Origin of the sequence: Blastopirellula marina, assembly GCF_002967765.1 — a bacterium.
GTDB classification, from domain to species: domain Bacteria; phylum Planctomycetota; class Planctomycetia; order Pirellulales; family Pirellulaceae; genus Bremerella; species Bremerella marina_A.
This window is the reverse complement of sequence record NZ_PUHY01000006.1, coordinates 633,322-690,992: the sequence shown is the minus strand read 5'-3', so window position 1 is coordinate 690,992 and position 57,671 is coordinate 633,322. Positions and strand designations below refer to the sequence as shown.

The 57,671-nt window shown below is 56.0% G+C and carries 43 protein-coding genes and 13 tRNA genes (2 of these 56 only partly in view); 28 read left to right on the top strand and 28 right to left on the bottom strand.

The window, feature by feature from the left end:
• A protein-coding gene (locus C5Y83_RS10725; protein WP_105329654.1) for a hypothetical protein crosses the window boundary here: on the top strand, positions 1-328 show its 3' portion. Its footprint begins 296 nt before the window's first position; 328 of the gene's 624 nt are visible here — the last part of the coding sequence; its start codon lies beyond the left edge, outside the window; the stop codon is at positions 326-328.
• 76 nt (positions 329-404) lie between these two features.
• Here the strand turns inward: C5Y83_RS10725 and C5Y83_RS10720 are convergent, their stop codons facing one another.
• The 4 genes from C5Y83_RS10720 to C5Y83_RS10705 form a co-directional block, all read right to left on the bottom strand.
• Positions 405-644 (bottom strand): hypothetical protein, encoded by a 240-nt coding sequence (locus C5Y83_RS10720; RefSeq protein WP_105329653.1) that lies wholly within the window; start codon positions 642-644, stop codon positions 405-407.
• A 388-nt stretch (positions 645-1,032) separates the two neighbouring features.
• The gene (locus tag C5Y83_RS10715) at positions 1,033-1,242 is read right to left on the bottom strand and encodes a hypothetical protein (RefSeq protein ID WP_105329652.1); all 210 of its coding nucleotides are present in this window, start codon (positions 1,240-1,242) and stop codon (positions 1,033-1,035) included.
• Positions 1,243-1,479: 237 nt separating this feature from the next.
• A complete protein-coding gene (locus tag C5Y83_RS10710) occupies positions 1,480-2,940 on the bottom strand; it encodes an ATP-binding protein (protein WP_105329651.1) in 1,461 nt (486 codons plus the stop codon).
• Position 2,941: 1 nt separating this feature from the next.
• Positions 2,942-3,622 carry a response regulator transcription factor gene (locus C5Y83_RS10705; RefSeq protein ID WP_105329650.1) on the bottom strand — a complete coding sequence of 227 codons (681 nt, stop codon included), beginning with the start codon at positions 3,620-3,622 and terminating at the stop codon, positions 2,942-2,944.
• A 289-nt stretch (positions 3,623-3,911) separates the two neighbouring features.
• Between C5Y83_RS10705 and C5Y83_RS10700 the strand changes: the two genes are divergently transcribed.
• Complete coding sequence (locus C5Y83_RS10700) at positions 3,912-4,511, top strand: hypothetical protein (RefSeq protein ID WP_105329649.1); 600 nt, start codon at positions 3,912-3,914, stop codon at positions 4,509-4,511.
• Between the two features lie 54 nt (positions 4,512-4,565).
• On the opposite strand, the gene C5Y83_RS10695 is transcribed toward C5Y83_RS10700, so the two are convergent.
• From C5Y83_RS10695 to C5Y83_RS10670, 6 genes are all read right to left on the bottom strand, one after another.
• Positions 4,566-6,008 (bottom strand): DUF1501 domain-containing protein, encoded by a 1,443-nt coding sequence (locus tag C5Y83_RS10695; RefSeq protein WP_105329648.1) that lies wholly within the window; start codon positions 6,006-6,008, stop codon positions 4,566-4,568.
• A 32-nt stretch (positions 6,009-6,040) separates the two neighbouring features.
• Entirely contained in the window at positions 6,041-9,268 is a 3,228-nt protein-coding gene (locus C5Y83_RS10690; RefSeq protein ID WP_105329647.1) for a DUF1553 domain-containing protein, read from the bottom strand.
• Positions 9,269-9,271: 3 nt separating this feature from the next.
• Positions 9,272-10,990 carry a hypothetical protein gene (locus C5Y83_RS10685; RefSeq protein ID WP_105329646.1) on the bottom strand — a complete coding sequence of 573 codons (1,719 nt, stop codon included), beginning with the start codon at positions 10,988-10,990 and terminating at the stop codon, positions 9,272-9,274.
• Positions 10,987-11,541, bottom strand: a complete 555-nt coding sequence (locus C5Y83_RS10680) for a sigma-70 family RNA polymerase sigma factor (RefSeq protein ID WP_105329645.1) — start codon at positions 11,539-11,541, stop codon at positions 10,987-10,989. Before C5Y83_RS10680 ends, C5Y83_RS10685 begins: the two co-directional genes overlap by 4 nt.
• Before the next feature lie 228 nt (positions 11,542-11,769).
• On the bottom strand, positions 11,770-14,961 hold the full coding sequence (locus C5Y83_RS29825) for a sulfatase-like hydrolase/transferase (protein WP_105329644.1): 3,192 nt from the start codon (positions 14,959-14,961) through the stop codon (positions 11,770-11,772).
• A gap of 161 nt (positions 14,962-15,122) precedes the next feature.
• Positions 15,123-15,947: an alpha/beta hydrolase family protein gene (locus tag C5Y83_RS10670; RefSeq protein WP_105329643.1), complete on the bottom strand. Its 825-nt coding sequence runs from the start codon at positions 15,945-15,947 to the stop codon at positions 15,123-15,125.
• Positions 15,948-16,236: 289 nt separating this feature from the next.
• Here C5Y83_RS10670 and C5Y83_RS10665 point away from each other — a divergent pair, with 289 nt between their 5' ends.
• Together C5Y83_RS10665 and C5Y83_RS10660 are read left to right on the top strand one after the other, a co-directional pair.
• Entirely contained in the window at positions 16,237-18,663 is a 2,427-nt protein-coding gene (locus tag C5Y83_RS10665; RefSeq protein WP_105329642.1) for a DUF1592 domain-containing protein, read from the top strand.
• Between the two features lie 35 nt (positions 18,664-18,698).
• Entirely contained in the window at positions 18,699-19,997 is a 1,299-nt protein-coding gene (locus C5Y83_RS10660; protein ID WP_105329641.1) for a DUF1552 domain-containing protein, read from the top strand.
• A 68-nt stretch (positions 19,998-20,065) separates the two neighbouring features.
• Here C5Y83_RS10660 and C5Y83_RS10655 read toward each other — a convergent pair whose 3' ends face one another.
• The 4 genes from C5Y83_RS10655 to C5Y83_RS10640 all read right to left on the bottom strand — a co-directional run bounded on the left by C5Y83_RS10655 (position 20,066) and on the right by C5Y83_RS10640 (position 25,653).
• Positions 20,066-20,578: a hypothetical protein gene (locus tag C5Y83_RS10655; RefSeq protein WP_105329640.1), complete on the bottom strand. Its 513-nt coding sequence runs from the start codon at positions 20,576-20,578 to the stop codon at positions 20,066-20,068.
• A 5-nt stretch (positions 20,579-20,583) separates the two neighbouring features.
• Complete coding sequence (locus tag C5Y83_RS10650) at positions 20,584-21,150, bottom strand: response regulator (protein ID WP_158262320.1); 567 nt, start codon at positions 21,148-21,150, stop codon at positions 20,584-20,586.
• The gene (locus C5Y83_RS10645; protein WP_105329638.1) at positions 21,140-22,384 is read right to left on the bottom strand and encodes a sensor histidine kinase; all 1,245 of its coding nucleotides are present in this window, start codon (positions 22,382-22,384) and stop codon (positions 21,140-21,142) included. The genes C5Y83_RS10650 and C5Y83_RS10645 overlap by 11 nt, the downstream gene beginning before the upstream one ends.
• An 83-nt stretch (positions 22,385-22,467) precedes the next feature.
• Entirely contained in the window at positions 22,468-25,653 is a 3,186-nt protein-coding gene (locus C5Y83_RS10640; protein WP_105329637.1) for a response regulator, read from the bottom strand.
• A 363-nt stretch (positions 25,654-26,016) separates the two neighbouring features.
• On the opposite strand from C5Y83_RS10640, the gene C5Y83_RS10635 reads away from it, so the two are divergent.
• From C5Y83_RS10635 to C5Y83_RS10610, 6 genes are all read left to right on the top strand, one after another.
• Positions 26,017-27,168, top strand: a complete 1,152-nt coding sequence (locus C5Y83_RS10635) for a sialidase family protein (RefSeq protein WP_158262319.1) — start codon at positions 26,017-26,019, stop codon at positions 27,166-27,168.
• Between the two features lie 14 nt (positions 27,169-27,182).
• Positions 27,183-28,124, top strand: a complete 942-nt coding sequence (locus C5Y83_RS10630; protein WP_105329635.1) for an ADP-ribosylglycohydrolase family protein — start codon at positions 27,183-27,185, stop codon at positions 28,122-28,124.
• A gap of 65 nt (positions 28,125-28,189) precedes the next feature.
• The gene (locus C5Y83_RS10625) at positions 28,190-28,834 is read left to right on the top strand and encodes a Fic family protein (RefSeq protein WP_114304677.1); all 645 of its coding nucleotides are present in this window, start codon (positions 28,190-28,192) and stop codon (positions 28,832-28,834) included.
• Positions 28,824-29,594 carry a hypothetical protein gene (locus C5Y83_RS10620; protein ID WP_105329634.1) on the top strand — a complete coding sequence of 257 codons (771 nt, stop codon included), beginning with the start codon at positions 28,824-28,826 and terminating at the stop codon, positions 29,592-29,594. The genes C5Y83_RS10625 and C5Y83_RS10620 overlap by 11 nt, the downstream gene beginning before the upstream one ends.
• A 563-nt stretch (positions 29,595-30,157) precedes the next feature.
• Positions 30,158-30,421, top strand: a complete 264-nt coding sequence (locus C5Y83_RS10615; RefSeq protein ID WP_105329633.1) for a hypothetical protein — start codon at positions 30,158-30,160, stop codon at positions 30,419-30,421.
• A gap of 81 nt (positions 30,422-30,502) precedes the next feature.
• A tRNA-Lys gene (locus C5Y83_RS10610) sits at positions 30,503-30,574 on the top strand.
• A gap of 1 nt (position 30,575) precedes the next feature.
• Here the strand turns inward: C5Y83_RS10610 and C5Y83_RS10605 are convergent.
• The gene (locus tag C5Y83_RS10605) at positions 30,576-31,115 is read right to left on the bottom strand and encodes a hypothetical protein (RefSeq protein WP_105329632.1); all 540 of its coding nucleotides are present in this window, start codon (positions 31,113-31,115) and stop codon (positions 30,576-30,578) included.
• Positions 31,116-31,189: 74 nt separating this feature from the next.
• Between C5Y83_RS10605 and C5Y83_RS10600 the strand changes: the two genes are divergently transcribed.
• From C5Y83_RS10600 to C5Y83_RS29395, 10 genes are all read left to right on the top strand, one after another.
• Positions 31,190-31,261, top strand: a tRNA-Thr gene (locus C5Y83_RS10600).
• A 33-nt stretch (positions 31,262-31,294) separates the two neighbouring features.
• Positions 31,295-31,365, top strand: a tRNA-Gly gene (locus C5Y83_RS10595).
• Positions 31,366-31,538: 173 nt separating this feature from the next.
• Positions 31,539-31,613, top strand: a tRNA-Pro gene (locus C5Y83_RS10590).
• A 12-nt stretch (positions 31,614-31,625) separates the two neighbouring features.
• Positions 31,626-31,700: transfer RNA gene (locus tag C5Y83_RS29400), tRNA-Asn, on the top strand.
• Positions 31,701-31,714: 14 nt separating this feature from the next.
• A tRNA-Gly gene (locus tag C5Y83_RS10585) sits at positions 31,715-31,786 on the top strand.
• A 71-nt stretch (positions 31,787-31,857) separates the two neighbouring features.
• Positions 31,858-31,932, top strand: a tRNA-Gln gene (locus tag C5Y83_RS10580).
• Between the two features lie 18 nt (positions 31,933-31,950).
• Positions 31,951-32,022, top strand: a tRNA-Trp gene (locus C5Y83_RS10575).
• A 19-nt stretch (positions 32,023-32,041) separates the two neighbouring features.
• A tRNA-Val gene (locus C5Y83_RS10570) sits at positions 32,042-32,114 on the top strand.
• Positions 32,115-32,292: 178 nt separating this feature from the next.
• Positions 32,293-32,365 (top strand) — tRNA-Asp (locus C5Y83_RS10565).
• Positions 32,366-32,377: 12 nt separating this feature from the next.
• A tRNA-Leu gene (locus C5Y83_RS29395) sits at positions 32,378-32,455 on the top strand.
• 74 nt (positions 32,456-32,529) lie between these two features.
• Here the strand turns inward: C5Y83_RS29395 and C5Y83_RS10560 are convergent.
• Complete coding sequence (locus C5Y83_RS10560) at positions 32,530-33,408, bottom strand: PEP-CTERM sorting domain-containing protein (RefSeq protein WP_105329631.1); 879 nt, start codon at positions 33,406-33,408, stop codon at positions 32,530-32,532.
• A gap of 396 nt (positions 33,409-33,804) precedes the next feature.
• On the opposite strand from C5Y83_RS10560, the gene C5Y83_RS10555 reads away from it, so the two are divergent.
• Positions 33,805-34,317: a hypothetical protein gene (locus C5Y83_RS10555; RefSeq protein WP_105329630.1), complete on the top strand. Its 513-nt coding sequence runs from the start codon at positions 33,805-33,807 to the stop codon at positions 34,315-34,317.
• Positions 34,318-34,324: 7 nt separating this feature from the next.
• A tRNA-Leu gene (locus C5Y83_RS10550) sits at positions 34,325-34,407 on the top strand.
• Between the two features lie 25 nt (positions 34,408-34,432).
• On the opposite strand, the gene C5Y83_RS10545 is transcribed toward C5Y83_RS10550, so the two are convergent.
• Positions 34,433-34,714, bottom strand: a complete 282-nt coding sequence (locus C5Y83_RS10545; RefSeq protein WP_105329629.1) for a hypothetical protein — start codon at positions 34,712-34,714, stop codon at positions 34,433-34,435.
• A gap of 125 nt (positions 34,715-34,839) precedes the next feature.
• On the opposite strand from C5Y83_RS10545, the gene C5Y83_RS10540 reads away from it, so the two are divergent.
• The 4 genes from C5Y83_RS10540 (at position 34,840) to C5Y83_RS10525 (ending at position 37,341) form a co-directional block, all read left to right on the top strand.
• Positions 34,840-35,487, top strand: coding sequence for an RNA ligase family protein (locus C5Y83_RS10540; RefSeq protein ID WP_105329715.1), 648 nt, complete (start codon positions 34,840-34,842; stop codon positions 35,485-35,487).
• A gap of 311 nt (positions 35,488-35,798) precedes the next feature.
• Complete coding sequence (locus tag C5Y83_RS10535; RefSeq protein ID WP_105329628.1) at positions 35,799-36,428, top strand: hypothetical protein; 630 nt, start codon at positions 35,799-35,801, stop codon at positions 36,426-36,428.
• 110 nt (positions 36,429-36,538) lie between these two features.
• Positions 36,539-37,216, top strand: coding sequence for a hypothetical protein (locus tag C5Y83_RS10530; RefSeq protein ID WP_105329627.1), 678 nt, complete (start codon positions 36,539-36,541; stop codon positions 37,214-37,216).
• 52 nt (positions 37,217-37,268) lie between these two features.
• Positions 37,269-37,341: transfer RNA gene (locus C5Y83_RS10525), tRNA-His, on the top strand.
• A gap of 362 nt (positions 37,342-37,703) precedes the next feature.
• Here C5Y83_RS10525 and C5Y83_RS10515 read toward each other — a convergent pair.
• Together C5Y83_RS10515 and C5Y83_RS10510 are read right to left on the bottom strand one after the other, a co-directional pair.
• Entirely contained in the window at positions 37,704-37,898 is a 195-nt protein-coding gene (locus tag C5Y83_RS10515) for a hypothetical protein (protein WP_105329625.1), read from the bottom strand.
• Positions 37,899-38,001: 103 nt separating this feature from the next.
• The gene (locus C5Y83_RS10510; RefSeq protein WP_158262318.1) at positions 38,002-39,792 is read right to left on the bottom strand and encodes a c-type cytochrome; all 1,791 of its coding nucleotides are present in this window, start codon (positions 39,790-39,792) and stop codon (positions 38,002-38,004) included.
• Between the two features lie 254 nt (positions 39,793-40,046).
• Between C5Y83_RS10510 and C5Y83_RS10505 the strand changes: the two genes are divergently transcribed.
• Positions 40,047-40,613 (top strand): hypothetical protein, encoded by a 567-nt coding sequence (locus C5Y83_RS10505; protein WP_105329623.1) that lies wholly within the window; start codon positions 40,047-40,049, stop codon positions 40,611-40,613.
• A 206-nt stretch (positions 40,614-40,819) separates the two neighbouring features.
• Here the strand turns inward: C5Y83_RS10505 and C5Y83_RS10500 are convergent, their stop codons facing one another.
• The 4 genes from C5Y83_RS10500 to C5Y83_RS10485 form a co-directional block, all read right to left on the bottom strand.
• Complete coding sequence (locus tag C5Y83_RS10500; RefSeq protein ID WP_105329622.1) at positions 40,820-42,256, bottom strand: DUF1501 domain-containing protein; 1,437 nt, start codon at positions 42,254-42,256, stop codon at positions 40,820-40,822.
• 32 nt (positions 42,257-42,288) lie between these two features.
• On the bottom strand, positions 42,289-44,700 hold the full coding sequence (locus tag C5Y83_RS10495; protein WP_105329621.1) for a DUF1549 domain-containing protein: 2,412 nt from the start codon (positions 44,698-44,700) through the stop codon (positions 42,289-42,291).
• A gap of 141 nt (positions 44,701-44,841) precedes the next feature.
• Positions 44,842-46,299: a DUF1501 domain-containing protein gene (locus C5Y83_RS10490; protein WP_199195024.1), complete on the bottom strand. Its 1,458-nt coding sequence runs from the start codon at positions 46,297-46,299 to the stop codon at positions 44,842-44,844.
• 21 nt (positions 46,300-46,320) lie between these two features.
• A complete protein-coding gene (locus tag C5Y83_RS10485; RefSeq protein WP_105329619.1) occupies positions 46,321-49,323 on the bottom strand; it encodes a PSD1 and planctomycete cytochrome C domain-containing protein in 3,003 nt (1,000 codons plus the stop codon).
• Between the two features lie 465 nt (positions 49,324-49,788).
• On the opposite strand from C5Y83_RS10485, the gene C5Y83_RS10480 reads away from it, so the two are divergent.
• Complete coding sequence (locus C5Y83_RS10480) at positions 49,789-50,715, top strand: PLP-dependent cysteine synthase family protein (RefSeq protein WP_105329618.1); 927 nt, start codon at positions 49,789-49,791, stop codon at positions 50,713-50,715.
• A gap of 64 nt (positions 50,716-50,779) precedes the next feature.
• Here the strand turns inward: C5Y83_RS10480 and C5Y83_RS10475 are convergent, their stop codons facing one another.
• The 5 genes from C5Y83_RS10475 to C5Y83_RS10455 form a co-directional block, all read right to left on the bottom strand.
• A complete protein-coding gene (locus tag C5Y83_RS10475; protein ID WP_105329617.1) occupies positions 50,780-51,397 on the bottom strand; it encodes a PepSY-associated TM helix domain-containing protein in 618 nt (205 codons plus the stop codon).
• Complete coding sequence (locus C5Y83_RS10470) at positions 51,394-52,929, bottom strand: DUF2271 domain-containing protein (RefSeq protein ID WP_105329616.1); 1,536 nt, start codon at positions 52,927-52,929, stop codon at positions 51,394-51,396. Before C5Y83_RS10470 ends, C5Y83_RS10475 begins: the two co-directional genes overlap by 4 nt.
• Before the next feature lie 143 nt (positions 52,930-53,072).
• Complete coding sequence (locus C5Y83_RS10465) at positions 53,073-55,955, bottom strand: DUF3386 family protein (protein ID WP_105329615.1); 2,883 nt, start codon at positions 55,953-55,955, stop codon at positions 53,073-53,075.
• Between the two features lie 55 nt (positions 55,956-56,010).
• Positions 56,011-56,721, bottom strand: coding sequence for a hypothetical protein (locus C5Y83_RS10460; RefSeq protein WP_105329614.1), 711 nt, complete (start codon positions 56,719-56,721; stop codon positions 56,011-56,013).
• A 54-nt stretch (positions 56,722-56,775) separates the two neighbouring features.
• Positions 56,776-57,671: the 3' portion of a PQQ-binding-like beta-propeller repeat protein gene (locus C5Y83_RS10455; protein ID WP_158262317.1), read on the bottom strand. 439 nt of this gene lie beyond the right edge of the window; only the last 896 of its 1,335 coding nucleotides appear in the window; its start codon lies off the right edge, out of view; its stop codon occupies positions 56,776-56,778.

Genomic DNA, 57,671 nt, shown 5'->3' with positions numbered 1-57,671 from the left:
CTCGATGCTGCCTGATTCGTTGTTCGGCATCTCGCTTTTTGGTCACAAGAAGCTAGGCTGTGGCGAAGTCGGCTGTGCCGATTGTGCCCAAGGTTGCTGCGACAAAGCACCCATCGCCGGTCATTGTCGGACTCGCAAGGTGCTAGTGCAAAAGACAACGACCATCGAAGTCCCGGTCTACAAGTGCGTGGTCGAATACTGTTGCCAAGGCTGTGGCTCGGCGATTGATGCCGCGCCTGAGGCACCTGCTCAGCAAGCTGCCTTGCCCGATGCCAACGTGCATCGCATGGCAGGTTTGCCTCGCGATCGTAGCGGCTATGGAGAATAGCTCGCTCTTGTTTCAGATAACTCTCTCCGCGGATCAAGCCTGCCTTTGTGCAGGCTTGATCGATTAAGGGGCGACGTTAGCTTTCGCCGTAGCCCATTTCGTCGCGGAACATCGATGGATCGTTCACGTGACGAATAATCTGAACGTTTTGCGATTCGTAGTACGACGGGGTTGCCTGGTAATAGCGATACTCGACACGCGGGGCGTGATAGTGCGGACGGTAAGCACGTCGTCCGAAGAGACCAGCTTCCGCGGAAGATACAAATACAGTTCCAAGTACCGCGGCAAACGCCAACGAAGCAATCATACGGGTCATGATACAGAAGCCTCCAGATGGAAAGGCATTCACCTAAGTGAATAGTGGGAGTAGGAGCAAAAATCGTGTCTCTGTAAGCCATCCTAGTTGGACGCGATCACGATTCAATTGCCCGCATTTCCGACGTCGGTATCCCACTTGCCAATTGGGCGCAAAGTGGACGTGGACGCGCAAAAAAGAGAAGCCCGCTGGCTAGGGAATTGCTGAAACACACACATGTCCTAAGGTGGGATTGTAGCGTGTGTGCCGAATAAGATCCCTCAGATGGTTTCCGCAGGCAGGTCGAGAGAGACCACGAAATCCAGGGATGGCGAAAAAGAAAATCTTGGGAATTCCGTCCCGCATGGCCCTCGGCTGAGGGCCATTTTGCGAGAGAGAGGCATGCCGATTAGATAAGACTGGCGTGTTCGCCAAGACGTTCGGCATCACGTAGCTGCATGCCGTGCAGTACTTCACAGGCGTGGTCGTAAGACCGATAGATAAAGGGATCGACAAGTGCTCCTCGTTCCTGGCGTGCCGTGTCTTCCGGCAGTTGACCAGGCGTTACTTGAGCAATCGTCAACGAGTCATTCACTTCGATGATCGCAAAACGAGCCATGATAAAGATCCTCGCTGGTTAGAACTGAAAATTCATTCTTCCAATGCCCAGCGTTCATTTCACCGCCTCGAACGTTGTGACACAGGTCGCTTGCCAAGTGCGACGCATGTTCTTCATTTCCGCAATGTCGCGAAAGGGAGCCCATTTGTAAATGGGAAAAATTTCACAAAGTCGTGGTTTCTTCTAATCTAAATGAACGTGGTCAAAACGTGATCGAATCTCGCGCGAAACGATACGTTAGGCTAGGTTGTGCTCACTGCGCTGGCAAACAACTTTGTCCATCGATTGACTAGAGTTTTGCAAAATTAACACAAATCGAGTTGTGTTAATTCGGGGTGAATCGCAGCTAAGTTGGCCTCCCAAACGCTGCGCAACACGGGCCACCATGGCCAGTCCTAAACCGGTTCCAGCGACTCCCCGACGACGTGCTTCCTGGCTGCGATAGAAAGGCTCGAAGATCCGGTGTCGATCCTCGATGGCAATGGTCGAGCCTGCGTTGGCGACCGAAATCTCCGTTCGATTTTCGTGCGATTTAAAAGCAACTTCGATTGGACTGCCTGGCGGGCTGAACTTGGCAGCATTGTCGATGAAATTATCGAGCACCACCTGCAGCAAACTGGGGGAAGTTGCCAGCATCGCCTCCGGGGAAACGGACCAGTGAATGTCACCGGCTCGCTCGTGTTCCGACCACCGTAGGGCGTATTCCTCCAGCCAATCGGCAAGAGGCAATTGCTGCCAATCGCTAGGATGCTCGTGGTCGTCGCGGGCCAACATTAACAGTGAGTCGATGATTCGTTGTAGCTGGAACGTCTGCTCGCTTAACGTGTGCAAGATCTCTTGGTATTGCTCAGGATTGCGCGGCCGCAGCATGGCCACGTCGATTTGGCCTCGCAAAACCGTCAGCGGTGTCTTCAGCTGGTGAGCGGCGTCTCCGGCGAATGCTTGCTGGCGGCGGAACGACGTCTCTAGCCGATCAAGCAGTCCGTTGAAGGCTGCGGCCATGTCGGCTAGTTCGTCCCTCTCTGAACTGATCGGTAGTCGCGAGGAGAAGTCATTGAACTTGGTGCTGCGTGCTTGCTGTGCCATCGTGACGACCGGTAGTAATGCCCGGCGACAAAACGCTCGCCCCAGCAATGCCGCCACACACCAAAACACAATCGGCAAGACGACCGCCAAGATTCCTAGGCGGTAAAGGTCCGCACTCAGCTGATCGGCGGGTTGCGCCACCGTCACCAAGATCCGTTCAAACTCATCCGATTCCCGCTCGTCCTGCGGTATGGGATCGGTGGCGATAAGTTGCTTTTGCAGATAGCGCCATTGACCTTGTTGCGAAATATCGAACGATCCGGCGTGCGGTTTCGCGGCCAGCTCGAGGAGCAGTTCATCGCTCGCGTCGGTCGCAATCAAGTTATCCGAGCGATCGATCACTTGGCGACTTCCATCCACTAGAATCCAGCGGATTTCGTTTTGCTCGTGCTCGTCCCCCAGTTCGATCGTGTGCTCGTTCGGTTGCCACTTGATGCTATCCTCTTCCGCTTCGAGACCAGCCGAAAGAATGTTCAGCGAGGACCGAAGGTGCGCATCGAATTCGGCCAGCATGTGATGCCGAATGAAGAGCGACATCGTTAGCGAAAAACCAATCAGGCAAACCGCTAATGCCACCAGGAAGAAGGTCGAGACTCGATTGACAAGGGTCATATTACGCTTCGGTATCTTCCAAAAGGTAACCTCGATTACGGCGGGTATGGATCACGCGATGCCCGAACTGCTCTAGCTTTCGCCGGAGTTCCTTAATGTGGACCTCGATCGTATTGGACAATCCGTCAAACGTGTCACCCCATACGGTGTCGAAGATCCGCGTGCGAGTGAGAATCTTGCCGGGGTTTTGCAGGAACAAACATAGCAGCGAGAACTCTTTGGCGGTCAAATCCAAGCTAGAGCCATCGCGCGATGCCTTCTGGCTTCCGAGGTCAGCACGAATATCACGATAGCTAAGGACGAGGCTCGATTGCTGTTCGGGGCGTCGCAGCAACGCACGAACGCGCGCTGTTAGTTCGGCGAATGCGAACGGCTTGGCCAAGTAGTCATCCGCTCCGGCATCAAGCCCTTCCACGCGATGGGCGACCGCATCCCGTGCGGTCAGAAACAAAACGGGCGTCGAGCGATCAATCCCCCTGAATTTGCGTAAGACCTCGATACCGTCTTCTCCTGGCAGCCACCAATCGAGCAGGATCAGATCCCACTGGCCATTTTGCAGCATGTCCCATGCCTCTGGGCCGTCTATGGCTCGCTCGACGGCATAGCCTTCCTCTTGCAAACCTCGAAAAAGAAAGTCAGCAATTTGGGGCTCGTCTTCAACAATTAATATTCGGTTACTCACGGTTGGATTACCGATCTACGGGGATTAAATGGCCACTAATAGGTGTGAGGAATTCGCAGGGGCGTATGCTGAATTCTAGAAGGGGATCCGTAAACAAAAGTCCTGAATCTAAATTCGTCTTTATATTCGCAGAGCTTTCAATTCAAATAGATATCGAAACAGGGCGAAACGCCCAACATGAAGAAGATCTCATCTTTGCCTCATCTGTATCTTATCCCCGCTGCATAGAAATAGAGCGAAAAGACTCCGATGGTCAGTCTGTCTGACGATACGCTACGAGGATGCGCCCATGATTGCTCCCAATCCCTTTTCTCCATTGTTCGACCTCACGCAACTTGGAAACTACCTGTCTGGCGAACCACACCAGTTCGATCTAATTGCTCGTGGGGCGATGCCAAATCGCTCACGAGGGCTCACCTGGAGTTGGAATCATTCGCTAAGGAAATCAGAACCCGCATTTGTGCCAGTGAATATTCAGTTCGGCGCCGTAAGTTGGACGGTTGTGCTTTACCAAACCGAACAAGAGCTGGTTCGGCGATGGAACGAATTCGATCGTCGCGAAGCTTTGCCCGGGCAGGGGGTTGTCTTCGGGCTTTCGACTGAGTTCCAAGGACACCTGCCAGCATTGGTCCGCCGCGAGACGTTGGGCGAGCTATTAGTGCTGTGTTACTTGCCAGGGTGTCCGGCGACCGTACGAAGATTCCTCGCGGCCGATCTGCCTGCCGAGGAGTTGGGCTGGTCGCAGATTGAAGTAGTGCCTTGTTCTGCCAACTTACCGCAGCACGCCGAGCAAACGGAGGTCCGGGAGCAGTCTTGGCTCATTTTCTGGCCGCATTGCCTCGCAGCGGATCAGATTCAGCAATATGCCGAGCTCCCGCGAATGATGTAGCCTGCGGGAAGATAGCTTCCGGCGGCCATGGCTTGTTGCTTGAGACTTCTTCGCTTAGGCGAGGCCCAACAACTTCATTTCGGCCTTGCCTTCGTTCATGTCGATTCGTTCGGGGCGACCCTTATGGCGGTAGATCAGCTTCGTATGATCGATACCCAAGATCCGTAGAATCGACGCATGCAGGTCGTGGACGTGCATCTCGTTCTCAACGGCTCGCAAGCCAAGTTCGTCTGTGGAACCAATCGTACGGCCTCCTGGGACACCTCCACCGGCCATCCACATGGTGAACCCCGTTGGGTTGTGATCTCGACCGTTTCCTTGCTCCGACATCGGGGTACGACCAAACTCGCCACCCCAAATCACCAAGGTGTCATCCCAAAGCCCACGCCGTTTAAGATCTTTCAGCAGGCCTGCGATCGGTTTGTCGACCGCTTTGCACAGCTTGCCGTGGTTGCCTTCGATATTGCTGTGGGCATCCCAGCCGCTGCCGGCTCCGCTGTAGAGTTGAACGAAGCGGACACCGTTCTCGACCAGGCGGCGAGCCATCAAGCAATTGCTGCCGAAGACGTTGGTCTCTTTCTGGTCGATGCCGTAGAGCTGCTTAGTCTCCTCGGTTTCGGTGCTGAGGTCGACGATCTCCGGTGCTGCCGATTGCATGCGGAACGCCAGTTCGTACGACTTGATGCGAGCTTCCAGGTCGGAGTCGTCGTTCCGCATTTCGCTGTGGCGATGATCGATCTGGCTTAGCAAGTCGAGCTTTGCCTTCTGGCGATCGGGAGTGATATGACTTGGTGGGTTCAAATTCAAAATCGGATCCGCCCCGGGTTTAAACTGAACTCCCTGGTAAGCAGCCGGCATGAAACCGCTACCCCAGTTTCGTGGACCGTTGACCACCTGACGGTTGCTATCAGTTAGCACGACAAACGCGGGCATATCTTGGTTTTCTGTCCCTAATCCGTACGTCGCCCACGCACCGAGCGAAGGACGTCCGCCAATCACGTGGCCGGTGTTCATCTGGCAGACACCTGACGAATGATTGATACCATCGGAAACGCACGAGCGAATCACACATAGGTCGTCGGCACACGTCGCGATCTCGTTGAACCATTCCGAGACCCACAAGCCACTCTCGCCATGCTGCTTCCAAACCCGCGGACACTCCATCAGCGGCGCGTCGTTCTCGCCCATGGCGAGAATAACTTTGCCGAAGCTTTCCGGCAATTTCTTACCGGCCAGCTTGTTCAACAGAGGCTTGGGATCGAACAGGTCGATGTGGCTGGGACCACCTTCCATGAACAGAAAGATGACATTCTTCGCTTTCGCCGGGAAGTGTGTGACCTTGGGCGCGCGAGGATCGACATCGTCGGTCGCAGCCGTGTCGGCTTGGGCCTTTTCGCCCATTAATGCAGCCAACGCGAGTGCTCCGAATCCGCCGCCTGACTTGGCCAGGAATTCACGCCGCGACGTGGGAACTTCGATGTGAGGTCGGTTATTCATATCGATCTCTCTGCAGGGAAGGGGATGTGCGGTTAGTCGACGAATTGGAATTCGCTGGAGTTCAACAAGACATGGCAGAAGTCGCCGATCGCCACCAATACCGGACTCAGGCCGCCACTCTTCGAGCGTAACGAAAGGGCCAGTGGATGTTCGTCCTCGACATCAGAAAGGGGGCCTTCGGGATCGGAACGCACAAATCGCCACATGCCGATCGTGTCGTCGGTGACCAGATTATTGGGATCATTGATCATGATCTTGGCGGGATCGAGAATCGCACTGCGAGTGAGGCGGACGTCGTCGATCAGTCCATCCCAATTGTGCGGCGAACTGGAGTCTCGGCCACCCACGGTGAATCGAAGCGAATCGTCACCACAATCCCCCAGGATCGAGTGCTTCACCACGGCGGTTTCAAGTTCTGATTCGTCGTACGACATGTCCCGAGCATAGAACGTCGCCGTCCCAGCATCGAAGTCGACAGCGGCCGCCACGTAGTACGGTTTGTCGGACGGAATCCGAAGGTTGGACGCCACTACTTCGTACTTCACCTCGCCACTCTTGTCCTTGCCGATCAATTGCAGGATGAGGTTTCGTGGGCGATAGGCCGACTTCTCGCTGGTGATGCCGAAGTTCCAGCCAGCGGTCGAGTTCGATCCGTTCCAGCGAGCCGCGATTGTGCGGACCGAAGCATCCGGAAACAACTTTCGAGGAAAGACAATCGCCTCGATCGTAAAGTTATGCGAAGGAAGGGGCTCGGTCTCAGGCAGTGTCAGCAGTTCGTTCCGCGTCGCATCACTGATGTTGAATGCCGTGCTCCATCGCTGCATCTGAGGTTCATCCACGAGTGCGGTCGAAGGCAGGTCATGCTGCTTCGCCTTGGCCAGGTCTTGGTTGTACGCGATTTGCTCTTCGAGGAAGGAAACCGAAGCATCCAACTCGGACTGGCTAGGATCACGGCCAAAACTTTCCTGGAAGCTCGCTCGCACCATCTCGGTGTAATCGCTGCCATACTCGCGATTCAAGCGTTTGGCCATCGCTTCGGCTCGCTTCAACGTCCAATCGCCATTGAACATTAACAGCGACTGCGTGGCGGTGGTGGTCGCATTGCGACGAGCCACGCTGGCAAAGCCGTTTGGAGCATCGAAACTATCGAGCAACGCATCGGGGGAGTTTCGCATCTTCTTGGTGAACACGCTTCGGGAAGCGCTGTTGCTGGAAGAAGCAGGACCGCTGCTCTTGTCGTCCAGTTCTCCGCTGACGGCCAGCATCGCATCGCGAATCTGTTCCGCTTCCAAGCGGTGCGCCGGGTATCGCCACAGCAGGCGATTCTTCGGATCGACCAACTTAGCCTGTTGTGGGACTTCGATCCGCGACGATTGACGGTAGGTGGCGGACAGCAGAATCGCTTTGTGCAGCGGCTTAAAGTGCCAACCACTATCAATGAACTCGCTCGTCAGCCAGTCGAGCAGTTGCGGATGGCTCGGGGGATCTCCCAGACGGCCGAAGTCGCTTGCGTTCGACGAAAGTCCTGTGCCAAAGTGATACTGCCACACACGGTTAACAATCACTCGTGGGGTCAGGGGGTTGTCGTCTTGCGAAAGCCACTTGGCCAAGGCTGCACGGCGACCACTGGTCTCTTCTGCCGCAACGGAGGAAGAGTCAATCGATGCTTCCTCCGGGTCGAGAATCGTGAGAAAGCCTGGCTTGATCTCCCGATTGCTGCGATCGTCCGGAATCGTCGTCGGAGGAATCTTGCCCGCGGCATCGCCGGCAACGCTTGCCATCGGATAAGGCGTTGGTTTGGTTTTCAAGAAGGCTTGCAGTTCTTTCTTCAAGTCTTCCCACTTCTGGCGATCTTCTTTGGGGATGCCGTTTTGAAGGCGGCTGTATTCAAACTTCACCTGATCGTAGACGAGGTAGCGAATCTGATTATCGTACGTGGTTCGCTCCTCCTCCGGCTTCCAGTACATTTCCTGGACCTCGGTGGGGAACATGGTGACAGCTTTCAGTTCGCGGCTTTTGCGGGCCGGGGCTTCAATCGCTTCAATCTTGGCGAGCAGCTCTTGATGCTTCGCTTCCCACTTCGCCAGTTCGGCTTCGTACTTCTTGACTTCGGAATCATCGACGAGCGGCACGTCATCTTTCCAGACCATTGGTTTGAAGAAGGCCTGTAGACGATAGTAGTCGTCCCGAAGGATGGGATCGTACTTGTGGTTGTGGCAATGAGCACACGCGATCCCCATGCCCAGGAAGACATCACCGACAGTGTCGGTCAGTTCGTCTGAGATGAGTACTTGTTGTCCTTCGGCGTCGCGGCTGTTGTATTCGTACACGCCACCACGAAGAAAGTGTGTGGCAACCAGAGCGTCGGGATCACTCGGAGCGATTTCGTCCCCGGCCAACTGTTCTTGCATGAATCGCTTGTACGATTTGTCTTCGTTCAGGCTTTGAATCACGTAGTCGCGATAACGCCAGGCATTCGGGCGATAGGCATCCTGGCGGTAGCCGTCGGAATCGGCGTAACGCACTAAGTCGAGCCAATGCGTGGCCCATCGCTCGCCGTAACGCGGATCGGCTAAGACCTGATCGACCAGCTGCTCGTAGGCGTTTTCATCTTGGCTCGCCTCAAAAGCGGCAATCTCTTCAGGGGTTGGGGGCACGCCCAGCATGTCGAAGTAGAGTCGCCGAATCAAATCGCGAGCTTCCGCCGGCGGGGCCGCAGTTAGCTGCTGCGAATTCAGCTTGGCCAGGATGAAATGATCGATTGGGTTATGGGCAACTGCCGTTTCGTCGACGGGTGGGACTTCGGGACGCGTGACAGGTTGAAACGCCCACCAGGCACGGTCCTCAGCAGTGAATAGATCATCCTCGCGAACGTCGCCGGCATGCTCTGGCCAATACGCACCACTGGCAACCCACGTTTCCAAAATCGCAATCTGGTCTTCCGGGAGCTGCCCTTTCGGCGGCATCTCGTAACTCTCATACTTTACCGCAGCGATCAGTTCGCTTTCGTCCGGTTTGCCCGGCTCGACGATCGGTCCGCTGGTTCCCCCTTTGAAGAAGTGCTGGCGACGATCGAGACGCAGGTCGGCCTTTTGCTCTTTCGGTCCGTGACACTCAAAGCAATGCTGCGCGAGTAGAGGACGAACCTTAGTTTCAAAGTAGTTCGCCGCTTCTTTCTCATCACCCAGCAAGATCGCCGGGATCATCCCGACAATGGTCAAGGCAGCGGCAAATGTGATCGTTCGAAGGTAGGTCGTCATGATTTACTTTTCGAGCGAGGAGGAGGTAGTAGAGGTAGGAGGAAGGCCGCCAATGAAGACCGGATCGATCACGTTGTTATCGTCCAACATATCTTGGAAGAACAACGCCTCGACCTCGGCTCCTTCGGTATAACCCAAATCGGAAAGGTCGATCCCAACAGCAATGATCTTGGCGGGTGCGGCGTGCGTGACCCCGCCGTTATGTTTGCCTATGAGCAGTTCTTCGACGCTGCGAATTGGTTGTTCGAAGCCATACAAACGGAAACCACTCAAGGTATGTGCCTGACGATCCGCGAGGGAAATATCGAATTGACGAATCGAGTGGCTATGAAGGCCAGTCTCGAACGTCATGGGGGAGACGTGGAAAGGGTCGCCCTGTTCCGGGTGGACGACCACTTGCAAGTCGAAATAAACAACATCGGGCCCAGGGCCATTGATCACGGGTTGGTGAAAACGGACCGCGAAGCCAGGTGTGCGTTGTTCGAGATCGGCGTTGGTGATATCCGGATCGGCGGTCAACGGTTCCACGCTTCCGCCTGGGTTTAACAGGCCTGTCGCCAGCGAACGGTCGTGATCGAGGAGTTCGGCCCGCGTACGACTGCCGTCTCCTTCCACCGGATCACGTAGAGAGTTTGGTGTGGTCATATTCTGCGAGTTCCGGCCCGAACGGAAATGGATTAGCTCGAAGCCGATCAGCTGGTCAACATCGTACTCATACGTTTGACCGCCACGCTGCACGGTGAGGTTCACCAATTGATCTGGCTCGGCGGCTTCGGGGCCGGTGGCTTTGAAATCGACCACGCGATCTGGAAGCGACGCCTGGTAGTTGTGGCCAAAACGGTCCTTATTGCCTGGGGCGATTTCGCCCAACGAGTTCACCACCCGTCCCTCGCCAGCAGCCAACATCAGGCCATCTTTCTGCGGCTGGGCTTTCTCGTCCACGGCAAACAGTTCGGCTGCTCCTTCAATCACTTCGACATCGGCTTCTCCCGTTTCGTTCACATGAATCGAGAAGCGAGTCCCTTTATCGACCACGACTGCCTTGGGAGTTAAGACTTGAAACCCTTCGGCCCCGTCAGGGGCATAGACCGAGCAGGTGCCCATCTTTAACAGAACGCGTTCGGCCGATTGAACGTTGAACACAGCCGGAGCTTGAACGATCATCTCGGCCCCGGTTTGGCTGCGAAGCTGAACGCTTCCTTCTGCCAGAGCGTAATCATGATTCAATTGCAATGCGTCCCCAGCCGCTGGAGATTGTGCTTCGCCGAAGAAGCGGCCGCGTGCGAGCTGGGCCAGCTGCATGACCGGCTGAGCTACGATCGCTGGTTGAGGGTCTTCTTGAACCGCGACCTCAGGTGACTCAACTTCTACGGAAGGGTCGTTTACCACGGAAGGTGCTTGGCGATTCCAGATAGCCCACGGAACAATTAGCAGAAGTGCCAGACTCAAAGCGATCAGCGGACCATAGATGGCCAGCGAAGGCTTCTCGGCGCTTGCCGTGACAGGCCTGGTCTTCGCGAAGGATGGAGGAGGCTCGCTTTGATGTTCCTCAGCTAACTTGGCCAGGCCGTATTCCAGATCGAGCAGCAGAAAGTACTCGCTGCGAGCATCGGAATTTGTCTTAAGGATCGCTTCCAGTTCCGCATGTTCGTCCGGGCTGAGCGCATCGTGAACGATCAGGTGGGCCAGTTCCGCCAGGCGACGTTTGGCGTTGTCGTTCATTGCTCTCCTCCTTCCACGGCAAGCCGGGATTGCACGCACTGGGCCAGTTTCCGGCGAATGGTTGCCAGTTGGTTGTAAAGGGTCTGCGCTGATCGCCCGGAGGCAGTGGCCAAGTCAGAAAGTGTTGAAGCACTTCCGTAAGCATTCCACACCAACTGTTGCTGCTTCTCGGTCAGCTTCTTCACACACAACCGGAGTGCCGCCAGGTGATCAGTTTGGGCAGAAATTTCTTCGCTTCGCTGTTGGGCGAGTAGTTCCAACAGGGACTCACTGAACTGGAGTCGGTCACGCTGCGCGGTTCGCAGGAAATTCTTCACTTCGTAAAACGCAACGCCGCATGCCCATGACAAAAAATCACGATCGTGGTCGAAGGTCTCGAACTTCTTCCACAACAGCAAGCTGCACCGCTGGAACACATCATCCGCGTCAGCATGGTGCGGAAGCAGCGAATAGATGTACGCATGCAACCGCTCGCAGTCGGCCGAGAAGTACGCCAGAAAATCGGCGTAGCGGCGATCGGATGCCGCATCTACTGGAAGGTCATGAGTCATGCGGAAGGAAGGATTGGGTAGGGAGCGAGGACAAGCCAGAGAATCTCCAAGAGGAGGCCTCTACGTAAGGATCGTACACCCCCGGTTCGATTTACTACGACAAAACCAAGAAATTCGTAGATTTATCTTCCGTGAATCCAGGGAAGGATGGGGCGATGATTCGCAATGCAAGAAAATCTGCCCCAATCTTCCGAATGGGCCATTTTGTGTCAGGCCATCGCGGCAGCATCAATTCTTCTGGACTCGCTCGATGTACGACTTAAATTCCCAGCGATCCTTCCATGCCGGCAAGTAAGGGGCGTAACGGGGGTCGGCGAACCAGAATTCTGGTTCCGGATCAGGCTCGGCGAGTTTCCCTTCTGGGTAGTCCTGTCCGGCGAAGCTGGCATCTGCCGCATCGTTCCACGCGAGGAAGGCTTTTTTCATTTGAGCAAATCGCTTCGGCTCTTCCTTCGCCAAATCGTGCTCTTCGTGTGGGTCGGTCTTCAAGTTGTACATCTCAAATGTCTTCGCATTGGGATGAACTAGTTTGTAATCGTTGTCGACCCAGGCCGCTTGTTTCTGAAAGCGAAACGGGATCGGCCGCTCGCGGGAAGTGAGTTCCTCGGCCAGCAATGGCTTCAAACTGGTTCCGTCGATTGGCTGCACGAAGATATCGGTCGGTAAACTCAAGAGGTCCGCCACCGTCGGGAAGAGGTCCATCGTGCACGCGGGATAGTTGGTGACCCGTGGTTCGATTCTCCCAGGCCACTCGAAAATAGCTGGAACGCGAAGCCCCCCTTCGTAGACGTTTCCTTTGTTGCCCCGCAGCCCACCCACCGTTTCGGGCTGGATGCCCCGTAAGCCGCCGTTGTCGCTACAGAAAACCAACAGCGTATCGTCGGCGATGTCCATTTCGCGAAGGGCTGCTCGCAAGGTGCCGACACTGCGGTCCATGGCAACCAGTTCGCCGTAATGTTCCGCTGACTTCTCGTTCAGCTTCCCGAAGGAGGCTTTGTCTTTTTCGAGTGCCTTGAATGGGCTATGCGGCGTGCCATACCAGATGACGGTAAACATCGGTTTGTCGCCATCTTTGTGCTTATTCAGAAACTTAATCGCCTCCGCCACGACCACATCGGACGAGTCACCTTCCTTTTGCTCGAACTTACCTTCGCGGCTCATCAAGGGGCTTTGGTCGTAGAAGTTGGTTACGGAAAGCCATTCGTCGAAGCCGAATCTGCCTGGGCTGTAAGGATCGTCTTTGAGAACTGGGGCACCGGGACCCTTCAATCCGTTGAGATGCCACTTACCGAAATGCCCCGTCACGTAGCCAGCGGCCTTTAACGCTTGGGCAATCGTTTTCTCTTGATGACGGAGTGCGTAACCGTGTGAAAGCACACCACAGCGATCCGGCGAGCGGCCCGTCAGGACGCTGGCCCGCGTTGGCGAACAAACGGGGCAGCCCGCATAGAAGCGTTCAAATCGCAAGCCATGTTCGGCCATGTTGTCCAAGTTAGGTGTTTTTAATACTGGATGGTTGCGATAGCCAGTTTGTCCCCAGCCCATGTCGTCAGCCATGACGAAGATGATGTTCGGCTGCGAGTCTGACTTGCTAGTTTGCTTCTCTTCGACGTAACGAACAACGGCGTAGTAAGCGCCCACTTCCTGCTTGGTGTCGGTCAGGAAGACCGGCGCCAATTCATGCGAACCCTTTTGTAGCTGCGTGGTAAAAACAATCTCGGTGTCGTCGGGATGAACCGGTTTCGTTGCGATGTCCGTTCCGTCAATTCGAAGCGTGGCCGACTTGATAGGAATCGCTTGGCCAGGCGTTGTGCGGTAGGCCCGCGACGCGCCGGGCACGTTTTGCCCTGGGGAAAGCTCGGCGATGATGGGATGGTTTGCCTCGGCTGGCCAGCGCCGGACGCTCACTGCGTACGTCCCATCCCGGATTACGTTCACGGCCCAGTGCCCGGTGTGCTTGGCGACGTTCTTCTTCGGATTAAGCCCATGGGCCGCTCGGATGTGAGCCTGATTCCAAGGTGGCATCTCCTTCTGAATCCAATCGTGCCCAGTCAGCGAAACTTCACCTGATTTAGGGTGTCCCAGGTAAATCTCCGTTGTCTTGGCAAACGTCGGTTCGAGTTCAGCCCACCACTGATCGTAGAAAGCCTGCATCTTCGCTACTTGCTCGGGATGTTGGTCGGCGACGTTGGTTTTCTGACCAGGATCTTGGTGGATCTCGTACAGTTCCTTGCCGTTTACTAGTCGCCACTTTTGCGACATGACGGCAGTTTGTTTCCACTTGATGGGATCACGGACTCGCTGCGAATCGGTCACGAGAAAGCGATCGTTCCACTCGCCATGGTTGTCGGCTTCCAGCAGCGGTCGAATTGACTTGCCATCGAACTGGTAATCAGCCGGAGCCTTGCCGCCAACCAGATCGAGTAGCGTCGGTGCGATGTCGACGGCGTGCGAAAGCCAATCGTTGACGTGCTTCTTGTTCATACCACCGTCTGGCCAATAAAACATCAGTGGCACGCGGTGCCCGCCGTCGTACTCGCTTCCCTTCTTGCCACGCATCCCGGCGTTGAAAACTGTATTTCCGGTCGCGGTACCGTTATCGGTCGTGTAGATGAAGATGGTGTTGTCGGCGATCCCCAGTTCTTTCAGCAGGGCCCGCGTTTGCCCGACATTGTCATCGATGTTGGTGATCATGCCAAAGAACGCAGCGATCGCCTGCTTTTGGTCTGCGTACATGTCCATATATTTCTCGGGACAATGCAGCGGACCATGCGGTGCATTGGTCGCGATGTAGGCGAAGAACGGCTGATCCGACTCGGCGTTATCGCGAATGAACTGATTCGCCTGGCGGAAGAAAACATCGGTGCAGAAACCTTCCGCCGATTCGATCTGACCATTATGGAAATACGCGCCATCAAAGTAAGCGTTGTCCCACACATCTGGCGTTTGTCCGACTCCGCCCCCTCCGTGCCGATAGACTTCGTCGTAACCGCGATCTTCTGGCCGATACGGATAGTTATCCCCCAGGTGCCATTTGCCGAACATGGCGGTCTTGTAACCGTTGGCTTTCAACATCTGGCCGAGCGTCGCCTCATCGGCACGCAGCATCGAACGACCCATGATCGTATGCCAGGCCCCGGCACGATCGGTCCAGTGGCCCGACTGTAGCGCCGCCCGAGTCGGCGAGCAGGTCGGGGCAACATGATAATTGCTAAGCTGCGAAGACTCAGAGGCCAGCTTGTCGATGTTGGGGGTCTTAATGACTGGGTTGCCGTAGCAGGCCAAATCGCCATAACCCTGATCGTCGGTGATCACCAGCACGATGTTCGGCTTGGTGGCTGCCGTAAGCCAAGAGGTGGTCAGCACCACGAACAGAAGTGCCAGAAGTCCGCGCGATATCGGTAAGCAAGGTAGTGCCATGGTCATTCCAGCTAGGGTAGGAGAAGGGGGCGACCGTTGGGCAATCGGCCAGGGAAAAGCGAGTGGTGGGAAGAACTGCATTCTCTCTGCTGAAAAACGGCCCGTCAACTTTCGGCCAGTTATAGCAATAAGACGCAATTCAGCGGAAAGATCTGGTCGAATTACTGCTTCGCGGCGTGCTCTGCAATGAAGTCGGCTACTTTTTGTGGATCAGGGTGTGTGAAGTGATGACCTTGCGACTTCTCTGTGCCAGCTTTTACTTCCATGATCTCGATCGAACCACCCAGCTTGCGATAGCGCTCGGCCAGGATAAAGGTATTCTCCGTCGGAGGAACGACCTTATCGTTCAGCGAAACAATATGCAGCACAGGGATCTTCGCCTTCGCGATCGGCTTGAGGAGATCGATTGGGTTGCGGTCGTATTTCATCGCCTCCTCGTTGGTGAGGCCGTACTCTTTCAAAAGGACATCCCACGAGCCCTGGCTGCCAACGCCGTTGCCGGCTCCTTTCGGCCAGCTCTTGATGTCGCACACTGGCGTATCCGCATAGATGCAAGCAACACGGTCAGGATGCCGCGCGGCCCAGCCGTAAATAAATAGGCCACCGCGGCTCACCCCCTCGAGGGCAACCTGCGAGGAAAGGCCTCGCTCGGTCATGAAGTCGTAGAACTTGTCCCAGTGTTTCATGGCCCGCTCGCTACCGAGCATGTTGTCCGTATTGATGTAAGCGATATGGAAGCCGCGCTCGAGTAGCAAAATGTCCGCTTCGGCATGGAAGCCAGGAAATCGAGCTCGCCAAACCCAAGGGTTGCCAGCTGCGGCCTCTTTTGGCACCACCACGTAGGCAGGGCGATCATCCACAGAAAAGTCGAATCGATCGTACCCGTTCCATCCCGACTTTTTGCCAGGCCAATCGCCGGCGAGGCTCGTCGTGGTGAGGCAGATTAAGAGCAGACAAATTGCGAGAAGGGACGAAATTCGGTGCATGGTGGGAAGTTCGACAGGAAAAGGAGGGAAGGGACGCGCACCCAGGTGACGTGAAGCGAGGCTAATTCCTCTCATCATGGCTGAAAAAAGCTCCGAGGTCTCCTAAGTTAGCCATTTTGGGTGATGCTCCGCTAGCGAGAACCCGCAAAAGTTCTCGCTTTTCTTGAACCTGGTGGCTAGAATAACGCACAGATGCCGATCCCCTACTAAAAGTACCTACCTGGGATCCAAACCCTCCCCATCGGCCGTTCCCCCACTTCGCGGCTCCTTCCCCACGTTTCAAATCGCTATGAAATCGAACCTTTGCGTTTTGAATTGCGCGCCGACCTTCTACCGACTTGGCTTGTTGGGTCTGTTCTTGCTGGTTGTTAGTGGCAGCACTTTGCTGGCCGAAGAAGAGCAGACTGCCAATCCAGTGCGCTCGTTTCTCGAGAACAACTGCTACGATTGCCATCAAGGTGAATCGCCCGATGCTGGGCTCGACCTCGAGAAGCTGACGTTTGATCTGGGTAAAGGGAATCAGCTTGACCGTTGGGTACGCATCTACGATCGCGTCGAATCAGGCGAGATGCCCCCAGCCGAATACGGCGAACTCGACCCCGCCGACAAAAACCAATTCCTCACGGCGACGCATCACGGGCTGGTCGATTTTCAAACAAAGCTGCACAGCAAATATGGTCGTGTTCGTGGACGTCGATTGACTCGCAAGCAAATCGAACGTTCGCTGCAAGATTTGTTTGCGATCGATATTCCACTGCTCGACTTCCTACCAGAAGAAATGAAGACCGACGGCTTCACTACCGTCGCCGAAGGGCAGGGGATGTCTCACTTTCAGATCGCGGCTCACCTGAACACGGTCGACGCGGCCTTGGACGAAGCGTTTCGCCGAGCTCTCTCGCCCGAAGATGTCTATCAGCGTGACTTCGATGCCGAAGGGGTTGCTCGAACGAATCCCAAGCGTCGTTGCCGCGAACCGGAGATGCGTAATGGAAAGGCCGTGATTTGGTCGTCGGGCTTGATCTACTACGGCCGTATGCCAGCGACGACTGCACCCGCTGATGGTTGGTATCAATTCGCCGTCACGGTGTCTGGCTTGAAACTGCCCAAGACCGGCGGAGTTTGGTCAACCGTGCGTAGTGGCCCGTGTGTTTCGACCGCACCACTATTGAGCGACGTGACCAACTTTGAAGCGATGGAGAAGCCGAAGACCGTGGAGTTTACCGCGTGGCTTCCGAAAGGACACATGCTTGAAATTCGTCCCGGCGATGGCACCCTCAAGAAAGGGCGTTTTGCCGGAGGTCAAGTTGGCGTCGGCGAAGGTGAAGACCAAGACCTAGCAGGCCTCGCTTTTGAACGGGTCACCATGGAGCGGATTCACCAAAACGGCGGCGACGACCAAGTTCGCCAGGCAATGTTCGGCGATTTGAAAGTCGAACCGAGCAAAAACAAGAAGCAACCGTGGAAGGTGGTCAGCGAGAATCCGAAGAAGGATACGGAGAAGCTGCTTTTGGTCTTCGCGAACCGAGCCTATCGTCGTCCGGTGAAGCGAAGCGAGATCGAGCCGTACGTGGCTGAGGTTCATGAAGCCCTCGATAAGAAGACCGAGTTTGTCGATGCTTTGCGACTCGGCTACCGCGCTTTGCTTTGTTCGCCACGCTTCCTGTACTTCGCGGAAGAGCCCGGCCCGCTGGACGACTACGAAGTCGCGACGCGTGTGAGTTACTTACTCAGTGGAAGCACGCCCGACGCTAAGCTGACCAAGCTGGCGTCGGAAGGCAAATTGCGTGATCGTGAAGTCTTGAAGGGAGAAGTTCGTCGTTTGCTGGAAGGGAAACGGGGCGAGCAGTTCCTTCGTGATTTGGCCGCCGAATGGCTCGACCTCGATCAAATCGATTTCACCGAGCCAGACTCGAAGCTGTATCGCGGGTTCGATCCGATTGTCGAACAGGCAATGCTTTCCGAAACGGAAACGTACTTGCAGACGATGCTCACAGAAAACTTGAGCGTGACCCATCTGATCGATTCCGACTTTACCTATCTCAACAGCCGTCTGGCCCGATACTACGAGATCGATGGAATTGAAGGGGACGAACTGCGACGCTTCAAGCTTTCGCCAAAGAGTCAGCGTGGTGGGCTGCTGACCCAGGGAGCCATCATGAAGGTAACCGCGAACGGCACCACCACCTCGCCGGTGGTCCGCGGGGTATGGGTTTCCGAGCGACTGCTCGGTGTTGATGTGCCGCCACCGCCGAGCAATGTCCCTGCGGTCGAGCCGGACATTCGTGGTGCCAAGACCATTCGCGAACAATTGGCCAAGCATCGCTCGCAAGGCGAATGTGCCAGCTGTCATACCAAGATTGACCCGGCTGGGTTTGCTCTGGAAAACTTCGATCCTTCTGGACGGTGGCGAGATAACTACCTCGTTACCAACGGACGAAAAGTCTCGAAGGGACAGCCCATCGACGCCAGCTATGACCTACCAGACGGACAACGATTCAAGAACGTCCAAGGCTTCCAGAAGATCATCACCCGCCAGCCAGAGCGTCTTGCGGCAAACGTTGCCGAGAAGTTATTGGTGTACGGAACTGGGGCATCGATCGAGTTCGCAGATCGAGCCGAAGTCGAGAAGATCGCTCAACTGGCCGCTGCCGAAGGTTACGGTTTTCGCACCGTGATCGAAGAGGTAGTTGTTAGTCCCTTGTTTTTGTCTAAATAACGTTTCCTTTTAGTGAAACAGAAAGATACGACGCCATGTCGCGCCAAGTTTATTTCAACTTCGGAAAGAAACTGAGCCGCCGCACAATCCTCCGCAGCACAGCTGGGGTAGGCATGGCCATTCCGTGGCTGTCGGCCATGAACAAAGCGTTTGCCGACAACGACAAACCGAAGCAGCCACGCCGCTTTGTTGCGATGACCTTAGGTCTCGGTCTGCATGCCGACAATTTGAATCCCGAGGGGGAAGGGCGTGATTACAAGCCGTCGCTGTACCTGGAAAAGCTGCAGGATATTAAAGATCGCTTCTCCGTGATTTCCGGAACGTCCCATCCGCAAGTCTCCGGCGGTCACCGAGCGGAAGCCAGCTTGCTGTCCGCTACGCCCATGGGGACCGGCGCCCAGTCGCGAACGACCGTTTCCATCGATCAGTTGCTCGCTAAGCATATGGGGCATCATACCCGCTTTCCTTCGTTGGTCCTCAGTTCGGCCGGAACCAACAGCCCTTCCTATACCGAGAACGGCTCGATGATCCCGGCCGAGAGCTCGCCGGCCCGACTGTTTATGCAATTGTTCGTCAGCGATTCGCCGGCGGAACAGGCCAAGCAGTTGCATCGCGCTCGCCAAGGCAAGAGTATCATGGACCTGGTCGCCGAAGATGCGAAGTCGCTCTCACGAGAACTCGGCGCCGGCGACCGTGATCGCTTGGCGGCATACTTCAACAGTGTCCGAGAACTCGAACAACGGATGGTCGACGCTGAGCAGTGGGCACATCTGCCTAAGCCGAAGGTCGATATCCCAAAGCCACTCGACATCAGCAACCCGAACGATTTCATCGGTCGGCAACGTCTGATGAGCGATATGATTCGCCTGGCTCTTTCCACCGACTCGACCCGCTTCGTCTCGTACCACTTGGGTGGTTCCGGCGGCGTGGTTCCGATTGAAGGTGTCGGTGAAGGGTATCACTCACTCAGCCACCATGGCATGGACGAAGAGAAGCTTGCCCAGCTGGCCCTGATCGAAACGAGTATCGTTCAAGCTTGGGGCGATTTCGTACGTGGTTTGGACTCGGTCCAGGAAGAAGAAGGAAGCCTCTTGGATAGCACTTCGGTACTGCTGACCAGCAACTTGGGCAACGCTTCCAGCCACTCGAATCGCAACATGCCCGTCTTGTTCGCCGGTGGCGGCTTCGAGCATGGTCAGCACTTGGCATTCGATAAGAACAACAATTACCCGCTACCAAACCTCTATCTATCGGTCCTGCAACAGTCTGGTTTGGACGTTGATCAATTCGCAACCAGCACCGGAACGATGAACGGTTTGGAGCCTACCGCATAACGGCCGGTACGCCACCAAGTTCGTCAGCCAACAACATGCTAGGCCAAATCAAAAGGCCCAGGGCCTCGTCACGTGACACTGGGCTTGGTCGTGATCAATTCCCACGGATCGTCTTCGCCACATTGTGAGATCATTCGAGGCAGGCCAGTGACGACTGCCTCGCGCCACTCCGGTGTGATTTCACCGGCGATTGGCTTGAGTTCGGCATCGCCTTGCTCCGATTCGCGTACAAAGAAGACAACCGGCGGGCTGGTCATCCATTCGACGAAGTGCTCGGCCACGCGATTGGTTAGCTCTGGTGGAGCATCCAGGAACATCCCATCTGCCACGAAGACAATCTGGCATGGCTTTTCTTGTCGGCCCCACAGCCGATCGCAGCCTCGCTGCAGCACGCCTGCCAAGTGATGTCGCAAATAGCTTGTCTGGTCGTCGAACGCTTGATCGACGTATCCATCGAAGTTCCCCTCTTGCGAGCAGAGCAGGGGAGTCACGGTACCCGTCAGATCGATTCCGGCCACATACCACCGGAACGATTGGGGCTCGATCAGGACCGTAAGCAGGACGGGGCGTTTGTTGGACAAGGGGGTTACTCTCCGGCCACTGGTTTGCACGTCTCGTGGGTTAAGTCTTCCAGCAGGTTACCCGCCTGATTGAATGCTTCCAAGAGGTCATGGTCAACAGCGTGCCCGCCGGGGGCTTGCGTTAGCTGCTGTGTGACTTGGCGTCCCAGCGATACATACTGCTGCATTTCCTGAACCAAAGCTTGCTGAGCCGCTTCCTTCTCGTACAACCGAACCGCCTCGTGCAGCAGTTCAATCAAGTCGTCCGGATCCCACGGCTTGGTCACGTAACGGTACAGCCCACCCGAATTGATCGCTTCGATTACCGATTTGATATCAGCGTAGCCGGTGAACAGAATTCGAGTCGTTGCCGGGAATCGATGATACGCCTGGCGGGTCAGTTCGGCACCGGTCATCTCGGGCATTCGCTGATCGGTCATCAACACGTGGATCGTGTTGTCGGCCATGATCTGCAACGCTTCTTGACCCGACTCGGCCGTGAACACTGTGAATTCGCGGCGCAACAGTCCGATAAGCGAGTGCAAAATGTCTGGCTCGTCATCCACCAATAGAATGGCTGGCTTAGCTTTCATGGCTTCCTCCCACTGACTGACTTGCGAGCGGACGTACAGGTAATTGTACACGAAAGGTACTGCCCAAGCCCAGTTCGCTGCTGACTTCGATCGAACCGCCATGGTCGCGCACAATCCCATAGCTAACCGCTAATCCTAAGCCCTGACCACTTCCGACGGCGCGGGTTGTGAAAAACGGCTCGAAGATATGGGCTAAATCACTGCTGGGAATTCCCGCCCCATGATCCTGCACATCGATCGCGACCCCCGTGTCACAACGTGAGGTTCGTATGCTAATCGTCCCCCCATTGTCGCTGGCTTGGATCGCGTTCAGCAGTAAATGATGGAGCACCTGCTGGATTTTGCCTGGTTCGCACAAGATTTGCGGGACGTTGTCCGGCTCGATCTTCAAGTTGATTTGTTTGCTACTGAGTTCATGCTGCAAGATCTGCGCCACCGCGGTAACGGCCTCAGGAAGGTCGAGGTAATCGAGCTTCGCTTCGTCCAAGCGGGCAAACGACCGTAGATTCTGAACGATATCTCGAACCCGTTTCAGCCCCGCCAACGAACGGTCGAACAACGCCGGCGACTCGTCCCGAATCCAGGCGTAATCGCATTCTTCGGCCAACTCGGCAACTTGTTGGGCCAGTTCCGGGTTGGTTTTCGCCAGATCTTCCTGGGCAGTTCGTACCAAGTCAAGGATCTCGAACGCTGAGGCGACGTCCCTTTTCAAGACGGCCAAGTTGTTGGCTACCAAGGCGATGGGATTGTTGATTTCGTGAGCCATCCCGGCGGCCATTTGACCGAGGCTGGCCAGCTTTTCGCTTTGAACGAGGGCTGCTTGCGTTTCGCGTAGCTGGCGATTCTGGTCGGCGAGTTCTTGCTCGAGCCGAACGATTCGCTCTCCTTCACGCAGACGAACACGCAGTTCGTTGTGGTCAACCGGTTTGACCAGAAAGTCGTCGGCTCCGGCTTCCATGCCGACCACCAGGTCTTCTTTTTCCGACTTGGCTGTCAGCAGGATGATATAGACATAAAAGGGAAGGTTGGCCGAGCGAATGCGGCGAATGAGTTCCAAGCCGTCACTCTCGGGCATCACCCAGTCGGTCAGCACCATGCGGAATGGTTCTTTCTCGAACTCGGCCCAGGCCTGGGCTCCGTCTTCGACCTCGGTGACATCGTAGTCCCAGCCGGCCAATGCGCGAACGAGGATTCGTCGCATCATCAATCCGTCTTCGGCTACGAGGATTCTCATGGTGCTTTTCGGAAAAAGGGCAAACAGGGCGTCGCGTTTGGGGGGGCTGCGATCATGGGACCTGCGTCGGTGATGCCAAGTTGCTATTTACCATTGGATCGGATTTCGCCGAGTGCAGACATTAGCTGATCGATATCTTCCTGCAACTCAGCCCAAGCTGCGTCGAATTCATCGACGTTGTTGTTACGACCCATAAATTCGATTCGTTTGGCTGCCTCCGTGGCCGCGTCGGCCGCGAACAACGCGACCGACCCTTTCAGGGTATGCGCCGAACGGGTCAGCCGCTGCAAGTCGCCGTCGGCATGCGCGGATTCGATCTCGTGCATTTGCTTTGGGCATTCCCCAATAAACAGCTCGATCATCTCTTGCAAGATCTCGTGGTTCCCGCCGACGTTCTCTAACGCTCGCTGCTGATCCATGGGTGGGGCTCCATTGGAGTGCACTTGCGGCTCGACACTTGGCTCAGGCGGGCTTTCATCTTCGTGAACGCGTTCAACCGCGGCGAACAGCTCTTGCGGACGAAATGGTTTCGAGACGTACTCGTTCATGCCCACCGCCAAGCAGCGTTCACGATCCCCCTTCATTGCGTGCGCGGTCAGGGCGATGATCGGAATCTTGTGCGGAGAGTCTCCTTCCAGCTCGCGAATCTCGGTGGTCGCGGCAAATCCGTCGAGAACCGGCATCTGCACATCCATCAAGATCACGTCGAAGGTGCCTGCGCGGAACGCATCGACGGCCAGGCGGCCATTCTCGACGGAAGTGACTCGGTGTCCGCGATTCTCCAACAAGCTTTCGGCCACCTTACGATTCACCACGCCATCTTCGGCCAGCAAGATATTTCGAGCGCGAAATTCCGTGCTGCCGTCTGGCGAGAAGCGGTTCAGCTGCTTGGAGTCGCCGCGCATGGTCCCGAGAGCCGAGGCAATACCATTGAGTAACATCGACTGGGTGATCGGCTTAGTAATGCTCTTGGCAATTCCCAAGCGATCAGCCAGCTGAGCTTCAATCGGACGATCGGCCGACGAAAGCAGCATGATCGTCAGTTGCGAGGGATCAGCAATGCGGCGAATGTGTTCCACCAGTTCGATCCCGTCCATCCCGGGCATCATCACGTCGATCAGCACCAGCTTGAACGGCGCCTTGTTTTGTTTGGCTTTGTCGATCTCGACCAGTGCATTCGGGCCGCTGCCAACCACCGTCGGCTTCATGCCCCAGCTGTTGAGCATCTCTTCGCAGATGATGCGATTGGTGAGGTTATCGTCAACGACAAGCACCTTCAAGTCATACAGCGTATCGAGCCCCGCCGGTGTGGTTGGGGCGGCATCGGCTGCTCGGCGGAATTCCACAATAAAGTGGAAGGTGCTGCCTTCCCCCAGTTCACTTTCCACCCAGATGCGGCCACCCATCATCTTGGTCAGCTGCGACGAAATCGCCAGGCCCAACCCTGTGCCGCCGTATTGCCGCGTGGTAGAGGCATCGGCCTGGGTGAACGCCTCGAAGATTGTCTTCTGCTGCTTGGAAGTAATCCCGATCCCGGTGTCATGGACCGAAAAATGGAGTCGAATTTTGTCGCCTGAGAACGATTCATTCTCGACTTTCATCACCACTTCGCCTCGGTCGGTGAACTTGATGGCATTCCCAACGAGGTTGACGATGATTTGCCGTAATCGTCCCGCATCGCCGACCAGGCCATCGGGGACTTCGGGTAAGATGCGGGCCGCCAGTTCGATTCCTTTCTGCGAAGCACGACTCGCGAGCGTATGGACCGTCGAGCCCAGCACCTCGCGCAGACGGAACGGCATCTGCTCCAGTTCCATCTTGCCCGCTTCGATCTTCGAAAAGTCGAGGATGTCGTTTAGCAGCACGAGCAAAGAGTCGGCCGAGCTTTGCACCAGTTTTTGGTACTCGCGCTGCTCCACCGTCAAGTCAGTGTTCAGTAGCAACTCGGTCATTCCGATGATGCCGTTCATCGGTGTGCGAATTTCGTGACTCATGTTGGCCAGGAAGTCGCTCTTGGACTGATTGGCCGACTCGGCTTGCTCTTTGGCCCGAACGAGCTGCTGATTCATTTCGGTCAACTGTTCGGTCATCTGATTAAACTGCTTGGCCAGCGTGGTCGCTTCGTCGCTGCCTCGCACGGGAACTTTGGCTTCCCAATCCCCTTCGCCAATCGCAGCGGATGCGTCCGTGATCTCCCGGATCCTGCGCGAAAGGGACCATGAGAACCCACCGGCAACTGCCAGCGTTAACAGCGTTGCGAATAGTGCCAGTGACCAAATGTTCTGCCGCATGATCCGAATGGGGGCAAACACTTGCGCGGCCTCTTGTTGGACCATCACAATCCAGTGCAAGTTTTGTGGCGAACCTGTCTCGCCGGTGGAAGTCGCATAAGCGGCAAGCACCTCACCTTCGCCGTTGGGGCGGTGTCGGGTGGCGATGATCCCTTTCTGGGTGAAGTCTTGATCGAGGTTCTGAAAATACTTTCGCCCATCCGCCAGCGGTGCGGAAACTCCGGGAGGTCCGCGGATGATGCGATAGTCGTGTGTAAACAGAAAGAACTCGGTATGTGCGTTGGTGTCAACGCGCGATTGGCCATCGATGATGCTGAAGACTTCTTGGATGTTGAGCACCGCTTTCATCACGCCGGCCAGCTTCCCCTCCTGTGTCTCGACCGACATGCAGATATCGACCGAGTAGACACGAGCACTGTCGTCGAAGGAAACATCTCCGATAAACACGCCATGCTTGGCAGCTTCCTGCCACCACATCTCGTCATCTTGTCGATAGTCCGATGTGCGGCTGGTCAGCGCGGCGATCCCGCCGTACTGATTGGTAAAGAAGATTTCGCCATACACCGCGTAGCCGGTTGCTTCCTGAAGTTTCTCCAGTCGAACACGTAATTCTTGTGAGAGCTCGTTATCTAAGAATCGTGACAGTAACTTCTGCTGCTCCGGCACGGTACCGGTCTGCCACTCTTCGTCCAGTCGAGCGACCTCGGCCGCAGGATCGGAGTACATGGCAAACTCTTCATTCGCGGCATCTAATGTTTCCAGAACCAAGTTGCTGCGAGTCAGCGCCTTAAGATTAGCAACGTGCGTACGTAACGCTCGATCGATTTCGTCCATCACGGCCGCCGCCCTGGCAGCGGAGCGATCTTCAATGATCTCGCGTAAGCTATGTTCGCTCACCGCTACGGCGTAATAGCCAACAACCCAGATCAACAGGGCTGGCAAAACGGTCGCCAGAAGCAACTTGTGAACGATTCGCATGTAAGATGAGGGGCATTCGGCGGGGCAAAACAAACGCACGGACCTAACCGCCAGGATCCGTGTTGCGATACCTCCATAAAGTCTTCTTTAATTTAAGGCAGGGAGGATTCCCCTGGCAACGACTAACTCGGCCAGGCGGTCGGTTATTTCCCGGGTATCTCACTTCGGCGTGCATTAGAATAGCTATTGCGCCAGCCGATTTTCGCTTGGGTTGAAATCGACCGCCCTGCAAAGCTTATTCAACCCAAATAGTTGACCTCGGGCTCCTACTGTGAGACTCTTGGGAACTCTTAAGTCCGTTTCACCCAACAAATACCACGCTCGCCTAATATCCTTCCCTCCGGTAGATCGATGATGTCCTACTTGAAACCTCTGCTTGCGTCTGCTGCTTTGCTTGCGTTCGTCTTCACTCATTTCACTCTGTCCGCTTCCGCCGCCGAAGTCGACTCTACCGTCGTATGGAAGAGTGGTGAAGATGGCTATCACACCTATCGTATTCCCGCATTGATCCAAGCCGCCGATGGGACAATGTTGGCTTTTAGCGAAGGACGACGCAGTTCGCGGAGCGATACTGGGGCGATCGATCTGGTGATGAAACGCTCGACCGATCAAGGTAAAACCTGGGGCGAGCAAGTCGTTGTCTGGCAAGATGAAGACAACACCTGTGGAAACCCTTGTCCTGTGGTGGATGAATCGACCGGACGCATTCACTTGCTACTGACGCATAACCTGGGCGAAGACCACGAATCGCAAATCAAACTGAAGAAAGCAAAATCAACCCGCACGGTTTGGGTTTGCCACAGTGACGATAACGGACAGACTTGGACCAAGCCAAAAGAGATTACCAGCAGCACCAAGAACCCTGACTGGGGCTGGTATGCCACCGGTCCTGGCGTGGGTATTCAGATTAAGCATGGGCCGCACAAAGGCCGCTTGGTGATTCCCTGCGATCATAGCTACTCGGTAGATCCATCGGTACGAAAAGAAGGCTATGGTTTCGGTTCGCACGTGATCTTCAGCGACGACCACGGCAAGACCTGGGAACTGGGTGGCACCATCCATCCTGATATGAACGAATGTCAGGTTATCGAGGTCGGCGATCAGGGACACTTGGTGATCGATATGCGTTCGTACCGCGGCCAAGGTTGCCGTGCGCAATCAGTCAGCACCGACGGCGGCGCGACCTGGTCCGAGATCACCGATGCTCGCCAAATGATTTCGCCCGTTTGTCAGGCCAGCTTAATTCGCTACTCGTGGCCGACCGACGGACAGCCAGGCTTGCTGCTGTTCTCGAGCCCGCGCGATCCGAAGAAACGCCGCAACCTGACCATCCTAGGTAGCTTCGATGATGGGAAGGATTGGTCGTGGCAACAAACTCTATATCCTGGGAACTCCGCTTATTCGTGTTTGGCTCCTCTTGGCGACGGCATGGTAGGCTGCCTGGGCGAGGTTGGTGAAAAGAGTGCCTACGATACAATCACTCTCTTCCGCGTCCCGGTTCCTCAACCCAAGTAGTCAGGCGGTAAGCATTGGGCGTTTCACTGGAACAGCGATTTCAAGGATGTCTGTGCGGACTGGCCGTTGGCGATGCTTTGGGCGGCCGCTTCGAGGCCCAATCGGCCGAGCATCTGCGGCAACGATTCTCGAACGTCGATTCGCTGATCAATTATGTGACCGATGAAATCTGGTACACCGATGACACGCAAATGACGATCGCCATAGCCGAAGTCTTGGCCGACCATGGCGAGATTTTGGAAGAACCACTTTGCGCTGCGTTCGTAGCCAACTACGTCCCTTCGCGTGGCTACGGCCGCGGAGCGCGGATGGTGATCGAAGCGATGGAAGATGGCGAAGACCATCGAGCGGTCGCCAGAAAGCACTTTCCTGGCGGTTCGTACGGCAACGGGGCGGCGATGCGTGTCGCGCCGGTCGGGCTAATCTTCCAGGGCAATTCGGAGGAGCTGTTGAAGCAAGCAGAGTTCTCCTCGTTGCCGACACACGTTCATCCGCTGGGAATTGAAGGCGCCCAGCTTATCGCCGCCGCTGTTGCTTACGTGACGAAGACGACCTCCTTCGATCGAGCCGACTTCTTTTCATACTTGCTATCTCACTGCCAATCGGAAGATCACCGCGCGAAGCTGGCGGCTGCCGCGAAGGTTGAATTGGTCGAACAACTCGCAAAGCTGGGCAATGGGATCGAGGCCCTCGAGTCGGTTCCGACCGCGATCGCCAGCTTCGCGCTAACGCCTGACTCTTATACCGAAACCATTGGTAACGTCATTCTGCTGGGCGGCGACACCGATACCTTGGCGGCCATGGCGGGGGCGATCAGCGGGGCTTATCTCGGCATCGAAGGAATTCCTGCGCGGCTTCTGAAACACCTCGAGGAATCAGCCAAGGGGCGAAGCTACATTATGGACTTGGCGAAGCGATTGTTTCAGCGGCATCAAGAAACGTCGGTCAGTCGTTAGATCGTATCATCGAATGCGACAAGATTCCCTGTGATTCGTCCCCGTAAGAAGTGAAGTGGTCGGGTATGCCTCTCCTCTTTAAAAAGGTATCCAACGTTCGCCAATGGCAATACGTCGACGCGCTCATTCCTCACCTGGCGACCACCCTCGAAATGCCTTGGGAATCAATGTCTCTTGATGTTGCAAATAGGGAAGTTGCCCCTTCGATCGCGGAGATCAACACCATCCATGAATCGTTGCTGGTCCGTCGCTGCGGCCTGTCGGCGGTGGAGCAAATCAAATCTATCGCGGCGTTGACAAGGCCAGCCACATTTCAAGATCTTTGTCAGGTCCAGCAAGCGGTACTGGGAATTGATAACGTGGCGTTCCGGGCAACGAACGCGTTTACTCCCTGTCGCCACGAACGATACGCTTACTTTGCTGGGCTTCCCGAGTTGTTCGCGCGAAAGGTGGCCGCAGATCTTGCGGATAGTTGCCCGGCCATTATCAAGGCGGCTCGCGTTTATCTCGATATCATCTTCGTGCATCCCTTTCCTGATGGAAACGCCCGAGCCGCGATCTTGTGGTTGAGTTACTTCTGCTATCGTGCCAGGCTGCCACTGCCAGACTACCGCCGATTGTTTGCCTTCCCGTTCGTGTCCGGCAGTCGGCGCTGCTACTCGGCGTTCGTCGAGTTTATTGTCGAGGAGATCGAAAAACATGGCCGCTGAAAGCCCACGCATCTTCTGGCGAGAGGACGAGCAGACCTACCTTCCGCAAATCGATCCTCTCAAGATTGGTGAACTGCTCACACAAGAGTTGGAGCGTCACGTGAAAGGAGTCGAGGCCGGGCTGGTCGTATCAAGCCAAGACTTCTATGAAAAGCACATCGAGAAGTATCGCCACGGCACAGAAACCCAGTATCGAAAGAAAGCCGCGTCCGCCGAAGTCATGGTCGCCTACGAGTCCTTGAAGATCGTCAATGCGGCGCTGCGACAAGCGTTGGGGGACTGGATTCCCGACGGGTACGTTTACATTACGCTGCTGCCCAAGTTTCAAGACGAATTAATCGCCATCGGTTGGGAGCGAATCAATGAGGCGAAACAAATTCTCCTGGAGGGACTCATCGCTCGACGACAACAGGTCGATCAAATGCTGAAAGATTTGGATCAGCAAGCGAAGAGCATCGCGACCACATCAAACACAATTGACCAGCAAGCGATTCGTGAAACACTGCAGATGCTAACACGACAAGAGATCGAGCAAACGGACTGTGAAGACCGATGGTTCTTCGACTTGGAGGAAAAAACGGCCCTGTGGATTACATCACTCAGTGGCTCGCCCGTCTTCGATGAAATCGAGAAAATCGCCGATCGAAACTTTGAAAGCTGGGTGGCTCCTTCGGATGATGCAATCATCCGTTTCGCCGATGAAATCGCGGCGATTGGCGTTAAGAAACGCTTCGAACAAGCATATGGGCCTGAGGAATGATTGTTCCCTGGTTAGCTTTCTGAATACGCAAACTGAAGCTGCGTAATGTTTCGACTTATCGATTCGACACATGATCTCTTATCGCCGGCACGAAATTCATTTTCAAGAATTCCAAAAAACGAGCGAACCATCTGAGACAACGCTCGTCTAACTATCCAGACAAACACATTCACCCTTTTAGTTACCAGTGAGAAGAACTTTCCATGTTGCCAAACTTCAACATAGATCGACTTCAGATTGACGGCGGTAAGCAGTTGCCTGTGCCAACAGGGAACGGTTATCCGGCTCATTTTCTGCGCTTGTGACTTCATGGGATAAAACCCAACGGCTGATCCAAAGCCCGGTGTCATAAGCGACGCCGGGCTTTTTTTGTGTCCCTACCGAACCCAAGTGGTCAAAACGTTGGCCATATGCTGGGCTTCGTGAAAGGTACGCGCCCCACTGCGGTAGTCGAGGACTGGTTGTCCATGCTCGACTGATACTCGGGCCGCGCTGAGTTCGATTCCCAGGGCTACCACTTAACAGCCACTTAACCAGCGAGCCAAATTCCAGGAAGGAAATCGATGACCCTTTTTTACAAACAGTGCCGATTGGTCAAACGTACGAGTCAAACCACGGCCGTTGAACTCACGTCGTGGATCCCGGAGAAGTATGCCCAGCTGCACAACTACGTGCAGCTGAAGCAAGCCGACGGCTCGTTTGTCGATGGCTGGGAAGTAACGTGCGTCTCGACGGAGAAGCTTTCAGAAGCACATCTCCCCGATTCGCACGCGATGATCAAAGGTCATAAGAAAGCGACCGGCGATGCGCTACCCAAACTTAAGTAAGCATCGGTACTGCACACAGGTCCGTCGTAGCGTACTGCCGCTGCGACGGACCAAGGTGAATGGAACCTAAAGCGATCAAATGGGACCGAGGTGTTACGGCAGCATCCCTGGCTCTTAACCAGGCGGGTGAAGGTTCGAGTCCTTCCTGTCCCACTTAGTGATTATCGATTGGATCGAGGACTTGGCCCGTGGAAGCTTTCAAGCGAAAAGGTTGCCAGCCGCCAGGCGGGTCCCATTCCCCCTTGCCAATAACGGTGTTGGTATCAGCCGCCGTGATGATGACCCCGTCGATACCCAGACGGTCGGACGTCCACAGCGGTTGGCCTGACGAATCAAGACGAACCACATTTTCCGCGGAGGCAATCAGACAAACCGACGATTCGAAAAAGAGGTGACCGAAGTAACATGCCAGGTCGTGTCGTGTGACCTGTTGTTGATCAACATCCACCACGTAATAGGCGTGTCCCCAGCCGACAATCAGAAAGCCTTGCCAGATGCCCGCTTCGCGGAACGTGAAGACTTCCGCGTTGCTTCGCCAAAGTTGAACACGCAACAGCGGACGACCATCGCGTGTGACCAGGTAAGCCGCATCGGCCGGACGCTGGTCTTGGGCATTGTGATTGAGCTGAATGACCGGCAAGTCGGCGTATTCGGAGCGATCCAGCGTCTTCCACGGTACTTCGGTGACTTCCATGAGAATCGCTTCCTGAAGAATTTGATGCGAATTGCTGAAATGATTCTAAGAGGCTGTTCGCAAACCGGCAACACGCACTGGTAGTCCAGCGGCTAGGACATCGCACTCGTAATGCGGCGACGAGGGTTCGAATCCCTCCCTGTGCTCTCACGATCTTTGACAATTCAGCAGATAGATCAGCGCCCATGATGTAGCGGCAGCCTACTGCCTTGCCATGGCGGAAGTGTGGGTTCGACTCCCACTGGGCGCTCTCGCCGAAGGTGAGAAGAGAGTTGAGAGGAAAAAGTAGAACGGGAGAAAGAAAGGGGCCAGCGCGTGAATGCAAAAATAGCAATTCCAGTTGCTAACGCCCGGGTTTCTTGGAATCAACACGGTCTAAGGCTCTCCTTTCTACTCTCCTTCTCAAGACGACGAATCAAACTTCACGATGTGGGAAAGCTTGGCTAATCCGCGTGCTTCGGGAGCACGAGATCGCTGGTTCGAATCCAGTCATCGTGACTCAAACAATTGTGTGGTGGGTCCTGTGTTGGTACGGGATGGCGGCTGTTAACCGCCCAGACGCAGGTTCGATTCCTGCCTCCACAGCTTTCATGAGATTTGTGCTCTTGGCCGAGCGGCAAAGGTTCCAGGCCTCCAACCTGGCGAGGCGGGTTCGACTCCCGCAGAGCACTCTTGTTTTGGCAAAAGTTCAACCGATGATGCGAACCTTGTTCGCTGTAGGTTAGTCTCTTGTCAGCAGTCTTGCGAGGTAGAAGCTGTTGGTAGTATCGCTTGGCTCTGAACCAGGAGGTCGTTGGTTCGATTCCAACCCTCGCAGCTTTTTCGATTGAATTGAGCGTCCTTGGTGTAACGGTAGCACAGCTGATTCCAAACCAGCTAGGTCAGGGTTCAAATCCTTGGGGGCGTGCTCACACGAGTAAAACAACCGTCCTGTGGCCCAGCGGCAACGGCAACTCTCTTACAAAGAGTCGATCGGGGGTTCGAGTCCCTCCAGGACGACTTTTCTGGGACGAGATGGCATCGTACCATCTCTCGTCCCTCGCCAAGCTCAGAGCATAGCTCCTCGCGGCTCCCCAACGCGACTTCGTCGCCGTTGGGAGCATCTCATCCGTGAGATACGGGGAGAACTCAGCTCTCGGTTTGCCAAATCACTTCGCGAGTTATCGCGCATCAATAAGTTCTCGTGGAGCAGCGGAGTGCTCGCCTGCCTGTCACGCAGGAGATCGCCGGTTCGAATCCGGTCGGGAACGCTTTTTTGACATGGCATGGTACGCAAATCGGTAAAGCGGCGAAGCTCAAACCTTCGTGATTGTCTGTGGGTTCGACTCCCACCTGTGCTACTTGTGGTGCTCAACGAAAACAGGCGACCGCGAGGTCGCCTGTTTCCTGAAAGCTGATTGTAAGAACTTGAGAACTAGGCGTCCTTGTTCTTCTTCATTCGGCGTTTGTAAGCCGCACCGATTCCACAACACAGAGTGCCGAGGCCGTAAAGGGCCAGTGAGGTTGGTTCGGGCACCGTGGCGACGTTCGCTTCGATGAATTCGTTTTGTGTGCCCGACACGCTGGTGCCGAATGCCAGATCATAAGTGAACGAGGTCATCGCACCAGAGGCGAGTGTAGTTTGCAAACCGATTTGCAAACGGTTGGCAGCTGACAATGCCCCATTGGCATCGGGATTGCCCGACGAAAAGAACGACGTCCAGTTGCCGGTCGGATTGCCGGAACCAACAACAGCGCGTGAATCGTACGAACCAATCAAAACGGAAAGGCCAGAAGCAAGCGAAGCCTGGCCGACTTCAACCGAGTCGAGGATGAAACGATCGTTGATAGTCGCCACATCGTCCGCCGCCGACGTTGCACCTGGATCAGGATCGTAGATGTCGAAGTAGGAGAAGTCCGCAGCATCTGCAGAGTTGTTGGTAAACGAAGTTTCCACTCGCAATACATTTTGACCGGGGACCAAAGAGTAGGTGCGCGTGAAAGCGATGTCGAGGACGTTATCGTACGTTCCCGAGTAGCTCAAGCCGCTCATCGAAAGATCAAAGTAGTCGGTGGCCGCGTTCGACTGGTTGAGTTCCAAGGTTGGGTTGTTTTTGCCTTGAAATCCGAAATCGGCGATGGGGTTGTACTCGAAGAAGTGCGTTCCATTAAACGTGATGTCATGGACGGTGCCCGTCGTGTCATTCGTTTCGACGGTCAGCGGACCGTTGGAAAGCATCCCTGCGAAACTGAAGGATACACCGGAGATGGCGATCGCGAGACCCGCGAATCCCCGGCAGAAAGCTCGGTACATTGGTCGTTCCCTGGCATCAAAAGCAATGAATTCGTACCCATGGAGTAATCGTTTACCCCTTCAGGATGGGCCTGATTCCATGATGAACACGATGCGAACATTTACAACTAAATATTGAGAAAATGGGGTGCCTGGGTTGTCCTGGAGTGGCCTGTAGTGGGGTTTGTGACGCCACCACACGCTAAAGAACCCCGATCGATCAGTGATTGCTGATGCTCAAAGTGTGCTGTTCAGAGCTATTAACTGCGGCAAATAAGCAAGTTCGGGTGGTGATCCTCGCAGCGGTCTGTAAAGCCGCGGTCAGAAAAGAAGCGGGGTGGCAGACGAGTGGTTCGATTCCTCCACTACCCATTTCCCGAGAACGAGCCCAGTTCCGAAACGAGGAGGTGACTTCCTGTGCCCAAGCTGAAAGGTAAACGCGGGTTTCGCTTCATCAAGGAACTTGGCGGCGCATTGCGTCGTGCACGAGTCAGCTTCGCGGCTCGTTGGTTGGTCGACGCCGACCTGATCACCGGCAGAACGCTCGACTACGGATGTGGGTTTGGCAGCGATGCCGATCACCTCGGATGGGATGCGTTCGATCCCTATTATCGACCACAACCGGTCAAGGGAACGTACGACACAATCGTTTGTAACCACGTGCTCAACATGCTCACCCGTAAAAGTCGTCAACTAGCGATCGACGCTATCCAGGGGCAACTCGCCGAGCGAGGCAATGCTTGGTTGATCGTACCGCGCAACATCCCAACGTCAGGCAAAATCGCTATGCGAAAACGAATTCAAAACTATGTGGTGCTCGACCTTCCTTCGGTCTACCTCGACGACAAGCTTGAGATATATCGATTGCAACGCGACATCCATGTCGTCGATCAAACGGAAGAAATCGAACGGCGGCTCGAAGGTCGCTAACCCATTTGGCCAAGTGGCGGAATTAGAAGACGCGCGACGCTTAGAACGTCGTGCCCATCGGGCGTGGGAGTGCAAGTCTCCCCTTGGCTACTTATAGGAACGCTTTGTCGGCAAGCTATTCGTCCCAATCGGTGATGGGAAGGTAGGTGCCGGTTTCGTCATCGAACTGAATCTCGGGACCGTCGAGGTAGACCAGCACGCTACGACAACACTGCCAATCGAATTCGTCCGTTCCGTCGTCGCGACGTTCCGCCAGGCGTTCCAGTGCCATTTCGATTAATGTGTCTTCGTCTTCGTCCGCCCACAAAACGGAATTGTCGGAGTTGATGTCGTGCTTGTTTTCGCAGATTTCACCTGAGTCGTCTCGCACATGTCGGGCGTATACGTAGATCTTCATAAGCACCTGTTTAGATGGGAGATGGACTTAGGGCGGCTTTAATCTACGGTCCGCTGTGGGCCACTGTAAACATGATTGCGAAATGATTCCGAGAAAGTTATTTGTTCAACGATTGCAACAAGTTTATGGCAAAACCACTGTACTATCCAAAGATTTCCGATGCACGCGACTTTCCACTCGGCAAGTGCCTTGCGTTCGAAAAGCTCGACGGGACTAACGTACATTTCGATTGGATTCGGCAGCAAGGTTGGCAGGCATTTGGAACACGTCGCGATCGTTTTTCATGGGATCCGCAAGGCATCGATCAATTCGAACAGAAACACCCGGAACTCAACCAGGTAGCGGACGCGTTCACACTAGCCTTGGCCGAAACGCTTCAAGCAAAGTTTGTCTCCGACCAAAGCTGTGAAGCTTGGTCCCATGTTCGCTGCTTTGGTGAGTACTTCGGTCCCCATTCATTTGCTGGTGGTCATCTCGATGAGGATGTGAAACAGATTGTGTTGTTCGATGTCGAAGTCGACGGACAACTTTTGAATCCGTTCGAGTTTGTCGAACTTTTTCGCGAACTCCCGATTGCCCGCGTTGTCTACCAAGGCAAGTTCAACGGCAACTTTACTGAGGCCGTTCGAGCAGGCAAATTCGACGTCGCCGAAGGCGTGATTTGCAAAACAGGTCGACGTGGAAATGTTCACATGGCCAAGATCAAAACCAATGCGTACCTCGCTCGCTTGAAGCAATCGTTCGGCAGCAAGTGGCGTGACTATTGGGAATAAAGGACAACTACGCATTGCGGTTTCGCAGTGCATTGACGCGGGTAGAGCGAGGGCTCAACCAGGTCTCATAAGCCTGGCGTGTCGGGTGCGACTCCCGGACCCGCTACTTCTTCATCGTCGACCTTCGTGACGACGACAACACGAAGGTCGACGCATGGTCTGTAGGTGTTTTGGCGGCATCCGTCCGTGGTAAGGACGTGGATCGGGTTCGAGTCCCGAACGGACCTTGATGGTGATGATGGATTACTCGTGTATAGGGGATCGTATCACTTCAACCTGACGCGAGTCAGGCTAGTACACAGGCTGAACTCATGAAACGAATGCAACGTAAGTCGACTCCCAAAGTCAAAGATGGCCGCGTGCAGAAAAAGAACGCGTGGCAAGTCGGCAGAGGTTATCTCGGCGAACCGCGTGTTGCCATCGAACGCCGCAAAGCAGGGCGCGGATATCGTCACGTGGTGACACCGCACGAAGTCGATCGCTTTTTGCAAATTCTTCCCGTTTGGGATCGATGGGGGCAATCGCTCGATCGGATTTGGATCGATAGCGGGAGTGAATTCCTTTCAGGTTGGTTTCGCCGCCGAGAGATCGGGATATGTGCGTTTCCTTGCAATTTGGAAGTGGCGTTCGCTTGGTGCGCGATCAATCGCGATATGGATTTCATCAAGCGTTTCGATATTCCATTTTGGAAGATTGAAGATGAAGTGTCGCTCGAAAATGGCTTCGATGTCGTTTGTCGGTTCAATCGTGCGACGGCTCGTTACTACACCTTGATGCGTGTCCTGGTTCACGAACTTGGGCATCACGTTGATCGGGAAACCAACAAGAAGCAATGGTGTTCCCGTGGTGAAGAATTTGCTGAGAACTACGGCCGCGATTTGGAACGCCGGATGTGGGATGACTATGTCCGTGAATTTGGTGATCCACGCGTCATGAACTAAATGGGCCTGCATGCCGATGGGGGCGACTGATCCTTGCAAGATCGGTGCGATCGGTTCGACTCCGATGAGGTCCACTGTTTTATTCACACTCCAGTTTGGGAGAAACCAACATGGCAACCGAAATGCTAGACGCCTTCGCGGCGATTGGGGCGGAGGTCGAAGTCGTCCGCCTAGGTGGGGCTTTTGAAATTGACATCACGCGTTCCAAAAATCGTGAGCGGTTCAAGTTGACGTTGCCTTCGTTTCGGACGGTAGAAACCGAAGTTCTGGACATCCGGCCGAAGTTGCGTCACCTGGTGCTCGACGTCTGGTCGCCAGACTCGCCGGTGGAAGGGCGTTACTTGTGCGGCCACGACGAACGGCATTGGTTCACGGCCATGGTTCCCAATGTCGGTACTTCGACGGTGAAGTCGGCAATGGAATCGCTCAAGCCGCTGGAAGTCCGCCGCGCCCAAAAGAAGGCTGGTGTCAAGCATCGTAAGCATCGTCGGAAGACGGCCGCTTATGTCCGGCAAGGAGAATGGTTCTTCCTGCCGCGACCAATGATGCACGTTGGCGAGAAGGCCGAGGCGAAGGGGCAATTGGTTCGAGCGGCAGGTGGCAAGCCGCATCGTGTTGACTGGATCTATCGTCCGCCAGGTACGAACGAAACGTTTGTCCGTGGCGCGGTACGTCATGCCGATCACGCGACGATTTATCTCCAGGTTTGGCATCGCGTTGTGCAAAACACCGAGGCCCAACCTACGCCGGAAGCGGAACCGGTCACGCGGATGGCTTACTTCGATTAAGCCTCGCCTGAATAGAAAACCGCCGGGCATTAAGCTCGGCGGTTTCACGATGGTGACTGAAGTGTATGTGGCAAGCACGCCTGCCTGTGAAGCAGGAAGAGGGAGTTCGACTCTCCTCGGTCGCCCTTCTGGGATTCATGACTTGATAGTGTAACGGATCGCACGAGACCCTCCGAAGGTCTAAGTCCTGGTTCGATTCCAGGTCGAGTCACTCGAGACTATTCGATTTGCTGGCCATCGTTTCCGTTAACAACAACGATGGCAGATCGAATTGCTCACAAGCCCGCCCGGATACGGGCGCATAAAAAAGTCCTTGGAGTGTGGTGGATTCGCACGCAAGTTTGCGATGCTTGAAGACCAGGTTCGATTCCTGGCGAGGACACTTTTGCGATTCGCTACGCGTCATCCTCAAAGCCGTAGCGATCGCAAAATTCAACACCAGCTGAGCGATGATAATGCCAAGCCTTCCTGATGTTGGGCGGATGAATTAGTGTTTCAGCATGGGCTCTGGACCGCGTTGCAAATATTCGGTTGGGATGGTCCAGATCTCAGGGACAGCGTTCTCGTCCGAACCAAACCAGACACCGGTGTGATCTGTTGAATCACCGGGCAATTCGTCGCCCGTCAATACGACGACACCTACCCGATTGTTGATCGTCACGAAATCACCCTTCTTGAACATGTTGATTCCCTTCGTCTGAGAAGACGATCGGCATTCATCCGATCGCGGACCACGCTATCGATTTACATCGCAACGATTTACTCGCCGAAGATCAAAACACGTTTTATAGCGACTTCAAGTAAGCCGTCAGGTCAGCGATTTCCTCTTCGGTGAGATCGCGCGTGCCGGAGACTTCCGCTGGGGAATGGAAGTCGGTTAAGACTTCCGGCAGGTCACGTGCGCGGGCGTCGTGCAGGAAACGGACCTTGCGATAGATGCCAACCAGCGTCGGCGTGTTGAAGCCATCGTATTCGTCTTCGTCGGAACTGAGGCCGACATCGTGGATCTTGCCGTCGGTGAAGTACTTGCCGCTGTGGCAGCTCGCGCAGTTGGCCTCACTGCTCTCGAAGACTTGCTTGCCACGCTCGGCCGCGGGACTTAGCGAGCCATCTTTTTCGCGAAACGGATTGGGAGGAAAACGATCGGTGTTCAAGTAGGCCAGGATCGCTTCCTTCTCTGCTTCACTCGCCCGGCGTCCTTGCATCGTGGTGGTGAACGACTTGTGCATCGCATCGTTTAAGTCGACTTGCCAACCATGCCAGGTCCAAGGGCCCGTCTTGCTCAGGTTATCCAACGGCAGCACCGTCTTCATCGTCAGGGCGGAACCGTCGTTCCAGGTATCCATCGCCTTTGAGTTCACACCACCGTTGTAATGGCACGTGTGGCAGCTGTACCACTGATCGAGACTATGTCGGGCATCGTAGAAAACTGCTTCACCCTGCCGGATTTCACTCACTTCGACCGACGGGCCAAGGGGAATCTCACGCACGACCTCATGAGCCGCGATGTCAACGACCTGGACGTTATCCTTCAAGTAGTTCGCCACGTAGACGGTTCGATCGTCATCGGCCATGGCGATTCCCATCGGACGGCCGCCCAGTTCGATGCGGGCGAATAAATCACGATCGCGCATCAGCTTCGGATCGATCAAGTCGCCAGGTCCGCCGATGCCTTCCCACGGAAGATCAGCCCGCCGATAGACCAGCAGTTCGTGTGTACCAGAAGCCCCCACAACCAAGCGTTTCTCGTCATGGCTCATCGTGATCCCAATCGGATCGGCGACTGCGGTGCCAGGGACGTCGAGCGTGATGGCTTCGCGATATTCTGATTCATCCAGACGCACCCGACCGATGCGGCTGCCCAGCACCCAGCCGCGACGGATGTTATCGCGATTGATTGGATTGCTGCGATAGATCATCCAGGGGAAGTAAACGTACTTGCCGTCCGCCGAGCACTGCATGTGCCCGATATTGATCCCGCCTGAAAGCTTTTCGGTGTAAGCGACTTCCCAAGTCGGTACGTCGATCACCGCGATCCGGCTTTCTCCGCTGCAGCCAACCGCCAGACGGGACCCATCGGGCGAGAGAGCCAGATAACGCGGCCATTTGCCAACTTCCAACTTTCGAACGAGCTTCCCCTCGCCCAGATTCAACTGAGCGACTTCGCCGGTGGCGACCAGTCCGACGTAGGCCGTTTGGCCGTCACCGGAAACGGCGATCCCGGTTGGTTCAAATCCAACTTCAATCGTCGCGTGCAGGCGAAGCTTACCAGCGGTCACCGCGATCACGTGGACCTCGCCCCCGAACGTATCGGTCACCACCAAGTATTCGCCCCCCAAGCACTTCTGCAAAAAGCTGGGGTGGCTGCCACATGCCAGCTCGTCGGTGACTTGTCCCGAGGCGATATCGATCAAGCTGACACTGCCCGAAGTTTGATTGGCGGTGGCCAGCCAGCGGCCGTCGTCCGCCAAAACCACATCAACGGGCGAACGGTATCCGCTTAACGCTCCCGCTAGCAGCTCGGTCGTGGCAAGCATCAACAGGGCAATTGGGAGGAGATTGGCAAAGCTTCTCATTGCGTGGCATACCCCTTGAGGGCGATTTGGCGGGAGTTTTCGGCAATTGTTAGCAGGATAACAGAAAATGAAAATCGTCTGGATAATCATTTCCAAGGCTTGAAGGTCGCAAATGGATGGCAGATACTGAATCTGACTCGTAGAGTAGCCTGAAGTCAACCGTAAAGTGTAAAACGAAAAGTTCGACATCAGGTTTCCCCTCTCCGTTTGCTCCCCCACTGTTTTCCCCTCGAAAAGTTTCAGGAGATCTCTTGATGAGACATTTGACTGTCGCTCTGACGATGTTCGCTCTGGTTGCTGGTACCTCCCTGGTTTCCGCGGAAGAAACCAAGAGCGGTTTGCAAAAAGGCGAAATGATTGGTGCCTTCTATGTGACCAAGCTCGCCGGTGCCAAAGAAGATGGCGTCGATGTCGGCAAGAACCTTTGCTACCGCTGCAAGAACGGTGGTCGTCCGCAGGTCGTGATCTTCACCCGCTCGAGCGACAAGGCCGTGATTGACCTGGTCAAACAGCTCGACGCCGCGATCGTGAAGAACGAAGACAAGCAGCTGCGTGCATTCGTGAACTACCTGGGCGACGAAAAGGCTTCCGCCAAGTCGGACGCTGAAAAGCTGGCCAAGGTTTCCGAAACTTCCAACGTGCCGTTCGTTCTGCCGAACGAATTTGAAAACGGCCCGGAAGATTACGGCATCAACCCGAAGGCCGAAGTCACCATCATCATGGCCAAGGGTGGCAAGGTCGAAGCGAACTACGCTGCCGGTTCCGCTAAGGACCTGAAGGTCGACGCCGTCATCGCCGACCTGAACAAGATCCTCAACTAGTTCCCGCTTTCAAGCGAAGAACGATCCAACTCAAAAAGCCGCAGGCCTACCAAGCTTGCGGCTTTTTCATGCGCCCATGCCGGTCGTATGGCATCTCCTTCGCGTCCGCGAGCCTCGACGCGGAGAGGGCGAGGGAGCGAAGGGCTTTCGATTAAGCCTGACCGAAACACGGAGCCCCTTCAGCCTTCACAAGAGCGGGAGGACGACTAAGCCCCGAAGATATCCGTGACCGCTTGGCCTTTGCCATCTTCCGTGGCATAAAACGGACGGCGTTCAATATCGAAGACCGTTTTTGGGCTGATCCCCATCGCGTTGAAGACGGTCGCATGCAGGTCGGTGACCGAGATGGGATCTTTGGTCGCGACGAAGGGGCGTTCATTTGCCGTTTCGCCGTGCAAGTGCCCTTTGCGGACACCGCCGCCCCACATCATCACGCACGAGCCGCCGGTGAAGTGGCGATGTTGGCCGTAATGTTTCATTTCCTTGAACACGTCGACTGCTTCCGTAGCTTGGTCGCGCGCGCTGGAGCCAGGCTTTCCTTCCATGATCATGTCGCGGCTGAACTCGCTCGCCAAAATCACGAGCGTCCGGTCGAGCAGCCCGCGGGCTTCCAGGTCGCGAATCAGCTGCGCCACCGGCAGGTCGATTTCTTGCTTCATCCGTTTGAGCGTCGTGTTGCCGTTGGCGTGTGTGTCCCAGTTTAAAAACGGAACATACTCGGTGGTCACTTCCACAAAGCGAGCCCCATTCTCGACCAGACGACGGGCCAGCAAACAGCCGCGGCCAAATCGGCCGGTATCGTATTTCTCGTAGCTCTCTTTCGGTTCCAGCGAAATGTCAAATGCTTCTCGCTCTTTCGCGCTAAGCAGACGATACGCCTTCTCCATCGAACGGAGTTGCGACTCGCGCTGGAAGTCGCCGGTGTAGTCGCGCATCGGCGACTGATCGATTAGCTTGTTGAACAGCTTGTTTCGATTGGCGAATCGCTCTGGTTTCATCCCTTCCGGCGGACGCACCGACTGCGCGGCCTGTTCCGGGTAAGGAAGGTTCATGGGGCCGAACTCGCTGCCAAAGAAGCCAGCCGTGGTGAACGCTTTCAGCTCTTCCTGCTCACCCACACCTTCTAATCGCTGGCCGATGTTGATAAACGCAGGCATCACCGGGTTAAGCGGACCCAGCACGCGGGCCATCCACGCCCCGATGTGCGGACAAGCGACCGTTTGTGGCGGGACGTAACCGGTATGCCAGTGGTATTGATGCCGCGAATGCAGAATGCTTCCCAGGTCAGGCAAGACGTGCGAGCGAATCAGCGTGCCGCGATCCATGACCTGAGCGATGTTCTCCATTCCTTCCGAGATCTTGATATGGTCGACGTTAGTATCAATCGAAGGGAACGTGCTTTCCACCTTGGCGACCGGCGTGCCGACCTCAAACGGAACGTACTTCTTCGGATCGAATGTATCAGGGGCCGCCATGCCGCCAGCCATCCACAGCAAGATGCAGCTATCAGCCGTGGCAGCTGGATGTTCGATCGGATTGCCTTCGTTGGCGGTCAGCATTCGCGGCGCGCCGGCCATCATGGTGGCGGTGCTGGCCGCGGCCAATTGTTGTAGGAATTGTCGACGTTGTTGTGCGCGGTCCATGCGGAACCTCACGAAACTAAAGGGAGATTTGTTTAGCGAACCAATTGGAATTCGGGAAGCATGAAGACTGCCCACAGGACGTCTTCCACTTGGCTCGTTTCCAGGCGATCACCAATGGCCGCCGAGAGGGTGCTGAGTTCCTGGTCGGTCGGATTGCGGCTCAATGCATAATTATAGAGCCACGTGACGAACTCGTCCGGCGATTTCCACTCACGCTGCTCAAGGTTAACTGCCCCCTGATGCAGCAAATTGGCGAGCGTTTCGCCATTAGAAAGATCGATCGCTTCGAGCGTGGTTAGCTCTAATGGGCGAACCGTAACTACTTGATCGCGGTTTGGCCGACCGAGCGAACGCATCAGGAAATCGCTTTTCAGCAAAGCGGAACGCACCATCCGCTGCGAGGCATTATTTCCTTGGGCTAATAGGTTGGTCAGCTGGCCACTTACCCGCGGCGACCAAATTTTCTCGTTCTCAGCGATTACTGCCGCTGCCCAGTCTTCCGGCTTCTTTTTGAACTTGCCATTCTTCTCGGGCACTTGGCTGGTCCATTGCCACGACGCATCGGAAGCGACCGCTTGCTCGGTCCCTTCCTGGCCGGGAATGCGTCCCTCGAAGAACAATGCGGCGGCGTTCGGTCCGTTACCTGCATTCTTGGCGACGATCAGAATCTCGTTCTGACCTTTTTTCAGTGGTGGCAGTACGACCAGTTCCGGGGCCAGCCAGTTGTCTCCTTCGCTTACCTTCTTCCCGTTGACGTACAAGGTGTAGGCGTTGTCGCACGAGATCACGGCGTATGCTTGGTCTGTGGCTTCGTCTTGTTTCCAACGTTTCCGCAGCGAGATCGTTTCGCCAGCGGCGGCATCGCCGGTGTTCGCTCGACTCCAGATCCAATGTCCGCCAAGTGCCAGATCTTTCCCGGCGATCGCGTTCGGATTGGCGCGAATCACCGGAGCATCGTACTTCGTTGGAGCGGTCTGGGTGATCTCCCACACGCAGTCAACAAACTGCTCGGCCGTCATCCGCTTCGTTCGCGGGCCAGCATACTGGTAGCCGCCGTTGTCGCTATCTTCGGTGACCAATTGAGCACGCGATTGATAGGCATGCGAGGTAGCAATCAGCTTTAAGGTGGCTTTCAAATCGTAATTGTTCGCGACCAGGTCTTCCGCCAGAAAATCCAACAGGTCGGCATTCCATGGGGGATTTTGCATCGCATCGGTTGGATGAACGATGCCATAACCCATCATGCGATGCCACAAACGATTAACGATCGTCCGCGTGAATCGACCGTTCTCGCGATGCGTCATCAAGCTGGCCAATTGCTTCAGTCGTTCTGGCTGCGAGGCACTTGCGTCGATCTGGCCCAGTTCGGGAAAGAGCCACGCCGCTTCCGCATTCTCACCGATCGGCTTGTCGCAGCGATGAATCTCCAGCGTCCGTTCCGCGTACACGGCGGCCAGGCCGAACGAATCTTTCAGTTTCCAGCGATCGATGAAGCTGTCGTGGCACGACGCACACTTCAAGTTGATCCCCAGGAACGATTGGCCGACGTTCTGGGCGAATTGAATCTCCACGGTCTGGCCGGCGCTCACTTCGCCCCGCCACTTGATCCCGCCAGCGAAGCCGGCGCTTTCCTTGGTCGGTGGAGCGATCAACTCGCGAACGAACTGGTCGTATGGCATGTTCGTGACGAGGGCTTCGTATAGCCACTTCGAGATCTGCGTGCGGCCCCCAGTGATAAAGCCCGTACCGGCATAGTCGTTTCGCAGCAGGTCGTTCCAAAAGGTGAGCCAGTGCTCGGCGTAATTGATATCACGGCCAAGCAAGTCGTCGACCAGCTTCGTCCGTTTGTTGGGTGACTCATCGCTGAGGAAAGCAGCTCGCTCTTCGGGGGTTGGCAGCAGACCGATCAGGTCGAGGTAGACGCGACGGAGGAACGCTTTGTCCCCCAGTGGTTCTGGCTGAGGACGCTTCTCGCTGGCAAGCTGCGCATCGAGGATGCGATCGATCGGATTGGTGCGTCCAGCGACGGCCGGGGGAAGCTCTGGGCGACGTGGTTTCAAAGGGGGCTCATACAGCGGCTCGCCAAACGTGAAACCAGGCTCCCACTGGGCACCCGACTCGATCCAGCGTTTGAGCAGCCCGATTTGCTCGGCAGTTAACGCATCACCCTCAGGCGGCATGCGCGTGAACTCGTCGTCGGTGGTAATCCTCGCGATCAGCTCCCCTTCCGACGGTTTACGCGGAACGATCGCCTCACCCGATTCCCCACCGGCGATCAACTCTTCCCGCGTGTTCAGCGAGAAGGCTCCTTCTTTCTGCGTACCACTGTGGCAGTTACCACATTTCTGTTTCAACAGTGGCACAATCTCGTGCGCGAAATCGACTTCCGCACCGAGAGCCGGAGCGAGGGCGAAGGTAACCAACAGCAGAGAGAGAATTCGCATGGGTGAATCGCAGGAGGGAAGGAGGGGACAATATCCCCTTGAGTATATACCAAACGGGCACGATCGCCCAAATTGCCAATGAACGATTTCGCGTAAAGAACGACTTGCACCCTTGTCTTGGGGGAAGGTTCGCCGATGCTATCAGGCGATCAAGTCGTGAATCACGTGTCCGTGGACATCGGTCAGGCGGCGATCGATTCCGTTGTGGCGGACGGTTAACTTTTCGTGATCGATTCCCAGAAGATGCAGCATCGTGGCATGGATGTCGTAAACCTGGGTTGGGTTATCGCGATCCAACGGCTTGTAGCCCCACTGGTCGGAAGGCCCGTACGTGACGCCCGGCTTGATGCCGCCGCCACACATCCAGTTGGTGAAGACGTACGGATTGTGGTCGCGGCCTTTGCTCCCTTGGGTCGACGGCATGCGGCCGAACTCGGTGGTCCACAGCACGATCGTATCGTCCAACAGGCCGCGCTGTTTGAGGTCTTGAATCAACGCCGCCGAACCGACCGCCATGCCGGTTGCCAGGGGGCCATGATCGCGACCAATATCTTCATGACTATCCCAATTGCGGCGAGGGAAACCGTTGTCGTTGCCAGACCAAACCTGAATGAAACGAACACCTCGTTCAATCAAGCGTCGGGCGATCAAGCATTTCAGCCCGAAGTACTCGATCTCTTCCGGAGCGTTGATTTCGGAAGGATACTCGGCCCCTAAGCGATCGACACCATACATCTTTAAGATGTGGTCTGGTTCGCCCGAGATGTCGAGCGCTTCGGGAGCACTCAGTTGCATCTTGGCGGCCAACTCATAGCTACGAATCCGTGCCTCCAATCGCGAGTCGCCGGGGCGGTTGTCTTGGTAGCGGCGATTCATCCGGTTCAGCAAATCCAATCCGGCGGCGTCGCTATCGTGCGATGTGGTGAAGGTCGGCGCGGGGTACAAATCTTCAATCGGGTTTTCCCGTTGGGGGAAGATGGCGGTCCCTTGGGTACTAGCCGGCAGGAAAGCACTCGCCCAGTTCTTGGGACCGTTGCTGGCAAAACCGCGATGATCGGGCAGCACGACGAACGCCGGCAAATTGTCGTTCAAGTTCCCCAGCCCGTACGTCACCCACGAGCCCATCCCCGGATAGCCTGGCGTATCGAAGCCGGTCGCTTGCAAGTAGGTTGCTTGCGAGTGAACGCCACTTTTGCCAACCATGTTGTGGACGAACGCCATGTCGTCGACGCACTTTCCCAGCGGTGCGGCAACTTCGCTCAGCATCTTGCCACACTGACCGTACGGCTGAAACGCGAACGGCGACTTCATCCAGGGACCGAGCCCATTCTGAAACGTTTCGACATGTTCGCCGAAGTCCGCCTCTTCGCCGTGATGCTGTTCGAGGTACGGTTTGTGATCGAACAAATCAATCGGGCTCGCCGCGCCGCTCATGAACAATTGAATAACCCGCTTCGCTTTCGCCGGATGATGCGGAGCGTGCAAGATGCCTTGCTGGCCAGGGTTCGCCTCGGCGTCATCTTGCAGCAGCAGCGAAGTGAGCGCCAACGAGCCGAAGCCCCAGGCATTGCGTTGCAGGAATTCGCGACGGGTGGAAATCATGAGCGGGACCGAGGGAGGTTAATCGAGGTAGACGAATTCACTCTGGTTTAGCAACACACGACACAACTGGATCAGGCCATGCTGCTGGGCGAAGGTGGCGTACTCGCGACGTTCTAATTCCGTGGAAGATCGACCGAGCGTCAGCCAGATCGCACGATCGACCTGCTTTTCCAGCGTCTCGCCTTCCGCTTCGATCCGTTTGGCGAATGCCTCGGCCATGACCAATTGGAACGGATTGTTCAGCATCGATAACGCCTGGAGTGCGGTCAGCGTTTCATCCCGCTGCGGGGTGCTTTGCGACGAATCGGCACAGTCGAGCGTTGTCATGTACGGATCCGGCTGCGAGCGGACCACGAAGCGATAAATGCTGCGGCGGTGCGAAGCGGCCTCGCGCGGATCGAACTTGTGGTACTCGTAGTGGGGCGAATGCTCCGCCTTTTCCAGCTCGAACAGGTAAAAGCCAGGCCCGCCCATCGTCAGGTCCAACTGGCCGCTGACCGAGAGGATCGAATCGCGAATCTCTTCCGCTTCCAGCCGGCGGCGATTCATCCGCCACAAATATTGATTGCTGCCATCTTGCCCGGCGTTGGCTTCGTTGTGAGTGGACGATTGGCGATACACGCTGCTGGTCACAATCAACCGATGCAACTTCTTGAACGATTGCCCGTTGTCGCGGAATTCGACCGCCAGCCAATCGAGCAGCTGCGGGTGGGTTGGCTCTTGTCCCATCCGGCCGAAGTCGTTCGGCGTGCCGGCGATCGGTTGATCGAAATGATACTGCCAGATTCGATTGACGATGCTGCGCCAGGTAAGGGGATGATCGTCAGCGGTAATCCATTTTGCCAGTGCTGCGCGACGATCGGCTTCGCTGTGCCCCGTCGGCAGCGAGAATTGGCAGTCTTCATCGCCAGGCAAGGGAAGGGCACACGGAATCGCTGCTTCCTGAGGATCAGTGACGTTGCCGCGATGCAGCACGTGCACGTCACGCGGCCTGCCCCCGGTTGGTTTGAAGTTGCCCTGAGCGGGAAACTGTGTCGCGGCGGCGTAAACCATTCGCCCGACTGGCAGGCCGCTTAGTTCTCGATCGATACGTTGCTGCTCGGCCTGCAGCTTGTCGCGACGCGAGATTCGTTCTGGCGTTTCGATCTGGCCTTCGAGCTTGGCCAATTGTCCCCGCGCGACGATCAGCTTTTCGGTGGCAGTCGGATCAAGTGACTTAGGCCAGCGGCCATCGACTAAGTTCGTACGTCGCCAGCGGGGCGGAGCTTCGATCGAATCGTGCGAGGTGACCACCGACGTGCGAGCAACATTCTGATTCGCCGCGTCGAACACTTCGACTTCGGACAAGGCAAAGATGAAATCGTTTTGCCGCGTCGCCAGCTTGGTGGCGGTAATGCGAATGAACTGAGCCGTGCGGTTCGCTTCCGCCTGGTAACTTCCCAGCAGGGGATTGGTAACGTCGTGCCTTGTTTCGTCGACCACGATTTCCGCATCGTCAAACTGCGGATTCGCGGCGACCTCGATCTTGAAACGTACCGGGAAACCGAAGCCAGCCCCAATGCCGGCATAATCGTCGTAGCAAGGGTGAAGCACGATCTTGCTAAGCTCGACTGGATGTTCGAGATTGATCTGTACCCACTTTGCGGCGTTGGCGGTTGGCTCGATCTGGCTGTGATAACCATGTTCCGGCACGTTGGCGACCGGCAAAGTTTTACTGCGGAGCGATTCCACCTGCTGCCGCAGTTCGACCAGCTGATTACCGCCAGCTGTTTTGATTTCTTCTTGGAGCGAAGCTAACTGGGCGGCGACCTCTTTCTTTCGCGTGGCCAGTTGTTGTCGCCGCTGCTGAACCTTGGGATCGAGGTCGTATACCCGCTCGGCACGGTCGACCGCCGCGAACACCGCTTGCAGCCCGTAGTAATGCTGCTGCGTGTACGGATCGAACTTGTGATCGTGACAGCGAGCACACTGAATCGTCACGCTGCAAAACGTATTGAGCGTGTTGGTGACCATTTCGTCGCGATCGAGATTGCGGGCATTCTTGCCATCGATCTTGGTTGCCGGAACTTCCACGTGCCCGATGAAATCCCACGGCCCGGCCGCGATGAAACCAAGTCCGAGGATGCCGTCTGCCTGGCCAGGGAAGAGAGCGTCGCCTGCGATTTGTTCCTGCACGAACTGGGCGTACGGTTTGTCTTCGTTGAAGCTGCGAATCACGTAGTCGCGATAGGGCCACGCGTTCTGGCGAAGCTTGTCTTTGTCATAGCCACAAGTGTCGGCGTACTTCACCACATCCAACCAATGCCGCGCCCAGCGTTCGCCGTAGCGGGGCGAAGCCAACAAGTGATCGACCAGCTGGCCGTATGCTTCGTCATTCAGACCAGGCGTTTCGTCTGATTCTCCAAGCTTTTGCGACCAGGTTCGCATCTCCTGCGGCGTTGGAGGCAAGCCCGTCAGATCGTAGTACAACCGACGGACGATCGTTCGGGCATCTGCTTCCGACGAAAGCTGCATGCCTCGCTTATCCAGCTGCGCGATCACGAACGCATCGATGGGAGTCCGAACCGAGGCTTGTCGTTCGCTGCGAAGGGCGGGCACCTCTGGTCGAGTGAGCGGTTGACGTGACCACCAGTCATCCTTCACTTCCAGCTGCAGCTCGCTGGGCCACTTCGCACCGTCTGCGATCCATTGCCGGATGTCGGCGACTTCTTCGGCAGCAAGGGGAGGGCTTCCTTTCGGCATCTCCGGCTTCTCGCCCACGAGATAGTCCAACAGAAAGCTGGCCGAAGCATCCCCCGCGACGATCGACGCGCCGCTGTCACCGCCATCGATTGCCTTGTGGGCAGTCGTCAGCGAAAGGCCGCCCCCATGTTGAGCGTCGTTGTGGCATCGCAAGCACTTGCCGGCCAAGATTGGTGCGACTTGCTGGCGGAAGAACGTTTCGTCGGGCTCGGCAGCTTGCACCAAGCCGCCGCAGAATAGCACGGCGATCAAAGCAAAGCGGACGAACAAACAGTTCATGGGTGATGACATCAGAGCGAAGCTTAGGCAGGCGGGAGGCAGGGGCCCGGCTTCGAATGGTCTGAAACCGTGGCACCGTCTGAGTTTGCCATACGAGTCGCCTGATTGGCAAGTGAAAACGTAGGCTTTTCTGCGGCAGTCCGTTTCTCTATCTCGTTGGTAACAAAGGAGATCTCTCCATTAATGGTCGCATCGCGGAAATGTGGTGTAGTCATCTTGCCTTAATTGTTTCGCATGTAGAAAAAAACGCAGCGGCGCGTTATCTTCAAGCGATTACGTTTGTCCCCCTTGGTTAGCAGCCTGTTGAATTTCTCAGATCGGCTAAGCTATTGAGATTGGGGCGAGGGCAAGGCGTGAGTCCGCAGGCATATCCACGAGATATGTCGAGGACTTCTCAACGCCGCAATCTCAATTACTCGCTAACGAAGCAGAAAATCAACCGACTGCCAGGCCCATAGTTCACCCATGATCGAGTCTCTCGCGCTTCTCGCTTCCAGTCGAGTTACCACGCCCCTTGTCCCGATTCAGCTTCCAGAATTTGGTGTGCCGATTTGGTGCAAGCTGGAATACTTGAATCCCTCCGGTTCGACCAAGGATCGCATTGCCCGGTACATTTTGTCGAAGGCGGTTCGCAGCGGTGTGCTTGCGCCAGGGGATGCGGTCGTCGAGGCATCGAGCGGTTCGACGAGCATTGCCTTCGCGTTGGCCTCGGCTCAGTTGGGGCTGAAGTTTACGGCGATCATGCCGGAAGGCGTGAGTCGCGAGCGGGTCACCATCATCAAAGCCTATGGGGCAAAGGTCGAACTGACGCCAGCCGACGATGGCATTCAAGGCTCGATCGATCGCGCGAAGCAACTGGCCGCCGAGCAAAATGCCTTCTGGCCAAGTCAGTTCACCAACCAGGACAACGCCAAGGCTCACCGCGACGAAACGGCCGGCGAAGTGCTCTGCCAGATTCCAACCGGTAAGGTCGATTTGTTTGTTAGTGGCGTCGGCACCGGCGGAACGCTGGTGGGCGTCACCCAGGGCCTGGCGATCGCTGGCTGTCAGGTCACGCCCGTTTTGGCCCGACCGGTGAGTGATAAGCTGTTGTCCGATATCGAATGTTGCAGCTTCAGCAAACGCATCCCTGGCGTGGCGGACGGCCTGTCTGATATTTTCCGCAATGCGGGCTTTGCGAATTTGAAAGAGTTCGAGATCTCGGACGACGAAGCGATCGACGTCACGCGAAGACTCATTCAAGCAGGCTTCCCCATCGGTCCAAGCTCTGGCCTCAACTACTTGGCTGCGGTCCGGGCTTACGAGGAACATGGCGGCCAGCCGGTTTGTTTGACGGTGTTTCCAGATCGCATGGAACGTTATTTTTCCACCGAGTTGTTCAGCGGGATTTAACGTTCTCCGTTTTCTGTGTTCAAGCAGATAAACGGGAAGGACGAAAACCTCGGGCGGCCGCGATTTACGGAACCCAAATCACCCACACGGCGACGAGCAGCACGGTGCCCACCACGGTGACGATTAGGCCGGGCGTGCGTGTTCTCTTGAGGAACAGTAGCAAGATCAAGCCGGTAATCGAGACCAACACCAGCAGAATTGCCGAGACATCGATCAGCACCGACCACTCGCTGCCGGAGTCGCGTCCCTTGTGCAGGTCGTTCATGATCGCCACCACACCACTGGCCGTTTCGGTCAGGGTGTACTTGCCGGTCTCTCGATCGATGAAGATGTCGGCCGCGTACCCAGGCCCTTTGAAGACGACCATGCAGTCGAAGTCGGTTACCTCGAACTCGCTGACTTTTCCTTTCAGCTTGTGCGTGGCACGCAGTTCTTCGGCGATTGCCAGCTTGTCGATATCTTCCCCTAGGGCGGAAGTCGGAAAGCTGCCGCTGTCGTCACGAATGACCGGTTCCGAGGCGCCAAACCACGTGGGGTGATTCAGCGTCAGTCCGGTCACGGCGAAGAACAACAACGTGGCGAAGCTGATCATCGACAGGTAGGTGTGCAGCCAGCGAGTCCATTTGGCGCTGGCGGCATACCATTTTTTGCCAGGATGGGCTGGCTTGGCGTCTGACTTCATGAGGCGTCCGTCTTGGCCTCGGCCTTCTTGGCGGGAACGTAGCGGTACGAGATTTTGTCCATCTCGGCGTTTTCTTTCAGATCCTTCTTGGCGATTGGCTTCTCGCCCCATTCGATCTTTTCACGAATGAGCTGATAGCTTCCATGTTCGCGAGCGACTTCCAAACACAGCGTGTAGGTGCCCGGCTTCAGCGGTTTACCCGCGTTGTCGGTGCCGTCGAAGTAGGCGTCGTAGTTGCCGGGGCCGCGTGTCGCGCCGGAAATGGTACCAATCAGTTCGGTTTCTTCCACGACTTGTCGCAAGCGATCGTTGCGGTACCAACGAGTCAGGTCGCGGTGCCAACGTGGGCCAGGCTGTTCGGTCTGCATCCACAGCACGGCGGTTTTGACGGGGAAGCCATCGGTGTCTTCCAGCCAAACGGCGACGTAAGGCCGACGATAGCCACGGCCACCTTGCGGACGAACCAGCGAGAAATCGACCCACAGGCCAGACTCTTGCTTCTTTTCATCCTGTAGCATGACGAGCATCTGAGGTGCGGCGGTCTGCGAGTGGAGAGGCCAGCCACTGGAATGAACGACGCGCCCATCCTGCATGACAAGGCAGCATTCGGTTGCCGTCAGGTTTTCGATCAGGGCCAAGCCTTCGACGGGGCCCAGCACGCACAGGGCAGTGGCCAACGCATCGGCATCGGCTGCGTTTTCGGCGACCACCGAGGCGGATGTGACTTCGCCGGCTGGCAATCCACTGCGAGGATCGAAGATATGGGAATAGCGTCGCCCGGCGATTTCGAGATAACGGCGATAGTCACCACTGGTCGCCATCGCGATTGGCTGCGTCGCGACGAACTTTTCCAATGGACGTGCTGATTCGGCCGTGTGACGCGGGTCGACGACCGAGATTTCCAGCGGAGCGTCGCCCAGCTTTCGCAGGTCGCCGCCGATGTTGATCGTGAAATCACGGACCGAGCTGAACTCTCTCTGCACCATTTCGCAAATGGCGTCCAAGATGTAGCCCTTGGCAATCCCATCCAGGCTGATCGCCATCGTATCGAGGCGATCTACCTGGGAGGAATTGCTGAGTTGGTAGGGGGGACGTACCAACTGCGAGAGCATCGATTGTCGGGCTTGATCGGAAGGAACCATGCCTTGCCGAGCTGAATTTTCCCACAACGTGGTCAACGCTCCGCACCGGATATCGAACGCGCCACCGGTGACGCTGCGCCAATGTTCGGCACGTTTGAGCACCGTGACGAGTTCGGCGGAAAGATCGGCTGACGCAATTTGGCCCGCTTGCCACTGCATCAACTCACTTTGGGCGTCGTAGCGGCTGAAGATCGCGGCCTGGCGGTCGATCTCGTGCAGGACGCGTCGCTCGATCTTGTCGGCTGCGGATTGGTTCGGGGCGGCGACGATCAGTTCCAGGGAAGTTCCCAGAACATGTTCGTGCTGAAAGCGGAAGTCTTCCGCATTCACAATCGGGCCGCTGACGCCAAAGGCCAGCAGCGAGAGGCAAATCAAAGAAAGCAACTTCATCGATATCGTCCGCGGGAGCTTAGTAACGAAAAGGTTGGGCTGGGCGTATTATCCAGCGAAAATAGAACCGGTCAAAACCGAGTCGTTAAAAGGGGGCCATGCCCTGGTGAGCATGGCCCCCGAAACGACTAAATTGGCCCACTTTAGTCTTGTTTCGATTCGTCGGAATCGACGTCCGACTCGGTTTCGTTTTGCTTCTGAAGGGCTGCGACAAGTTCGTCCTGGTCGAGCAGTCCATCGCCATCCTGGTCGCCCGATGCGATCAAAGATGCCAGGCGATCACCAAGCTCGTCGGCTGACAACTTGCCATCTTTATCAGCATCCTTTCGCATCATCGACTTGGCGTTGGCTGCTGCTTCGCCACCGCGTCTCCGGCCACGGCCGGAAAAGCTCATGCCGGCGACTTCTTCTGGGGGTGCGTGTGGCGTGGGGTCCAACAGCACGAAGTTCGCCTGACCGTCGACTTTTTTGTCTATACCATAAAACAACAGACGCCCGCCAAAGTTTCGCAGGGTCATGGAAGGTTCTACACCTTCAATCGTTTCGGCCAAGATGGTCCAGCGATTGGAAGCGGGATCGTAGACCTCTAGCGACGGTTCTGGGGCGAAATGGCCGTTGGTATTCGAAAATCCGCCGAACAGAAAAAGTTTCTCGCCATCGGTCGTTAAGCTGGGGAACACCCGATGCCGATTGGGGGACGCGATCTCGCGCCACGTTCGATCGGTGAAATCGAATACATCGACCGTTTCGACAATTTCGGTCCCTTCGCCTAACCCTCCGACTAGGAAGTATTCGTCACCCAAACGTGCTGCGCCGAATGAGCGTCGGGCATGCGGCAGCGTCACGCCAGGGAGCGGGGCGATGGACGATTCGTCGCCCCACCAATGAACGATGTCGGTGATTAGGCTGCCACCCTTTCCGGCACGGCTGCCACCGAAACTCCAGATGGCGTCGTCGTAGGTGGTGGCCTCGAACATGCCGCGGGGCTGCGGCAAGTCGGCCGACGCGATGCTCCAGGTTTTTGATTTAGGATTCAGCGAAAGCACGCCGCCGAGCGAACCGAATTGCTGGCCATTCATTCCCAAGCCGCCCAGTACGAAGATTTGATCGTGATTGCTGGTGACGGACTGGGCGACGGCCGCTCCACTTTGCATTGCATAGGGCATGTCAGGCAATCGTTCGACCGACTGCGAACCGATATCGAACACGAACGCCTCGTTGACGAATGCTTCTGGAGAGAAGTCATGTGGCGAGCGGCTGGCATTGCCGCCAAAGGCATATAGCTTGCCTCCATCGAGCACCACGGTTTGGCTGTGCTTCGCTTGGCCATCGAACGGAACCGACCATCGCATCATGTGCGGGGCATCGCTTTCAGCTTGTACGTTGACCGATTCCACCACCGCCATGCGGCCCCCCACGGACGAAATTCCACCCAGGGCCAGCAGGCGTGAATCGTCCGCCGGTAGCAAGCGAAGGAACATGCGGGGATACATCAAGCGCGTTTCCACTTCCCAATCGGTGCCGTCGTCGCTCAGGCGATAGACGATGCCCGATCCGCCGGAAACGTATAGGTGACCGCCGGTGGCGAACGAACTCGTTGCGAAGCCAGAGGTGCTGCTGTCCGCTTTCAACTCGGGGCCTTCGCTCCAACGATTTGCCTCGGGATCGTACACCGAAACTTTGCGGCTGATCCCGCCAGGCTGAATGCCGCCGAACAGGTAGATTTTGCCATCGTGGGCGGCTAACGAGATCGCTCGTGTTTTGTAGCCAGGCCCGGCGAGTGATTCCCAACCTTTTTCCGGATGATCAAGGTCGAACCGCAGCATGTCCTCATGCCAAGGAGCGTCTTCAGATGATTCCCCCTGCAGATTCCAACCGCCAGCGACGTAGATGTGGCGTCCGAGCACGGCGGCATCAAGCGACGAACGTGGCTCCGGCAGAGGAGCGAGTTCGGTCCACTCGTTCTTTTCGACATCGTACTGGCTGAAATGTGCGGTCGAATTGAAGTTGGTGTCTTCTTCGCCACGGTTTAAGAAGCTGAGCCCGCCAATGCGATACAGGTGCGTTCCATCGGTTACCAAGGCCGTGCTTTGCGAAGGTTCGTGCTTGGCGAGTTCTTCCCACTCGGCATCGGGATCGTCGAACTTGATGCGCCGGAAGTGATCGGCCAGCACGTCCAGGCCAAAGCCGTGGGCATCGCCGTCATGGCCGCTGAATACGTACAGGTAATCTCCCAACACGGCCGCACCGAAACTGGTGAGCGATTCGGGCATCGCTTTGTGCAGTTGAACTGGCTGCGGGGCGGGCAGGTGCAATTGATGGCCGCTGAATTCGAGCTTACGCGTCGATCGCTGGCCATCGCTGCCGACCTTGATCGTGTAGCAGTTGTCGGGCAGATAGAAGTTGCCTACCTGTTTCCAGCCGAAGTAGTTCGAGAGATTTGATTCAATGTTGCCAGTGTCGGGATCGCGGAATGTGACCGACGTGGTTCTAGGCAACACCTTACCGGCTGGCGTGGTGAAGTTTTCGAGCGTGGTGATCTCGAACCAGGACGATTCGTTCCGGCGAATCACTTCTTTCAGCTCACCGTTCTGGATACGAAAGATACCCGAGCCGTCGTCTTCGGCGATCAGTCGTCCGCCAGCGTGGCCAGGGCCGTTATCCTGAAACTTGACTTGATACTCGTGTGGTGCTTCTTCAGGGCGACGGTGCGCGATCACCGATCGCAGCTTCGACTTCAGCCACGGCTTTTCGGCTGCTTGGTCGATGTTGAGGACGTATTCGAAGTCGGGACCGACGTCGATTGTTCCTTCGTACCGCTCGTTGTCTTCGCTGACCACGATGTTGGCCGAGAAGCCAGGAAAGTTATGCCAAACCTCGCGGGCATCGTGGGCAGCTTTACGCAGATCGGCCGCAGTGGGAGTGGGCGGATCAGCGGATTTTTTGTGTTTTAGTTCGGCTGCTATTGTCGGCAAGGCGAACGCTGCGATCAAGAGGAACGTGAGGTTGGAGTATTGAGTTCGCATGGAATCGATTTCGCTGAATGGGATCAGGGGGAATGTTCAGGGATGCCGCGTTTGCTTACTTGGTGGTCTCTTCCGGATCGTGAAAGGTGACGGTTAAGTAGTGCGAGGCGGAATCGTATTTCTGATCGCCGATCGAGCCGCTTTCGTCTTTCACGGTGTGCCCGACCATGATGCCATTAAGCCCTTCTTCAACTTCCTTGTCGGTGAAGGAAACTTTGCCGTCCTGGTCGGTCTTGGCGGTCGCCTCTTCGTGGCCTTCTTCGCAGAACAGGTGCACATCTGCGTCGGCCAACGGCTTGCCTTTCCACAACACGTAGGTGTCGATTCCCTTGTCGGTATCGACCAGCAAGGTTTTCAGATCTTGGTCGGTCGCCGAGTTGGCGGCGTCGTCCTTCGATGTAGGCAATTTGCCACCGACATGCACGGTGTAGTATTCCAGTCGCGAACCATGGTAGATGCCAAAGGTGACTTGCGACTGAAGCGTGGTAGCGGGGTCGACACGGTCACTCGATTGACGACCGATCAGTTGGTCAGTCTCTACACCGTGCAGCGTGACCGTTTGTTTCGCCCCTTTGACGGTAACCGCATACACATCGCATTTCGCGATCGGGCCGGGCAGTTTGTACATACGATCGGCCGGGTTCTCGCCGAAGAAGTAGGTCACCTTCCCTTCGTCCGAAATCGTGACCCACGGAAAGTGAGCATATGCTGGCGACGCGGAAGCCAACAGGCTGGCCAGCAGTAGGAAGAGGCGGAGACATTTCATGGGAATACCTTGGGGGAAGTTGGTCTGCGTGAAAGGACTTGGCGTGGCGAAAGGCTATTCCGACGATTGATTCTTCAGGGCGTACAACGTGTCACCGGTCCGCAACAGCAAGTACGGTGGGACGGCGACGGCGGAGTACAGCGTTTCTCCTCCGCGTGCTGGCCGACCTTCTTCGGCCGGGGCAGAGGCGAACAGTTCGTTCTCAGCTACCGAGTCGCCACTGGTCATGTCGATGACCGACGTGGTTCCTTTCGAGCCGAACAAATACAACAGGTTGCCTTGGCTGAGGGGCGTGGCCCAAATGCCGCCGATCGGTAGGCGAGCGGTCGATTTTTGCTTGCCGGTTTCCAGATCGACACCGAACAACACGCCGCCACGATTGACGAAGTAGGCGGTTCCTTCCGCGACAATCGGACTGCCGAAGCTTGATTTGGCTTTCGCGGCCTGCCAGGCGAAGTCGGCTTTGAAAGTGCCGTCGTCTTGCTTGACGATTTCGATCACGCCGTTCGACGTGCCGTCGGTCTGAGCAGCTTCTTCACCGCGTCCATCCGAGGCCCCAATCAGAAATCGTCCGTTGCCAACCGGAATGGGTGTGCAAGTGGTGTTGTTGGCAATTTGATCGAAGTCCCACAAACGGTCACCGGTCGCGGGATCGAAGCCGGCGATCTTGCCGCTGGCACTGCAGATCAATTGTGTGGTTTCGCCAACTGGGATAAGTCGAGGCGAACTCCACGAAGTGGAACCAAGGCCGTCGACCTTCCATGCGGTTTCGCCATTCGATTTGTTGAGTGCCGCCAGGTAGGGCTCTTCGGAACGTTCGACCCACACGAAGACATGCTCGTCGTTTTGTTCCAGGGACGAGGCAAGTCCATGCCGCGAGGTGATTGGTCCGTAGTCTTCTATCAGGTTACGTTGCCAGCGAATCTCACCCTGGGCATCCAAGGCAACGA

What these genes read in the sequence shown, in the direction of transcription:
- C5Y83_RS10720 (WP_105329653.1), bottom strand. Translation starts at nt 644, where the DNA reads ATGACCCGTATGATTGCTTCGTTGGCGTTTGCCGCGGTACTTGGAACT.
- C5Y83_RS10715 (WP_105329652.1), bottom strand. Translation starts at nt 1,242, where the DNA reads ATGGCTCGTTTTGCGATCATCGAAGTGAATGACTCGTTGACGATTGCT.
- C5Y83_RS10710 (WP_105329651.1), bottom strand. Translation starts at nt 2,940, where the DNA reads ATGACCCTTGTCAATCGAGTCTCGACCTTCTTCCTGGTGGCATTAGCG.
- C5Y83_RS10700 (WP_105329649.1), top strand. Translation starts at nt 3,912, where the DNA reads ATGATTGCTCCCAATCCCTTTTCTCCATTGTTCGACCTCACGCAACTT.
- C5Y83_RS10695 (WP_105329648.1), bottom strand. Translation starts at nt 6,008, where the DNA reads ATGAATAACCGACCTCACATCGAAGTTCCCACGTCGCGGCGTGAATTC.
- C5Y83_RS10690 (WP_105329647.1), bottom strand. Translation starts at nt 9,268, where the DNA reads ATGACGACCTACCTTCGAACGATCACATTTGCCGCTGCCTTGACCATT.
- C5Y83_RS10685 (WP_105329646.1), bottom strand. Translation starts at nt 10,990, where the DNA reads ATGAACGACAACGCCAAACGTCGCCTGGCGGAACTGGCCCACCTGATC.
- C5Y83_RS10680 (WP_105329645.1), bottom strand. Translation starts at nt 11,541, where the DNA reads ATGACTCATGACCTTCCAGTAGATGCGGCATCCGATCGCCGCTACGCC.
- C5Y83_RS29825 (WP_105329644.1), bottom strand. Translation starts at nt 14,961, where the DNA reads ATGGCACTACCTTGCTTACCGATATCGCGCGGACTTCTGGCACTTCTG.
- C5Y83_RS10670 (WP_105329643.1), bottom strand. Translation starts at nt 15,947, where the DNA reads ATGCACCGAATTTCGTCCCTTCTCGCAATTTGTCTGCTCTTAATCTGC.
- C5Y83_RS10665 (WP_105329642.1), top strand. Translation starts at nt 16,237, where the DNA reads ATGAAATCGAACCTTTGCGTTTTGAATTGCGCGCCGACCTTCTACCGA.
- C5Y83_RS10660 (WP_105329641.1), top strand. Translation starts at nt 18,699, where the DNA reads ATGTCGCGCCAAGTTTATTTCAACTTCGGAAAGAAACTGAGCCGCCGC.
- C5Y83_RS10650 (WP_158262320.1), bottom strand. Translation starts at nt 21,150, where the DNA reads ATGAAAGCTAAGCCAGCCATTCTATTGGTGGATGACGAGCCAGACATT.
- C5Y83_RS10645 (WP_105329638.1), bottom strand. Translation starts at nt 22,384, where the DNA reads ATGAGAATCCTCGTAGCCGAAGACGGATTGATGATGCGACGAATCCTC.
- C5Y83_RS10640 (WP_105329637.1), bottom strand. Translation starts at nt 25,653, where the DNA reads ATGCGAATCGTTCACAAGTTGCTTCTGGCGACCGTTTTGCCAGCCCTG.
- C5Y83_RS10625 (WP_114304677.1), top strand. Translation starts at nt 28,190, where the DNA reads ATGCCTCTCCTCTTTAAAAAGGTATCCAACGTTCGCCAATGGCAATAC.
- C5Y83_RS10620 (WP_105329634.1), top strand. Translation starts at nt 28,824, where the DNA reads ATGGCCGCTGAAAGCCCACGCATCTTCTGGCGAGAGGACGAGCAGACC.
- C5Y83_RS10615 (WP_105329633.1), top strand. Translation starts at nt 30,158, where the DNA reads ATGACCCTTTTTTACAAACAGTGCCGATTGGTCAAACGTACGAGTCAA.
- C5Y83_RS10605 (WP_105329632.1), bottom strand. Translation starts at nt 31,115, where the DNA reads ATGGAAGTCACCGAAGTACCGTGGAAGACGCTGGATCGCTCCGAATAC.
- C5Y83_RS10560 (WP_105329631.1), bottom strand. Translation starts at nt 33,408, where the DNA reads ATGTACCGAGCTTTCTGCCGGGGATTCGCGGGTCTCGCGATCGCCATC.
- C5Y83_RS10545 (WP_105329629.1), bottom strand. Translation starts at nt 34,714, where the DNA reads ATGAAGATCTACGTATACGCCCGACATGTGCGAGACGACTCAGGTGAA.
- C5Y83_RS10540 (WP_105329715.1), top strand. Translation starts at nt 34,840, where the DNA reads ATGGCAAAACCACTGTACTATCCAAAGATTTCCGATGCACGCGACTTT.
- C5Y83_RS10535 (WP_105329628.1), top strand. Translation starts at nt 35,799, where the DNA reads ATGAAACGAATGCAACGTAAGTCGACTCCCAAAGTCAAAGATGGCCGC.
- C5Y83_RS10530 (WP_105329627.1), top strand. Translation starts at nt 36,539, where the DNA reads ATGGCAACCGAAATGCTAGACGCCTTCGCGGCGATTGGGGCGGAGGTC.
- C5Y83_RS10515 (WP_105329625.1), bottom strand. Translation starts at nt 37,898, where the DNA reads ATGTTCAAGAAGGGTGATTTCGTGACGATCAACAATCGGGTAGGTGTC.
- C5Y83_RS10510 (WP_158262318.1), bottom strand. Translation starts at nt 39,792, where the DNA reads ATGAGAAGCTTTGCCAATCTCCTCCCAATTGCCCTGTTGATGCTTGCC.
- C5Y83_RS10505 (WP_105329623.1), top strand. Translation starts at nt 40,047, where the DNA reads ATGAGACATTTGACTGTCGCTCTGACGATGTTCGCTCTGGTTGCTGGT.
- C5Y83_RS10500 (WP_105329622.1), bottom strand. Translation starts at nt 42,256, where the DNA reads ATGGACCGCGCACAACAACGTCGACAATTCCTACAACAATTGGCCGCG.
- C5Y83_RS10495 (WP_105329621.1), bottom strand. Translation starts at nt 44,700, where the DNA reads ATGCGAATTCTCTCTCTGCTGTTGGTTACCTTCGCCCTCGCTCCGGCT.
- C5Y83_RS10485 (WP_105329619.1), bottom strand. Translation starts at nt 49,323, where the DNA reads ATGAACTGTTTGTTCGTCCGCTTTGCTTTGATCGCCGTGCTATTCTGC.
- C5Y83_RS10480 (WP_105329618.1), top strand. Translation starts at nt 49,789, where the DNA reads ATGATCGAGTCTCTCGCGCTTCTCGCTTCCAGTCGAGTTACCACGCCC.
- C5Y83_RS10475 (WP_105329617.1), bottom strand. Translation starts at nt 51,397, where the DNA reads ATGAAGTCAGACGCCAAGCCAGCCCATCCTGGCAAAAAATGGTATGCC.
- C5Y83_RS10470 (WP_105329616.1), bottom strand. Translation starts at nt 52,929, where the DNA reads ATGAAGTTGCTTTCTTTGATTTGCCTCTCGCTGCTGGCCTTTGGCGTC.
- C5Y83_RS10465 (WP_105329615.1), bottom strand. Translation starts at nt 55,955, where the DNA reads ATGCGAACTCAATACTCCAACCTCACGTTCCTCTTGATCGCAGCGTTC.
- C5Y83_RS10460 (WP_105329614.1), bottom strand. Translation starts at nt 56,721, where the DNA reads ATGAAATGTCTCCGCCTCTTCCTACTGCTGGCCAGCCTGTTGGCTTCC.